The 54,891-nt window shown below is 65.2% G+C and carries 57 protein-coding genes (2 of these 57 running past the window's edge); 12 read left to right on the top strand and 45 right to left on the bottom strand.

Annotated features, from left to right (window positions below):
* Window positions 1–1,993, bottom strand: partial view of a DNA topoisomerase (ATP-hydrolyzing) subunit B gene (gene gyrB / locus G7044_RS10595; protein WP_166328696.1) — the 5' portion only. Its footprint begins 446 nt before the window's first position; only the first 1,993 of its 2,439 coding nucleotides appear in the window; it begins with the start codon at window positions 1,991–1,993; its stop codon lies beyond the left edge, outside the window.
* A 161-nt stretch (window positions 1,994–2,154) separates the two neighbouring features.
* Between gyrB and G7044_RS10590 the strand changes: the two genes are divergently transcribed.
* Window positions 2,155–3,702 carry a phospholipase D family protein gene (locus G7044_RS10590; RefSeq protein WP_166328694.1) on the top strand — a complete coding sequence of 516 codons (1,548 nt, stop codon included), beginning with the start codon at window positions 2,155–2,157 and terminating at the stop codon, window positions 3,700–3,702.
* On the opposite strand, the gene recF is transcribed toward G7044_RS10590, so the two are convergent.
* The 6 genes from recF to mutM all read right to left on the bottom strand — a co-directional run bounded on the left by recF (window position 3,699) and on the right by mutM (window position 9,991).
* Entirely contained in the window at window positions 3,699–4,769 is a 1,071-nt protein-coding gene (gene recF / locus G7044_RS10585; RefSeq protein ID WP_166328692.1) for a DNA replication/repair protein RecF, read from the bottom strand. The two genes, G7044_RS10590 and recF, sit on opposite strands and share 4 nt — an antisense overlap.
* Entirely contained in the window at window positions 4,766–5,884 is a 1,119-nt protein-coding gene (gene dnaN, locus G7044_RS10580) for a DNA polymerase III subunit beta (RefSeq protein WP_166328690.1), read from the bottom strand. Before dnaN ends, recF begins: the two co-directional genes overlap by 4 nt.
* Window positions 5,885–6,008: 124 nt before the next feature.
* Window positions 6,009–7,358: a chromosomal replication initiator protein DnaA gene (gene dnaA, locus G7044_RS10575; RefSeq protein ID WP_166328688.1), complete on the bottom strand. Its 1,350-nt coding sequence runs from the start codon at window positions 7,356–7,358 to the stop codon at window positions 6,009–6,011.
* Between the two features lie 519 nt (window positions 7,359–7,877).
* Window positions 7,878–8,147 carry a 30S ribosomal protein S20 gene (gene rpsT / locus G7044_RS10570; RefSeq protein WP_166328686.1) on the bottom strand — a complete coding sequence of 90 codons (270 nt, stop codon included), beginning with the start codon at window positions 8,145–8,147 and terminating at the stop codon, window positions 7,878–7,880.
* Between the two features lie 150 nt (window positions 8,148–8,297).
* Window positions 8,298–9,074: an enoyl-CoA hydratase gene (locus G7044_RS10565; protein ID WP_166328684.1), complete on the bottom strand. Its 777-nt coding sequence runs from the start codon at window positions 9,072–9,074 to the stop codon at window positions 8,298–8,300.
* A gap of 77 nt (window positions 9,075–9,151) precedes the next feature.
* A complete protein-coding gene (mutM, locus tag G7044_RS10560; protein WP_166328682.1) occupies window positions 9,152–9,991 on the bottom strand; it encodes a bifunctional DNA-formamidopyrimidine glycosylase/DNA-(apurinic or apyrimidinic site) lyase in 840 nt (279 codons plus the stop codon).
* A gap of 75 nt (window positions 9,992–10,066) precedes the next feature.
* On the opposite strand from mutM, the gene ubiE reads away from it, so the two are divergent.
* A complete protein-coding gene (ubiE, locus tag G7044_RS10555) occupies window positions 10,067–10,813 on the top strand; it encodes a bifunctional demethylmenaquinone methyltransferase/2-methoxy-6-polyprenyl-1,4-benzoquinol methylase UbiE (protein ID WP_166328680.1) in 747 nt (248 codons plus the stop codon).
* A 1-nt stretch (window position 10,814) separates the two neighbouring features.
* On the top strand, window positions 10,815–12,347 hold the full coding sequence (gene ubiB / locus G7044_RS10550; protein WP_166328678.1) for a 2-polyprenylphenol 6-hydroxylase: 1,533 nt from the start codon (window positions 10,815–10,817) through the stop codon (window positions 12,345–12,347).
* Here ubiB and G7044_RS10545 read toward each other — a convergent pair.
* Genes G7044_RS10545 through mutL form a run of 9 tightly spaced genes read right to left on the bottom strand, consistent with a single transcriptional unit; the run spans window position 12,344 to window position 20,823 of the window.
* On the bottom strand, window positions 12,344–12,964 hold the full coding sequence (locus G7044_RS10545; protein ID WP_166328676.1) for a COG3650 family protein: 621 nt from the start codon (window positions 12,962–12,964) through the stop codon (window positions 12,344–12,346). The two genes, ubiB and G7044_RS10545, sit on opposite strands and share 4 nt — an antisense overlap.
* A gap of 2 nt (window positions 12,965–12,966) precedes the next feature.
* A complete protein-coding gene (locus tag G7044_RS10540) occupies window positions 12,967–13,683 on the bottom strand; it encodes a VIT1/CCC1 transporter family protein (RefSeq protein ID WP_166328674.1) in 717 nt (238 codons plus the stop codon).
* A 10-nt stretch (window positions 13,684–13,693) separates the two neighbouring features.
* Window positions 13,694–14,623: a restriction endonuclease gene (locus G7044_RS10535; RefSeq protein WP_166328672.1), complete on the bottom strand. Its 930-nt coding sequence runs from the start codon at window positions 14,621–14,623 to the stop codon at window positions 13,694–13,696.
* Window positions 14,620–16,539 (bottom strand): 1-deoxy-D-xylulose-5-phosphate synthase, encoded by a 1,920-nt coding sequence (gene dxs / locus G7044_RS10530; RefSeq protein WP_166328670.1) that lies wholly within the window; start codon window positions 16,537–16,539, stop codon window positions 14,620–14,622. The genes G7044_RS10535 and dxs overlap by 4 nt, the downstream gene beginning before the upstream one ends.
* Window positions 16,540–16,562: 23 nt before the next feature.
* Complete coding sequence (locus tag G7044_RS10525; RefSeq protein ID WP_166328668.1) at window positions 16,563–17,429, bottom strand: polyprenyl synthetase family protein; 867 nt, start codon at window positions 17,427–17,429, stop codon at window positions 16,563–16,565.
* A complete protein-coding gene (locus G7044_RS10520) occupies window positions 17,429–17,662 on the bottom strand; it encodes an exodeoxyribonuclease VII small subunit (RefSeq protein WP_166328666.1) in 234 nt (77 codons plus the stop codon). Before G7044_RS10520 ends, G7044_RS10525 begins: the two co-directional genes overlap by 1 nt.
* The gene (locus tag G7044_RS10515) at window positions 17,662–18,576 is read right to left on the bottom strand and encodes a histone deacetylase family protein (RefSeq protein WP_166328664.1); all 915 of its coding nucleotides are present in this window, start codon (window positions 18,574–18,576) and stop codon (window positions 17,662–17,664) included. Before G7044_RS10515 ends, G7044_RS10520 begins: the two co-directional genes overlap by 1 nt.
* Window positions 18,577–18,582: 6 nt before the next feature.
* Complete coding sequence (locus tag G7044_RS10510) at window positions 18,583–18,954, bottom strand: DUF3775 domain-containing protein (protein WP_166328662.1); 372 nt, start codon at window positions 18,952–18,954, stop codon at window positions 18,583–18,585.
* 42 nt (window positions 18,955–18,996) lie between these two features.
* Window positions 18,997–20,823, bottom strand: coding sequence for a DNA mismatch repair endonuclease MutL (gene mutL / locus G7044_RS10505; protein WP_166328660.1), 1,827 nt, complete (start codon window positions 20,821–20,823; stop codon window positions 18,997–18,999).
* Between the two features lie 145 nt (window positions 20,824–20,968).
* Here mutL and G7044_RS10500 point away from each other — a divergent pair, with 145 nt between their 5' ends.
* Window positions 20,969–21,145 carry a hypothetical protein gene (locus tag G7044_RS10500; RefSeq protein ID WP_166328658.1) on the top strand — a complete coding sequence of 59 codons (177 nt, stop codon included), beginning with the start codon at window positions 20,969–20,971 and terminating at the stop codon, window positions 21,143–21,145.
* A 94-nt stretch (window positions 21,146–21,239) separates the two neighbouring features.
* On the opposite strand, the gene G7044_RS10495 is transcribed toward G7044_RS10500, so the two are convergent.
* The 7 genes from G7044_RS10495 to G7044_RS10465 all read right to left on the bottom strand — a co-directional run bounded on the left by G7044_RS10495 (window position 21,240) and on the right by G7044_RS10465 (window position 29,857).
* On the bottom strand, window positions 21,240–22,547 hold the full coding sequence (locus G7044_RS10495; protein WP_166328656.1) for a M16 family metallopeptidase: 1,308 nt from the start codon (window positions 22,545–22,547) through the stop codon (window positions 21,240–21,242).
* Complete coding sequence (locus G7044_RS10490; protein ID WP_166328654.1) at window positions 22,544–24,010, bottom strand: M16 family metallopeptidase; 1,467 nt, start codon at window positions 24,008–24,010, stop codon at window positions 22,544–22,546. Before G7044_RS10490 ends, G7044_RS10495 begins: the two co-directional genes overlap by 4 nt.
* 99 nt (window positions 24,011–24,109) lie before the next feature.
* Complete coding sequence (locus G7044_RS10485) at window positions 24,110–24,622, bottom strand: DUF3035 domain-containing protein (RefSeq protein WP_166328652.1); 513 nt, start codon at window positions 24,620–24,622, stop codon at window positions 24,110–24,112.
* 36 nt (window positions 24,623–24,658) lie between these two features.
* Complete coding sequence (lspA, locus tag G7044_RS10480) at window positions 24,659–25,267, bottom strand: signal peptidase II (RefSeq protein WP_328803838.1); 609 nt, start codon at window positions 25,265–25,267, stop codon at window positions 24,659–24,661.
* Entirely contained in the window at window positions 25,267–26,856 is a 1,590-nt protein-coding gene (gene purH, locus G7044_RS10475) for a bifunctional phosphoribosylaminoimidazolecarboxamide formyltransferase/IMP cyclohydrolase (protein WP_166328650.1), read from the bottom strand. Before purH ends, lspA begins: the two co-directional genes overlap by 1 nt.
* Window positions 26,857–26,890: 34 nt before the next feature.
* Window positions 26,891–28,543, bottom strand: coding sequence for a heparinase II/III family protein (locus G7044_RS10470; protein ID WP_166328648.1), 1,653 nt, complete (start codon window positions 28,541–28,543; stop codon window positions 26,891–26,893).
* 9 nt (window positions 28,544–28,552) lie between these two features.
* Window positions 28,553–29,857: an RsmB/NOP family class I SAM-dependent RNA methyltransferase gene (locus G7044_RS10465; protein ID WP_235931248.1), complete on the bottom strand. Its 1,305-nt coding sequence runs from the start codon at window positions 29,855–29,857 to the stop codon at window positions 28,553–28,555.
* Window positions 29,858–29,911: 54 nt separating this feature from the next.
* On the opposite strand from G7044_RS10465, the gene G7044_RS17885 reads away from it, so the two are divergent.
* Window positions 29,912–30,085, top strand: a complete 174-nt coding sequence (locus G7044_RS17885; protein WP_207630268.1) for a DUF1674 domain-containing protein — start codon at window positions 29,912–29,914, stop codon at window positions 30,083–30,085.
* Between the two features lie 66 nt (window positions 30,086–30,151).
* Here the strand turns inward: G7044_RS17885 and folD are convergent, their stop codons facing one another.
* From folD to G7044_RS10395, 14 genes are all read right to left on the bottom strand, one after another.
* Window positions 30,152–31,030, bottom strand: a complete 879-nt coding sequence (folD, locus tag G7044_RS10460) for a bifunctional methylenetetrahydrofolate dehydrogenase/methenyltetrahydrofolate cyclohydrolase FolD (protein ID WP_166328646.1) — start codon at window positions 31,028–31,030, stop codon at window positions 30,152–30,154.
* Complete coding sequence (locus G7044_RS10455) at window positions 31,011–31,322, bottom strand: chorismate mutase (protein ID WP_166328644.1); 312 nt, start codon at window positions 31,320–31,322, stop codon at window positions 31,011–31,013. Before G7044_RS10455 ends, folD begins: the two co-directional genes overlap by 20 nt.
* A gap of 325 nt (window positions 31,323–31,647) precedes the next feature.
* Complete coding sequence (ftsH, locus tag G7044_RS10450; RefSeq protein WP_166328642.1) at window positions 31,648–33,540, bottom strand: ATP-dependent zinc metalloprotease FtsH; 1,893 nt, start codon at window positions 33,538–33,540, stop codon at window positions 31,648–31,650.
* A gap of 58 nt (window positions 33,541–33,598) precedes the next feature.
* Window positions 33,599–34,846: a tRNA lysidine(34) synthetase TilS gene (gene tilS / locus G7044_RS10445; RefSeq protein WP_328803837.1), complete on the bottom strand. Its 1,248-nt coding sequence runs from the start codon at window positions 34,844–34,846 to the stop codon at window positions 33,599–33,601.
* Complete coding sequence (locus tag G7044_RS10440; RefSeq protein WP_166328638.1) at window positions 34,836–35,876, bottom strand: tetratricopeptide repeat protein; 1,041 nt, start codon at window positions 35,874–35,876, stop codon at window positions 34,836–34,838. The genes tilS and G7044_RS10440 overlap by 11 nt, the downstream gene beginning before the upstream one ends.
* The gene (locus tag G7044_RS10435; RefSeq protein ID WP_207630267.1) at window positions 35,876–36,430 is read right to left on the bottom strand and encodes an OmpA family protein; all 555 of its coding nucleotides are present in this window, start codon (window positions 36,428–36,430) and stop codon (window positions 35,876–35,878) included. Before G7044_RS10435 ends, G7044_RS10440 begins: the two co-directional genes overlap by 1 nt.
* Window positions 36,431–36,452: 22 nt before the next feature.
* Window positions 36,453–37,769 (bottom strand): Tol-Pal system beta propeller repeat protein TolB, encoded by a 1,317-nt coding sequence (gene tolB / locus G7044_RS10430; RefSeq protein ID WP_166328637.1) that lies wholly within the window; start codon window positions 37,767–37,769, stop codon window positions 36,453–36,455.
* Window positions 37,766–38,119, bottom strand: coding sequence for a hypothetical protein (locus G7044_RS10425; protein ID WP_166328636.1), 354 nt, complete (start codon window positions 38,117–38,119; stop codon window positions 37,766–37,768). The genes tolB and G7044_RS10425 overlap by 4 nt, the downstream gene beginning before the upstream one ends.
* Complete coding sequence (locus G7044_RS10420; RefSeq protein WP_166328635.1) at window positions 38,116–39,768, bottom strand: hypothetical protein; 1,653 nt, start codon at window positions 39,766–39,768, stop codon at window positions 38,116–38,118. The genes G7044_RS10425 and G7044_RS10420 overlap by 4 nt, the downstream gene beginning before the upstream one ends.
* A 4-nt stretch (window positions 39,769–39,772) precedes the next feature.
* Window positions 39,773–40,228 (bottom strand): ExbD/TolR family protein, encoded by a 456-nt coding sequence (locus tag G7044_RS10415; protein ID WP_166328634.1) that lies wholly within the window; start codon window positions 40,226–40,228, stop codon window positions 39,773–39,775.
* Between the two features lie 3 nt (window positions 40,229–40,231).
* Window positions 40,232–40,927: a protein TolQ gene (gene tolQ / locus G7044_RS10410; protein WP_166328633.1), complete on the bottom strand. Its 696-nt coding sequence runs from the start codon at window positions 40,925–40,927 to the stop codon at window positions 40,232–40,234.
* Between the two features lie 84 nt (window positions 40,928–41,011).
* Window positions 41,012–41,404: a tol-pal system-associated acyl-CoA thioesterase gene (gene ybgC / locus G7044_RS10405; protein WP_166329065.1), complete on the bottom strand. Its 393-nt coding sequence runs from the start codon at window positions 41,402–41,404 to the stop codon at window positions 41,012–41,014.
* Complete coding sequence (locus tag G7044_RS10400) at window positions 41,401–42,189, bottom strand: inositol monophosphatase family protein (RefSeq protein WP_166328632.1); 789 nt, start codon at window positions 42,187–42,189, stop codon at window positions 41,401–41,403. The genes ybgC and G7044_RS10400 overlap by 4 nt, the downstream gene beginning before the upstream one ends.
* A gap of 108 nt (window positions 42,190–42,297) precedes the next feature.
* Entirely contained in the window at window positions 42,298–43,209 is a 912-nt protein-coding gene (locus tag G7044_RS10395) for a LysR family transcriptional regulator (RefSeq protein ID WP_166328631.1), read from the bottom strand.
* Between the two features lie 84 nt (window positions 43,210–43,293).
* Here G7044_RS10395 and metF point away from each other — a divergent pair, with 84 nt between their 5' ends.
* Window positions 43,294–44,148, top strand: coding sequence for a methylenetetrahydrofolate reductase [NAD(P)H] (gene metF / locus G7044_RS10390; protein ID WP_166328630.1), 855 nt, complete (start codon window positions 43,294–43,296; stop codon window positions 44,146–44,148).
* Between the two features lie 115 nt (window positions 44,149–44,263).
* On the opposite strand, the gene G7044_RS10385 is transcribed toward metF, so the two are convergent.
* Entirely contained in the window at window positions 44,264–45,328 is a 1,065-nt protein-coding gene (locus tag G7044_RS10385) for a DUF2235 domain-containing protein (protein ID WP_166328629.1), read from the bottom strand.
* A gap of 131 nt (window positions 45,329–45,459) precedes the next feature.
* Between G7044_RS10385 and G7044_RS10380 the strand changes: the two genes are divergently transcribed.
* On the top strand, window positions 45,460–45,786 hold the full coding sequence (locus G7044_RS10380; protein WP_166328628.1) for a YnfA family protein: 327 nt from the start codon (window positions 45,460–45,462) through the stop codon (window positions 45,784–45,786).
* Between the two features lie 21 nt (window positions 45,787–45,807).
* On the opposite strand, the gene G7044_RS10375 is transcribed toward G7044_RS10380, so the two are convergent.
* The 3 genes from G7044_RS10375 to G7044_RS10365 all read right to left on the bottom strand — a co-directional run bounded on the left by G7044_RS10375 (window position 45,808) and on the right by G7044_RS10365 (window position 48,345).
* On the bottom strand, window positions 45,808–46,950 hold the full coding sequence (locus G7044_RS10375; RefSeq protein ID WP_166328627.1) for a type III PLP-dependent enzyme: 1,143 nt from the start codon (window positions 46,948–46,950) through the stop codon (window positions 45,808–45,810).
* 126 nt (window positions 46,951–47,076) lie between these two features.
* A complete protein-coding gene (locus tag G7044_RS10370) occupies window positions 47,077–47,550 on the bottom strand; it encodes a PRC-barrel domain-containing protein (RefSeq protein ID WP_166328626.1) in 474 nt (157 codons plus the stop codon).
* 126 nt (window positions 47,551–47,676) lie between these two features.
* On the bottom strand, window positions 47,677–48,345 hold the full coding sequence (locus G7044_RS10365; protein WP_166328625.1) for a winged helix-turn-helix transcriptional regulator: 669 nt from the start codon (window positions 48,343–48,345) through the stop codon (window positions 47,677–47,679).
* A gap of 98 nt (window positions 48,346–48,443) precedes the next feature.
* On the opposite strand from G7044_RS10365, the gene G7044_RS10360 reads away from it, so the two are divergent.
* The 5 genes from G7044_RS10360 (at window position 48,444) to G7044_RS10340 (ending at window position 51,637) form a co-directional block, all read left to right on the top strand.
* A complete protein-coding gene (locus tag G7044_RS10360; protein WP_166328624.1) occupies window positions 48,444–49,163 on the top strand; it encodes a DUF1428 domain-containing protein in 720 nt (239 codons plus the stop codon).
* A gap of 15 nt (window positions 49,164–49,178) precedes the next feature.
* Complete coding sequence (locus tag G7044_RS10355; protein WP_166328623.1) at window positions 49,179–49,853, top strand: glutathione S-transferase family protein; 675 nt, start codon at window positions 49,179–49,181, stop codon at window positions 49,851–49,853.
* Between the two features lie 22 nt (window positions 49,854–49,875).
* On the top strand, window positions 49,876–50,688 hold the full coding sequence (locus G7044_RS10350) for a VOC family protein (RefSeq protein ID WP_166328622.1): 813 nt from the start codon (window positions 49,876–49,878) through the stop codon (window positions 50,686–50,688).
* A 2-nt stretch (window positions 50,689–50,690) separates the two neighbouring features.
* Window positions 50,691–51,158, top strand: a complete 468-nt coding sequence (locus G7044_RS10345) for a VOC family protein (RefSeq protein WP_166328621.1) — start codon at window positions 50,691–50,693, stop codon at window positions 51,156–51,158.
* Window positions 51,159–51,223: 65 nt separating this feature from the next.
* Entirely contained in the window at window positions 51,224–51,637 is a 414-nt protein-coding gene (locus tag G7044_RS10340; protein ID WP_166328620.1) for a DUF1801 domain-containing protein, read from the top strand.
* A 35-nt stretch (window positions 51,638–51,672) separates the two neighbouring features.
* Here the strand turns inward: G7044_RS10340 and G7044_RS10335 are convergent, their stop codons facing one another.
* The 4 genes in view from G7044_RS10335 to G7044_RS10320 are tightly spaced (each overlapping or abutting the next) and all read right to left on the bottom strand, a layout consistent with a single transcriptional unit that may run on beyond the window.
* Window positions 51,673–52,506: a metal ABC transporter permease gene (locus tag G7044_RS10335; protein WP_166328619.1), complete on the bottom strand. Its 834-nt coding sequence runs from the start codon at window positions 52,504–52,506 to the stop codon at window positions 51,673–51,675.
* The gene (locus G7044_RS10330; RefSeq protein ID WP_166328618.1) at window positions 52,503–53,360 is read right to left on the bottom strand and encodes a metal ABC transporter permease; all 858 of its coding nucleotides are present in this window, start codon (window positions 53,358–53,360) and stop codon (window positions 52,503–52,505) included. Before G7044_RS10330 ends, G7044_RS10335 begins: the two co-directional genes overlap by 4 nt.
* Entirely contained in the window at window positions 53,357–54,229 is an 873-nt protein-coding gene (locus G7044_RS10325) for a manganese/iron ABC transporter ATP-binding protein (RefSeq protein WP_166328617.1), read from the bottom strand. Before G7044_RS10325 ends, G7044_RS10330 begins: the two co-directional genes overlap by 4 nt.
* Window positions 54,222–54,891 carry the 3' portion of a metal ABC transporter substrate-binding protein gene (locus G7044_RS10320; RefSeq protein WP_166328616.1) on the bottom strand. Its footprint extends 245 nt past the window's final position, so the window shows 670 of its 915 coding nt (coding positions 246–915); the start codon falls outside the window, past its right edge; it ends in the stop codon at window positions 54,222–54,224. The genes G7044_RS10325 and G7044_RS10320 overlap by 8 nt, the downstream gene beginning before the upstream one ends.

Raw genomic sequence — 54,891 nt, 5'->3', positions numbered from 1 at the left:
TCGGCCGCCCGGACCAGCCGCGTTCATATTCCTCGGCCACCAGATCCAGACGCGCGGCAACGTCCGCCGCCACCGCACCCGCATCTTCGTCAACACGGCCGGGCAGCAAAGCGGCGGCGATGGCCGCCTGCTCGGTCACGTGAGGCGGGTAATGGGTCGGATAGGCGCGCAGGATCCGCCGGGCGGTCCGCGCATCCTCGATCACCCGCAGCAGGTCATTGCCCGAAAGCGTCTCGCCCGACCCAAGACGCAGCGTGGCACCGTCAATGCCCTGCTGGATCAGGTAATCCTCCAAGGCGGCCTCGTTCTTCAGATAGACCTCGGACCGGCCGCGACCGACCTTATAAAGGGGCGGTTCGGCGATATACAGATGGCCCGCTTCGATCAGTTCGGGCATCTGCCGGAAGAAGAAGGTCAGCAGCAGGGTGCGGATATGGGCACCGTCCACATCGGCATCGGTCATGATGACGATCTTGTGGTAGCGCAGCTTGTCCAGATTGAATTCGTCCCGCCCGATGCCGGTACCAAGCGCGGTAATCAGCGTGCCCACCGTTTCCGAGGACAGCATCCGGTCGAAGCGCGCGCGTTCGACGTTCAAGATCTTCCCGCGCAAGGGCAGCACGGCCTGATTCTTGCGCGAACGCCCCTGCTTGGCCGATCCACCGGCCGAGTCACCCTCGACGATGAACAGTTCGGACAAGGCCGGGTCTTTTTCCTGACAGTCGGCCAGCTTGCCGGGCAGGCTGGCAATATCCATCGCCGTTTTGCGCCGGGTCAGTTCGCGCGCCTTACGGGCGGCTTCACGGGCCAATGCGGCCTCGATGATCTTGCCGACGATCTGCTTGGCCTCGGCCGGGTTTTCCTCGAACCACTCGGACAGCTTCTCGCCAACCAGACCTTCGACCGCAGGGCGCACCTCGGATGAGACCAGCTTGTCCTTGGTCTGGCTGGAGAATTTCGGATCCGGCACCTTGACCGACAGCACGCAGGTCAGCCCTTCGCGCGCATCATCGCCGGTAAATTCGACCTTCTCGCGCTTGGCGATGCCGCTGTCCTGCGCATATTTTGTGATCACACGCGTCAGCGCGCCCCGGAAGCCGGCCAAGTGGGTGCCGCCGTCGCGCTGCGGGATGTTGTTGGTAAAGGGCAGCACGGTTTCGTGGTAGCTGTCGTTCCACCACATCGCGACCTCGACCCCGATGCCGCCTTTTTCGCCCTGCATGAAGATCGGTTCAGGCATGACCGCGCTTTTTGAACGGTCGATGTATTTCACGAACTCGCGCACGCCGCCTTCATAGAACAGTTCGGTCTTCAGCGGTTCTGCCGGACGTTCATCTTCCAGAATGATCCGCACGCCGCTGTTCAGGAAAGCGAGTTCCCGCAGACGGTTTTCCAGCGTCTTGAACACGAAATCCCGGTTCGAGAAGGTGCCGTCCGGCCGGTCTTCGCGGGACGAGGCCAGAAACCGCACCTCGGTCCCCTTTTCGCCGGGGGCCGCATCGCCGACGACGCGCAGATGTTCGACCGTGTCGCCGTTTTCGAAACGCGCGACATGTTCCTTGCCGTTGCGCCAGATCCGCAGTTCCAGCCAATCGGACAGCGCATTCACGACCGAAACGCCAACCCCGTGCAAACCGCCCGAGACCTTATAGCTGTTCTGGTCGAATTTACCGCCGGCATGCAGCTGGGTCATGATGACTTCTGCCGCCGAAACGCCTTCGGTCGGGTGCATGTCGACGGGAATGCCGCGACCGTTGTCGCGGACCGAGATGCTGCTGTCGGCATGGATCTTGACGCGCACGAAATCGGCGTGACCGGCAAGGGCTTCGTCGATGCCGTTGTCGACAACTTCGTAAACCATGTGATGCAGGCCGCTGCCGTCGTCGGTGTCGCCGATATACATGCCGGGGCGCTTGCGGACGGCCTCCAGCCCTTTCAGCACCTTGATCGAATCGGCGCCGTATTCTGCTTGTTGCGGGGCAGTATCGTTCATGCCTGAATGTTCCTGTTCATTTGCGCATGATATAGTCACTCACGCGGGCAAAGTCACGGCAAAGCCACGGTATTTCGTGGCTTTCCGCCGCTTTGGCGCGATCTCTTGCGCATCCCGCGCAGGTGTCGTGAGACTGGCCCGAGTAACGGATGCGAGGGACAATGATGCGGTGGCTGCGGATGGTGTTACAGATCCTGTTCATACTGGCATTGCTGTGGGTGGCGGGCCGGATGCTGTTCCCGGTCCCCTCAACCGAAGGTCGGCCAGTCGAAACGGCGATGCCCTTTGATCCCGCGACCCGCCTGGGCCCGCGCGCGGCCGAAGCGCAGGCCGCCCATCCCGGTAAATCGGGCGTTCTGCCGCTTCCAATCGGGCTTGGCGCGTTGCACAGCCGGATTGCGCTGGCGCGGAATGCCGAACGCTCGATCGACGTTATGTATTACATCTGGCACGACGATGTGTCGGGGCTGCTGCTGATGGAAGCACTGCGTGATGCGGCAGCGCGCGGGGTGCGTGTGCGGCTGCTGCTGGACGATAACGGCATCGCAGGGCTGGACCAGAGCCTTGCGGCGATGCACGCGCGACCGAATTTCGATGTGCGGCTGTTCAACCCTTCGACCATTCGCACGCCCAAGATGGCCGGATATGCGCTGTACCCGCTGCGCATGAACCGGCGCATGCACAACAAGGCTTTTATCGTTGATGGGGCTGCTGCAATCGTCGGCGGGCGCAATATCGGCAACGAATATTTCGCCGTGGGGGATGAGCCGTCCTATCTGGACCTCGACGTTCTGGGGGTCGGCAAGGTGGTGACAGATACCGCCGCGATCTTCGATGAATACTGGAACAGCGCGCCGGTCCTTGGGCTGGAACAGGTGATCTCGGGCGATGGTGACATGGCCGCGTTTGATGCGGCACTTGAACAGGCCAAGGCCTCGGACGCCGGGCAGGCCTATCTTGCCAGCGTGCGCACTGTGATCGACGACCTGACCGCCGGTCGCACACCGCAACTGGAATGGACCGACGTTCAGGTCGTGGCCGATGATCCGGTCAAGGGCAGCGGCGACGTCCGCAGGGACCAGTTGATGATCAACCGTCTCGGCAACATCGTCGGGCCAGTGGCCAGCAAGATGGACCTGATTTCCGCCTATTTCGTGCCCTCCAAGGCTGGCACGAGGTATTTTGGCGAGATGGCAAAATCCGGCGCTCAGGTCCGTATCCTGACCAATGCATGGGAGGCGACCGATGTGCCGATGGTGCATGCCGGCTATACCAAGTACCGGCGAGAGTTGCTGGAAGATGGCGCCGATCTGTACGAATTGAAGCCGACCGGAGAGCGACCGAAGGGAGAACAGGAACTGGGTCCGATCGGATCGTCCGGGGCCTCGCTGCACGCAAAGACCTTCGTCGTGGATGACAGCCGCGTCTTCATCGGATCGTTCAACTTCGACCCGCGATCGGCCCTGCTGAATTGCGAGATGGGCTTTCTGATCGACAGCCCGACCATCGCGGCGGGCAGCACGCGCATGTTCGACGAATCCCTGATCCCGCGCAGCTTCAAGCCCGAGCTGAAAGGCCGCGATATGGTCTGGCTGGACCCGCAGCCCGATGGCTCGACAGTAGAGATTGACCACGAGCCGGGGCTGGGAATGGGCAGCCGGATCATGGTCTATGTGCTGAACGTGCTGCCGATCGAATGGCTGCTTTAATCGGCGGCGGCTGACGCGCCCTCGATCCGGGTGACGGCGATCTGGCGGGCGCGGGGGCCGAATTCGGCGAACAGTTCCGGCCCGGTGCCGGTCAGCATGGATTGCGCCGGAAGTGCCGTGATCTGGTCATACAGCGCCGCCCGGCGTCCGGCATCCAGATGCGCCGCCACCTCGTCCAGCAGCAGCATGACCGGCTGATCGGACAGCGCCCGGGCATTGGCGAGGATCAGCGACAGCAGCAGCGCCTTCTGCTCGCCGGTCGAGGACAGCGCCGCCGCCATGTCCTGCGGCCCCCAGACGGCCCCCAGATCTGCGCGGTGCGGGCCGGTCAGGCTGCGCCCGGCGGCCAGATCGCGCGGCCGCATCGCCGCCAGCCGCCCGGCGATGTCGCCGGCATTTGGATCATCGGCGAAGCCCTCGCCCGGCAGCAGGGTCAGCCGGGCGGCGGGAAAGCCGCTGGATTCGTCCTGCGCGGCAGTGATCGCCGCCAGCGCCGCCAGCCGGTTGCGGGTGATGCGCGCGCCCGCGTCCGCCATCTGGCTTTCCAGCGCGCGATACCAGCCGGGATCGGTGATCTGATCCTTCAGCAGCCGGTTCCTTTCGCGCATCGCCTTTTCATAAGCCAGCGACGCCTCGGCATGGTCGGGGTGAAAGGACAGCGTCACCCGGTCCAGAAACCGCCGCCGCCCTTCGGGCGCATCGGTCCAGATCCGGTCCATCGCCGGGGTCAGCCAGATCACCCGCAGCAGCGCCCCCAGCGCCGTCTGCGGCGCGGCCTTGTCGTCCAGCGTCACGCTGCGGCTGGCACCGGGCGGGGCCGAGGTCTCGACCTGCCTGTCACCGATTTCAGCCCGAATGCGCCAACCTGCGCCGACGCCCTGCCGCGCCTGTTCGGCAGGCGCCACGCCGCGAATACCGCGCCCGGGCGACAGCATGGACACCGCCTCAAGTACATTGGTCTTGCCAGAGCCGTTCGGCCCGTGCAGCGCAACCGGCCTCGCGTCCAGATGCAGATCCAGACGCGGCCAAGACCGGAACTGCGCCAGCGTCAGTCGGCTGAGCGTCACACGCGCATCGGCATGACGACATAAACGGCGGACAGGTCATTGCCCTCGCGGATCAGCGCCGCATCGCCAGAGCCGTTGAACATGAAGACCGCATTTTCGCGATCCACCTGACCGGCGATTTCCTGCAAGTATTTGGCGTTAAATCCGATCTCCAGCGGATCGTCACCGTAGGCCACGGCCAGTTCTTCATCTGCCGTGCCAGCATCGGGGGCGTTCACCGACAAGACCAGCCGGTCCATCTCCAGCGCCAGCTTGACCGCGCGCGAGCGTTCGCTGCTGACGGTGGCCACACGGTCGACGGCGCGGGCGAAATCCTTGGCATCGACTTCCAGCTTGCGGGTATTTCCGGCTGGAATGACGCGGGTGTAATCGGGGAATGTTCCGTCGATCACCTTTGAGGTCAGGGTGATGTTCGGGGTCGCGAAACGCACCTTGGTTTCGCTGACGGAAACCGCGATCTGCATCTCGTCATCGTCCAGCAGCTTGCGCAGCTCGGCCACGGTCTTCTTGGGCACGATCACCCCCGGCATGTCCGAGGCACCATCCGGCAGCTCCGCGTCGATTCGTGCCAGACGGTGACCGTCCGTCGCCACGCAGCGCAGCACCATGCCCTCATCGCCCTGGGCCACATGCATATAGACCCCGTTCAGGTAATAACGGGTTTCCTCGTTGGAGATCGCGAATTTCGACTTGTCGAACAGCCGGCGCAGCACTGGCGCGGGGGCGGCGAAATTGGCGCTGTATTCGGCATTGGCCATGACCGGGAAATCCTCGGTCGGCAGCGTGGCGAGGCTAAAGTTCGACCGTCCCGCCTGCACGGTCAGCCGCTCATTCGCGCCATCGACGGCGATGGTCACCAACGAGCCGTCGGGCAGCTTGCGCGCGATCTCGTTCAGCATCTGCGCCGAAACGGTGGTGGCACCGGGGCGTTCGACCTGCGCGGGGGCGCGGTCCACGACCTCGGTATCCAGATCCGTGGCGCGGAAGCTGACGCCGTCGGGCGTGGCCTCGATTTGGACATTGGCCAGGATCGGAATGGTATGGCGGCGTTCCACAACGGATTGCGCCTGCGCCACGGCCTTTACCAGATCGGCCCGTTCAATCGAGAATTTCATCACCAGTCCCCTGCAATGCGCGTCAATATCTGCGCACATCCCGGCGCATCAAAACCGGCCCCATGGCCGGTTCGCCGAATGTCATTAAAAATCCCGCCAGAATCAAGCCTTGGCTGTCGCCGAGCTATGCTTCCAATGCGCGGCGCAGCAGCTGCACGTCCTCGGCCATGCCGTGATCTTCGGTGCAAAGCTCCTCGATCTTGCGAACGCCGTGCATGATGGTGGTGTGATCGCGCCCACCAAAGCGGCGGCCGATTTCCGGCAAGCTGCGGGTGGTCATCTGCTTGGCCAGATACATTGCAACCTGCCGAGGCCGGGCAATGGTGCGCACGCGCTTCTGTCCGACCAGATCGGCCAGCTTGATGTTGTAATGTTCCGCCACCTTGCGCTGGATATCCTCGATCGACAGCTTGCGATCCGAAGAACGCAGAATATCGGCCAGGCAGTCCTGCGTCAGATCCATGTCGATCTTGCGACCGACGAGGCTGGCGAAGGCGAACAGACGCTGCAGCGCGCCTTCCAGCACCCGCACATTCGAGGTGATGCGGTGCGCCAGGAACTCCAGCACGCCCGGCTCGATACACAGGCCCGCATATTGCGCCCGGAAAGCGTCGGTCTTGGATTGCAGGATGCCAAGGCGCAATTCGTAATCGGTCGGGTGCAGGTCGACGACCAGCCCGCATTGCAGGCGCGACTTGATGCGGTCTTCCAGATCCTTGATCTCGCCCGGCGCGCGGTCAGCGGAAATCACGATCTGCTTGCCCTGATCCACCAGCGCGTTGAACGTGTGGAAGAACTCCTCCTGCGTCGATTCCTTGCCGGCGATGAACTGCACATCATCGACCATCAGCACCTCGACGGTGCGGAACATTTCCTTGAAATCCATGACCGTGCGTTCGCGCAGCGCCTGCACAAAGCGGTACATGAACTGTTCCGCCGACAGATACAGCACGCGCGCCTCGGGGCGGCGGGTGCGGATATCGCTGGCGATGGCATGCATCAGGTGAGTCTTGCCCAGACCCACGCCGCCATAAAGGAACAGCGGGTTGAAGGTCACCGGCCCGCCCTCGGCGACGCGGCGGGCGGCGGCATGGGCCAGTTCGTTCGGCTTGCCGACGACGAAATTTTCAAAGGTAAAGCGGGCATCCAGCGGGGCGGACATTTCCGGCTCGACCGCACGGGGGGCGGCAACGGGGGCGGCCGCCTGCTTGCGCGGCGCTGCGGCGGCGCGGCGCGCCGCGGCCACGCGGAAATTCAGACGCGCAATCGGGGCGCCAACCTCGATCAGGGCATCGCGAATCGCGTCGGCATAATGGCGCTGCACCCAATCGGAAATGAAACGCGTCGGCGTCACGATCTGCGCCTCGCCCGAATCGATTCCGGTCAGATCCAACGGCGCAATCCATGCGGTGTGGTTGTTGCTGCCGACGCGGTCCCGCAGCGTGTTGCTGGCCCGATCCCAAAGGTCTTTCATTCTTTTTATCTCGTCCGTCCTGTCCCCGTTCCCGACCGCACCAGCGGCAAGGGCGACACACGAAGCCTTTGGGGGACGGCAACAACCGGACATCGCGGCGCAAAGCCCCGCGCGGCCTGTCCGACCCGGACAAAATCCACCGCCGTCTGCGAAAGGTAGCAGCCCTTCGCATTAGCAGCGTATGACCGCTGAAACGGTCTGATTGTTCGCACCTTCTGGCCGGTTGGCAGAACCTGCTGGGTGCGACTTCCCCCAAGGCGACGTGAATCGCAGGATTGAAGCTAGCGCTTCCCGAAGCCCCCCCGCAACCGATCTTCGCGCTTGACAGAAACTTCGCTGGAACGAATCCGGGACGCTTTCGCAAAGCCGTCGCAAATCCAGAGACTTGCCCGAATATGTTGGAAATTCAGAAGTTTGGAGACGTCAAAAAGCAAAAGGGCGCATGCAGGATGCGCCCTTACGTCAACTTTCATTGGTGCTTCCGCCCACAACCATGGGAAGAATCACCTGTGTGTCCGATTACTTCGCAGCGACTGCTTTCACGCGTGCGGCCAGGCGCGAAACCTTGCGCGAGGCGGTGTTCTTGTGGACGACGCCTTTGGTCACACCGCGCATCAATTCGGGTTCAGCAGCCCGCAGAGCGGCCTTGGCAGCATCGGCATCACCCGAGGCGATCGCTTCTTCGACCTTGCGCAGGTAGGTGCGGATGCGCGAGCGGCGAGCTTTGTTGACGTCGGTGCGGCGCTCGATCTGGCGGGCGCGTTTCTTGGACTGGGGCGTGTTGGCCATGGGTGCGTTCCTGTGTGTTCGTCGAATATCTGTTACGCAAAAGCCCCATGGCACCGTTCCTGAAGAACGGTCATGATTCTTGCCTTAAGCGGGCCCACGCGCATGTAAGCCCGGGCCTATACAGGCGCCGGGCCGGAAAGCCAAGCGGAATCAGCGATCGCGGAACTGCGGCTCGCGCTTTTCAAGGAATGCGGCCATGCCTTCCTTCTGATCCTCGGTGGAAAACAACGCGTGGAACAGGCGGCGTTCGTATTGCAGCCCTTCGCGCAGCGTCGTTTCATAGCTGCGGTTGACGGCCTCCTTGGCAGCCTTGACCGCAACCTGCGATTTTTCCGCGATCTTGCGGGCAACGGCCATCGCCTCGGGGATCAGCTTCGCGCTCGGCACGACGCGGCTGACCAGGCCCGAACGCTCGGCTTCCTCGGCATCCATGAAACGACCGGTCAGGTTCATGTCCATGGACTTCGACTTGCCGACGAACCGGGTCAGTCGCTGGGTGCCGCCGATGCCGGGGATCACGCCGAGGTTGATTTCTGGCTGGCCGAATTTCGCGTTATCCGCAGCGATGATGAAATCGCAGGCCATGGCCAGTTCCGCCCCGCCGCCAAGCGCATAGCCGGAAACGGCCGCGATGATCGGCTTGCGCGTATTGGCAATCGTTTCCGTCGGGGCAACGAACAGGTTTTCGTTGAAGACATCCACAAAGCTTTTGCTGGACATCTCCTTGATGTCGGCGCCGGCCGCAAAGGCCTTTTCGCTGCCGGTGATGACGATGCAGCGCACCTTGTCATTCTGGTCGGCATCGACAAGCGCCGCCGACAGCTCGCCCAGCAGTTCCGAGTTCAGCGCGTTCAGCGCATCTGGTCGGTTCAGGCGGATCAGCGCGACGTAATCGTCGATCTCGACAGTGATGGTCTGGTAACCCATGGGGTGCCCCTTCGCGATTGCGGATCGGACTGTCCTAACAAAGCCGTGACCCGAGGGCCAGCCTCCGCGCGAGGGCGCTAGCGCTGGCAGCGTGGACACCAGAAGCTGGACCGCCCCGATTGCACGATTCGCTGCACATGGCCGTCGCAGCCGGGACGCGGACAGGGTGCGCCCTCGCGGTCGTAAACCCGGAAACTGTGCTGGAAATAGCCCAGTTCGCCCGTCGCCTGCCGATGGTCGCGCAACGAGGATCCGCCCGCCGCGATCGCCTCGGTCAGGACATCCTTGATATGGCCTGCCAGCGCATCCAGCCGCGCCCGGCCGATCCGACCCGCCGCCCGGCGCGGGTCGATCCCGGCCCGGTGCAGCGATTCGGATACGTAGATATTGCCCAGACCCGCCACCACGCCCTGATCCAGCAACGCCGCCTTGACCGGCGCGCGGCGCCCTTCAAACGCCGCCGCCAGCGTGGCCCCGGTGAATTCATCGCCCAAAGGCTCTGGCCCCAGCACATCCAACAGGGGCGAGCTGCCCCGGATCAGGTCGACCATGCCAAAGCGGCGGGCGTCGTTCATCGTAATTCGGGTGCCTTCGTCGGTCTCGAACACCACATGGTCATGGCGCGGCAGGATCGCCGGGTCGCGGTGAAAATCGCCCACGCCCGCGCCTTCGATCAGCATTCTCCCCGACATGCCCAAGTGGATCAGGATCGAGGCCTCGCGGTCCAGATCCAGCAGCACATATTTCGACCGCCGCCGCAGCCCGGTGACCGTGGCACCCGTCGCCACCTGCACCAGATCGGGCGGGAATTTCCAGCGCAGCCCGTCGCGGTTCAGCACCAGCCGGGCAATCCGCCGGCCTTCCAGATGCGGCTGAAGGCCGCGGCGGACTGTTTCAACTTCGGGCAGTTCTGGCATTCCGCTGTCTTTCGTCGCATTGTGTCGGCCAATCACAGGCCTTAACTGGCCCCGACAAGCGTGAACGGCAAGAGCATGACATCCCATAAGGAAACCCATTTCGGCTTTCAAACCGTGGCCGAGGACGAAAAGGCCGGTCTGGTCCATGGCGTGTTTTCAAGCGTCGCCTCGCGCTATGACGTGATGAACGACGTGATGAGCGTCGGCATTCATCGCATCTGGAAGAATGCCATGATGGACTGGCTGGCTCCGCAGAACGGGCAGGCCCTGCTGGATGTGGCGGGCGGGACGGGCGATATCGCCTTTCGCTTTCTCGACCGCGCGCCAAATGCGCAAGTCACCGTCTGCGACATGACCGAATCGATGCTGGTCGAAGGCCGCAAACGGGCCGAGGCGGAACGCCTTGCCGACCGTCTGGGCTGGGTCACGGGCGATGCGATGGCCCTGCCCTTCAAGGATAACAGCTTCGATCGCTATACGATCAGCTTCGGCATCCGCAACGTCACCCGCATCCCCGATGCATTGGCAGAGGCTTTCCGCGTCCTGCGCCCCGGCGGGCGGCTGATGGTGCTGGAATTTTCACAGCTGCCGGTTCCAGCGATGCAATGGGCCTACGACCGCTACAGCTTCAATGTCATCCCGGTGATGGGCCAGCTGATCGCCAATGATCGCGACAGCTATCAGTATCTGGTCGAATCTATCCGCAACTTCCCCGATCAGGACACATTCGCCACCATGATCCGCGATGCCGGGTTTGAACGCGTGCAGTATCGCAACCTCTCCATGGGCATTGCCGCGCTGCATTCGGGCTGGAAGCTGTAACATGCGCGGCCCTCATAATATCTGGCGCCTGATCCGCACCGGCGCCACCTTCGAACGCACGGGTGCGATGGGCGTGGCGCTGGATGCGATGGACGCGCCGCGCAATGTCCGCGTGGCGGCGCGCGTGCTGGGCTGGCCGTTCCGCTGGCTGGGCTATAAGGGCGATCCCTCGCTGCCGCCGGTCACCCGCGCCATCACCGCGCTTGGCCCGGCCTACATCAAGTTCGGCCAGATCCTGTCGACCCGCCCCGATGTGGTGGGGGTCGAGCTGGCCGACCAGCTGAGCTATCTTCAGGACAAGCTGCCCCCCTTCCCGACCGAAACCGCCAAGCAGATGATCCAGGCCGATCTGGGCCGCCCGGTCGATCAGGTCTTCAGCGAGTTTTCCGATTCCGTGGCCGCAGCCTCTATCGCGCAGGTGCACCGGGCGCGGCGCGCCGATACCGGGCAGGAGGTGGCCGTGAAGGTGCTGCGCCCCAATATCGGCACCGCTTTCGCCCGCGACATCGACGCCTTCCATTTCGGCGCGAACATGATCGAGGCGCTGTCGCCCGCCACCCGCCGCCTGCGCCCCAAGGACGTGGTGCAGCATTTCGAAGACACCGTGAACGGCGAGTTGGACCTGCGACTGGAAGCGGCCTCTGCCTCGCTTTTCGCCGAAAACACCCGTGACGACGCCCATATTCAGGTGCCGATGCCGCATTGGGGGCTAACCTCGCGCCGGGTGCTGACCTCGGACTGGGCCGAAGGGATTTCACTGGGGAATGTGGCCGCGATCCGGGCAGCGGGGCATGATACCAGCCTGCTGGCCGAACGGATCCTGCAACTGTTCCTGTCCCATGCGCTGCGTGATGGGTTCTTTCACGGCGACATGCATCAGGGCAACCTGAAGGTCGCGCCGAATGGCGACGTGATCGCCTATGATTTCGGCATCATGGGCGAGATCGACGAATATACCCGCCGCGTCTATGCCGAGATCCTGATGGGTTTCATCCGCCGCGATTACGACGCCCTCGCCCGCGTCCATTTCGAGGCAGGCTATGTCCCCCGCGACCGCGACCCGGCCGCCTTCGCCCGCGCGCTGCGCGCCGTGGGAGAGCCGATCTTCGGCGCCGATGCCAGCCAGATCTCCATGGCCAACCTGCTCGGCTATCTGTTCGAGGTCACGGAACGCTTTGGCATGCAGACCCGGACCGAGCTGATCCTGCTGCAGCGCACCATGGTCGTGGTCGAAGGCGTCGCCCGCTCGCTCGACCCCAACCTGAATATCTGGAATGCCGCCCGTCCGGTGGTCGAGGATTACATCAAGGCCAATCTCGGGCCGCGCGCCTTCCTCAAGGACAGCCAGCGCATCGCCCAGACGCTGCAACGCGCCATGCCGCTGATGCCCGGCCTGATCGAGGATGCGATCTGGCGCGCCCGCCAGCAGGCCAAACCGGCCGCGCCGCCCAAACGGTTCAGCTGGCGATCCGCCGCGATCGGTGCCGGCACGTCCGTTGCCGCGCTGGCGCTGCTGCTGGCGGTCGCAGCCTAGCGCGCGATCCGGCAGCAGCCCGAATACATCACCGGGGCGGCATCGCGGCTTTGCCGGATCACCGTGGCCTGCAAGCCGTAAGCCATATCCGACATGCCATCGGAACATTGCGCGGGGGTAATCGCGGCGGTCAGCAGGTCGTGGTCATCCTCGACATAAATCCCCCGCCGCGGATCGCGGAAAACACCCGTATCCAGCACCACCGCCCCCGACAGCGCTATCTTGTGATTCGGCTCGTCCCAGATCAGGCCGCCATCCCGAACCTCGAAGGACCAGAAGGGTTCGGTCCCGCCGCAACTGAAACCTGCGGGCAGCTTGCCCGGCTGCCAGACATCGGTGCGGTAATTCAGAAACCGCATCGACACCCAGCCCACCTGTTCGCCCGCATTCACCTGCCCCCATCGCCCCGAGGGGTCATGCCCGGTGATCTCGACACCCTTGGCGTCGGGCAGCAGTGTGCCGATGATCGTGGCCGAGGCATTCGGCGCGGCCCGGATGTTCAGCACATCGCCCGCCGCCACGCCCTGGACGTCGAACAGCGTCGGCAGGATATATTCCTGCGTCGCCGCCGCAGGCCCGGCCGCCAGAACAGCCATCACGACCAGTCGCTTCAGCATCGCTACCCCACGGTCACGCCAAACAGTTTTCCGATGCCGGCGGTAACCCCCATGGCAACGCAGCCCCAAAAGATCACGCGCAGCACCGCCCGCCCCGCAGGCGCGCCGCCGGCCTTGGCACCGATGAAGCCCAGTACCGCCATCGCGATCAGCGTGGCCATCAGAACCACCGGAATGACCATCCCCGCCGGTGCCAGCCAGGCCCCTAGCAGCGGCACCGCCCCCGCCGCCGTAAAGGTCAACGCCGAGGTAAACGCCGCCTGCAACGGATTGGCAGCGGTCACGTCTGACAAGCCCAACTCGTCCCGGATATGGGCGCCGAGCGCATCATATTCCGTCATCTCGCGCGCCACCCGCAGGGCGGTTTCCGGTGCAAGCCCGCGCTTTTCATAGATCTCGGCCAGCTCGATCAGCTCGGTCTCCGGGTCCTCTTTCAGCGCGCGGGTTTCGCGCCTGATATCGGCGCGTTCAATGTCGGACTGGCTGGAAACCGACACGTATTCTCCCGCCGCCATCGACAGCGCACCTGCCGAAAGCCCGGCGATCCCGGCCAGCAGCACCGCATGACGATCCGCGCCCGAGGCCGCGATCCCCGCCAGAAGCGACGCGACCGAGACGATTCCGTCATTCGCCCCCAACACCGCCGCCCGGAGCCAGCCCGAGCGCGAAATGAAATGCGGATCATCGGGATGGGCGTCGGCATGGGTATGGCGGGACATGGTTATTCCATCAGATTGGGTCGAAGAAGTTCGCATCGATGGAACGCAGCACATAGGTCTTGTCAACCCTGACGCCGACGCCATGGTCAATCATCAGCCGCGCCAGTCGTGCCCCGTCGATCAGAACCACGCGCTGCTGAACGCGACGCACATAATCATGCGCCTCGCGCGAGAAGCCCGAGGTGGTGACGAACACGCCCTTGGTGGCGCTTTCACCGGTCATCGAACCAATGAAGGCCTGGAGTGCCGGCCTTCCAACCGTAATTTCAGGCTTGTATTTTTTGGCCTGAATATAAACGGCATCGAGGCCTAACTTATCCTCGTTCACCACCCCGTCGATCCCGCCATCGCCGGATTTGCCGATGGCACGGCCCATTTCTGCATGACCATTACCATAACCCATGGCCAGAAGAAGCTCGACAATAAGCTGCTCGAAACGGGCGGGGGTAAGCGCGAGGAGGTGCTCAAGCAGTTCTTCAGAAAGCGTGCTGTCCAGCTTGGCGAACGCGCTTTCCTTCAGATCTTCGGGGGTTTCAGAGGACTCAGCCGGGATACCACTGACGTCTGGGCGGTCGTCATCGTTCGAATTGCGCACCGCTTTCCAAAATCGAAAATCGGCAGATTCAGACAGTATCCGATTGTCCAATTTTGTGGGATTCGATTCCAGGAACTCTCGTCCTCTCGGCGATACAACGTAAGCTCCGCGAGCACGTCGTGAGATGAATCCTGCTTTCAACATATACGAACAGGCCCAATAAGCGCGGTCATAAATGTAAGTTTTACTTCCGCTTGGGGTCAGCCGCTCCATCTGCTCGTCGGTCAGTTGAAACTCGGCCTGTAGCTGCGGCAACAAGCTCTTGATCCGGGTTTCGCCTACCGCAATCAGCTTCAGAACGGGAAGCATAAATTGCTGATAGCTTGGAATATCCGTTCCGCTCACGCCCGCTTATCCCCGATCTGGGCCACGCCCAGCACCTCCAGCACCTTTGCCTCGATATCGGGGGCGTTCATGGCGGCGTCGGCATACATCGCCGCCGGGCTGTTATGGTCGATGAAGGTGTCGGGCAGCACCATTGAACGGAATTTCAGCCCGTGATCGAACACGCCCTCATCGGCCAGAAGCTGGGCTACATGACTGCCGAAGCCGCCGATGGCACCTTCTTCGATGGTGATGAGCGCCTCGTGATCGGCCGCAAGGCGCAGTATCAGATCGCGGTCCAGCGGCTTGGCGAAACGGGCATCGGCGACGGTGGGCGTGATGCCGCGCGCCATCAGCGCCTCGCGGGCGGTCATGACCTCGGACAGGCGGGTGCCGAAGGACAGGATAGCGACGCGGCTGCCCTCGGCGATCATGCGGCCCTTGCCGATTTCCAGCGGCATGCCGCGCTCGGGCATTTCGACGCCGGTGCCCTCGCCCCGCGGGAAGCGGAAGGCGATGGGGCCGGTATCATGGGCGGCGGCGGTAGCGACCATATGGACCAGTTCGGCCTCGTCAGCGGCGGCCATCACCACCATGCCGGGCAGATTGGCGAGGAAACCGATATCGAAGGCCCCGGCATGGGTCGCCCCATCCGCGCCGACCAACCCGGCGCGGTCGATGGCGAAACGCACCGGCAGACGCTGGATCGCCACGTCATGCACGATTTGGTCATAGCCGCGTTGCAGGAAGGTCGAATACAGCGCGCAGAAGGGTTTTATACCACCCGCAGCCAGACCGGCGCTGAAAGTCACAGCGTGCTGTTCGGCAATACCCACGTCAAAGCAGCGGCGCGGGAAACGTTCGGCGAACAGGTTCAGCCCGGTCCCGTCCGGCATGGCGGCGGTAATGGCGGCGATTTTGTCGTCACGCTCGGCCTCGGCGATCAACGCCTTGGCGAATACGCTGGTATAGCTGGGCGCGTTGGATTTGGCCTTGGCCTGTTCGCCCGTGACCACGTCGAACTTGCCACGTGCATGGCCACGGTCGGCGGCGCCTTCGGCGGGCGCATAGCCCTTCCCCTTGCGGGTGATCGCATGGATCAGCACCGGCCCGTCGGCCCGCGCCTTCACCGTGCGCAGCAGCGCCAGAAGCTGGTCCAGATCATGCCCGTCGACCGGGCCGATATAGGAAAAGCCCAACTCCTCGAACAGGGTGCCGCCGATGGCCATGCCCTTCAGCATTTCCTTGGCCCTGCGCGCGCCTTCCTGAATCGGCCCCGGCAGGAAGCCCACCGCGCCCTTGGCGATGGATTTCAGTTCCTGAAATGGGCCCTCGGTATACAGCTTCGTCAGATAGGTCGACAGCGCCCCGGTCGGGGGCGCGATGGACATTTCATTGTCGTTGAGGATCACGAACAGCCGCTTGCCCAGATGGCCGGCATTGTTCAGCGCCTCGAATGCCATGCCGGCCGACATCGCGCCGTCGCCGATCACCGCAATCGCATCGCCGGGATCGCCGCCCAATTCCCGCGCCATGGCAAAGCCCACCGCCGCAGAAATCGAGGTCGAGCTGTGCCCGGCCCCGAACGGGTCATAGGGGCTTTCGGATCGCTTGGTGAAACCCGACAGCCCGCCGCCCGTGCGCAACGTGCGGATACGGTCACGCCGACCGGTCAGGATCTTGTGGGGGTAGCACTGATGGCCCACATCCCAGATGATCTTGTCGCGCGGCGCGTCAAAGACGGCATGCAGCGCCACCGTCATTTCGACCACGCCCAGACCCGCGCCCAGATGGCCGCCGGTCACCGATACGGCGCTGATGGTTTCGGCGCGCAATTCGTCGGCAAGCTGGCGCAATTCCCGGTCGGAAAGCGCCTTCAGGTCGGATGGCATGTTCACCCGGTCGAGAACCGGGGTCTTGGGGCGATCTTGGCTCATTCTTGGCGGCCCTTTCCGGGGCTTCAGCTTTGGCGGTCGATAACGAAACGCGCCAGCGCACGCAAGTTTTCCGCCTTTTCACCATAAGGTGACAGCGCGGCGTTGGCGCGTTCGATCAATTCGGCCTCGCGCGCGCGGGCACCGTCCAGCCCCAGCAGCGACACGAAGGTCGCCTTGCCGGCGCCTGCATCTTTACCCACCCGCTTGCCGGTCATTTCCTGATCGCCGGTGACGTCCAGAACGTCGTCATGGATCTGGAAGGCAAGGCCCAGTTTCGCGGCATAGATCCGCAGCGCCTCGGTTTCCGCACCCGCGATCAGCGCGCCCGACACGGCGGCGAAAGCGATCAGCGCGCCGGTCTTGGCAACCTGCATCCGGGTGATGCCGGCGATGTCCAGCGGCGTTTCCGACTGTTCGGCATTGATGTCCAGCATCTGGCCGTAAACCATGCCGGCGGGGCCGACGGCATGGGCGAAGGCTGCAATCAGGCGGGCCCGCACCTCGCCGTCGCCAATGGCGGGATCGGTCATCATTTCGAAAGCCAGAGTCTGCAACGCATCACCGGCCAGAATCGCGGTCGCCTCGGACCATTGCACATGCACGGTCGGCAGGCCCCGGCGCAGGTCGTCATCATCCATCGCCGGCAGGTCGTCATGGACGAGGCTATAGGTATGCAGCGCCTCGACCGCCATGGCGACCGGCAGGGCGGCGCTGTCGGGCACGCCATGCAGGCGGGCCGATTCCATCACCAGAAAGGCACGCAGCTTCTTGCCGCCAAGGCAGGCGTAGCGCATCGCGTCCGTCAGCTCACCCTGGGGAAGGTCGTTCATCGCGGCATCCAGCGCGGCCTCGACCTGCGCCTTCACCTCGTCCATGCGGGCCTGCAGCATCACAGGCCCTCGGCCTTGGTGGTGCCGGTGGGCTGGCCCTGGGCGAGGGTGATCTTTTCGACCCGCTCCTCTGCCTCGCGCAGGCGGGCTTCGCAATGGGCGCGCAGGGCGGCGCCGCGTTCATACAGCTTGATCGAATCCTCAAGCGAGGCATTGCCGCTTTCCAGCCGCGTTACGACCGATTCCAGCTCTTTCATCGCGTCCTCGAAGGACATGGTTGCGATTTCCGTCATTACGCGGCCCTCATCAGTGCGTCCACATGCGCCCGGACCGATCGCCCCAGCGCCGCAAGGTTGTAGCCCCCTTCGAGGCAAGAAACCACTGCCGCGTCACAATCGCGCGCGACGTCGCAAATTGCCGCCGTCAGCAGCCGGTAATCTTCATCCTGCCAGCGAAGTTCGCCCTTGGGATCATCGGCATGGGCGTCGAACCCGGCCGAAAGGATGACCAGCTGCGGCCGGAATTCCGCCACCCGCAGAAGGATCCGATCCCAGGCCGCACGCCCGAAAGCGCCATCCGATTCGGGCGGCAGCGGCGCGTTGATGACATTGTCATGCGCGCCGCGTTCATCGGCGGCACCAGTCCCCGGCCAATGCGGATATTGCTGGCTGGAGGCAAACAGCGTGCGGGGCTCGTCCCACAGCAGTTCCTGAGTGCCATTGCCGTGGTGAACGTCGAAATCCAGCACCGCCACCCGGTCCAGCCCGCGCGCATCCAGCGCATGTTTCGCGGCGATTGCAGCATTCCCGAACAGGCAGAAGCCCATCGGCCGGTCCGCCAGCGCGTGGTGACCCGGCGGGCGCATGGCGACAAAGGCATTCGCAGCCGCGCCGTCCAGCACCGCATCAACCGCCGCCACCGCGCCGCCGGCGCTGCGCCGCGCGGCCTCCAGACTGCCGGGCGACAGGAAGGTATCCTCATCCAGCTGGTGCAGGCCCTCAGCCGGGACAGCGTCGCGCAGGAAATCCAAATACGATTGCGGGTGGCAGCGCAGCAGGTCGGCATCGCGGGCCAAGGGCGCCTCGCGCCGGTCAAGCGGCAGATCCGCCAGCGCGGCCATGACGGCGGCGTAGCGGCCCTGCTGTTCGCCGTGACCCGGCGGGGTCAGGTGGTTCGCAGCCGCTTCATGCGTGAATAACAGCGTCATCAGGGATCAGACCGGCCGTTGCAGGTCGTCTTCCGCATCTTCGGGCGAGATGCCGAGCGCATCCATCCCCGCCTCCAGCAGGTCGGCAAGGCGCGGTTCGCCCATCAGGTAATCCTCGGTCGGGGCGGACCTCTCAGTCTTGGCGGTGACGATCGCCTCCTCCAGATCCTCGGGGTCGAAGCTTTCGCGCCCGATCCACATGACCGCCGTCAGCGCGGCCTGTTCATCTTCGTTCAGGCCGGCAATGAACTCGTGCAGTTCAGTCCGCACACCATGGCCAGTACGCTGCCCGCTATGCGCCCAGGCGTTCACGCCGCTTTCATATTCGCGGGCACGAATGATGACATAGGCGATCTTGTCCGCAGTGATTTCAAGCATCTTGGTCCCCCTTCATGCTTGTCGCGCCTGTATCGCACGCAGTCAATCCTTGCGACCGAACAGCCGTTCGATATCGCCCAGCGACAGGCTGACCCATGTGGGCCGGCCGTGATTGCACTGGCCGGAACGGGGCGTGCGTTCCATCTCGCGCAGCAGGGCATTCATTTCCTCGGCGCTCATCCGCCGCCCGGACCGGACAGAGCCATGGCAGGCCATCGACGACAACACCGCATCGACCCGCGCGCGCAACCGGTCCGAGGCCCCCAGATCGGCCAGATCGTCGGCGATGTCGCGGATCAGCGCGGCGGCATTGACCTTGCCCAGCAGCGCCGGCACCTCGCGCACGGCCACGGCACCACCGCCGAAAGCCTCGACATGCAGGCCAAGCGCGGCCAGATCATCCGCGACCGACAGGATGCGCGCGGCGTCACCCTCGGGCAGGTCGACGATTTCGGGGATCAGCAGGGCCTGGCTGGCAATGCCATTCGCCTCTGCCTGCGCCTTCAGGCGTTCGTAAACCAGCCGCTCATGCGCGGCGTGCTGGTCGACGATGACCATGCCGTTTTCGGTCTGGGCGATGATATAGTTTTCATGGATCTGTGCCCGCGCCGCACCCAGCGGCGCGTCAGTGACGACCTCCTCGGGTGCCGGCGCCTCGACTCGGGCCGAGGGCGCTTCGCGAAAACCATCGAATGCCGGGGCCTGCGCCTGATAGGCCGCCCGGATCGCCCCGGCCGAGGGGCGGGCGTAATCCATCTGATAGCGCGGCGCGAAAGCTGGCGCGGCGGCCTGCGGTTCGGGCCGGAACGCCGCCAGCGTCGCCGCCCCCACCGTGTCCGAGGCCCGACGCGATTCCCCCGCCAGCCGGTTGCGCAGCGTCGAGACCAACAGCCCGCGCACCAGATCCGGCTCGCGGAAACGGACCTCGGCCTTGGCGGGGTGGACGTTCACATCGACGAAATGCGGGTCGCAGGTGATGAACAGCACGGCGGCGGGATGCCGACCCGAGGGCAGCACGTCGAAATACCCCGCGCGAAGCGCCCCGGTCAGCAGCTTGTCGCGGACGGGCCGGTTGTTCACATAGACATGCTGCGCCACCGCCGCGCCGCGCGAATAGGTCGGCAGCGCCGCAAAGCCGGTCAGCCTTGCGCCGTCGCGTTCGGCGTCGATTCGGATCGCGTTGTCGATGAAATCGCGGCCCATCACCTTCGTCAGCCGCGCATGAAGGGCGTCGAACAGATCGCCCTGTTCGGCATCGGCGCGGAACAGCAGCCGTTCATCGTCATGCAGGGTAAAGCCGACCGTGGGTTCGGCCATCGCCAGCCGACGAATGACCTCGGCCACGGCCTGCGTTTCGGCGCGTTCGCTGCGCAGGAATTTCAGCCGCGCAGGCGTGGCGAAAAACAGGTCGCGCAATTCAACCACGGTGCCGCGATTCGCGGGGGCCGGGCGTACCGGATCGGCGCGGCCGCCGGTCACGCGGATCTCGGCCCCTTCCTCGCCGGCGCGCGAGGTGATGGTCAGCCGCCCCACCGCGCCAAGCGAGGGCAGCGCCTCGCCCCGGAAGCCGAAGCTATGAATGTCCAGCAGATCGCTGCCGTCGATCTTCGATGTGGCATGGCGCGACATCGCCAGCGGCAGATCCTCGGCGGTCATGCCGCAGCCGTCATCGGCGACCCGGATCAGCGCCTTGCCGCCCTGCGAAATCGTCACCTCGATCCGCCGCGCGCCGGCATCCAGCGCGTTTTCAACCAATTCCTTGACGGCCGAGGCCGGGCGTTCGACCACCTCGCCCGCGGCGATGCGGTTGGCGACGCTATCGTCAAGCTGGCGGATAACCGGGCGCATATGGCGGCTGTGTTCGTTCATGCCACAATATCTAGCAAGTTCCGCGGGATCTGAAAATGATTCTGCGCTTTTTGCGCCCGCATTGGAAACTAATGCCACAAACATTCGTTCTTTTCACCAGCCGGGCCATCCGCCGCCCGACATTTTATCCAGCGAGGAGAAGACCATGACGAGACTTGCTGCCATCGCATTTTGCGGAATTGCCCTGAGCCTTGCAGCTTGCGGACAGAATACCGCCACCCGCGCCACCACTGGCGCCGCAACCGGCGCAGTCGTGGCCGGTCCTGTGGGCGCGGTCGCAGGCGCCGCCCTTGGCGGTTCGGGCGCGGTTCAGGTCAAGTAAGACCGAACGCAACGGCCCAAAGCGATCGACCAAACGCAAGAAGCGCCGCCCCATGGGGCGGCGCTTTTTCATGCCGGCAACCATCGCGGCGCGGTTAATTCGCCAGCCCTTCCGGACGCCCGACCAGCACGAGTTGCAGCGCATCGGGGTTCAGTCGGTCCCGCGCAACACGGGCCACATCCTCGGCGGTCACGGCTTCGATCCTGGAGTTACGGGTGTCAGGATAGTCGATCGGCAGGCCGATCAGCTGCATGCCAACCAGGATCGAGGCGATCTTGGAATTGCCATCCCAGCGCAACGGGTATTCGCCGGTCAGATAGGTCTTCGCGTCGGTCAGTTCCTTTTCGGTCACGCCTTCGGCCATGCGGCCCCATTCCTGCTTCACCAACTCGGTCGCCTCGGCCGCCGAGGTGTTGGAACTGGCCATCCCGCCAACCCAGGACGCCCCGTTCACCGCATTCGACAGCGCCGTCGACACGCCATAGGTCAGCCCGCGCTTTTCGCGGATCTCCTCCATCAGGCGCGAGGAAAAACCGCCGCCGCCCAGAATGTGGTCCGCCACGAAAGCGGCGAAATAGTCGGGATCGTCCATCGACAGGCCGGGCTGGGCGAAGGAAATCACCGTTTGCGGGCTGTCCCAATCGATTACCTCGGTGCCGCCCTGCGACTGGAACTCTGCGGGTTGCGGCAGCGGTGCGGTGCCGGTTTCGGGCAGGTCCGCCAGAATGCGGTCAACCAGCACGCCAAGCTGTTCGGGCGTGATGTCGCCAGCGGCGCCAACGATCACCCGGTCGCGGGCAATGACGCGGTTCTGCGCCTCGACCATGTCCTCGCGCCCCAAGGGCGCCACCGATTCGGCAGTCCCGTTCAGTGAACTGCCATAGGGGTGCGCGCCCCAGATCGCCTTTGCCAGCGCCTTCTGCGCGATGGCGTTGGGCTCGCTGTCCTCGGCGCGGATGATGGCCTGCACCTGCCCCCTGACGCGAGCCACGGCATCATCATCGAAGCGCGGCGCAGTCAGCGCGGCGGCGATCAGGTCGGCGCCTTCGTCGCGATTTTCGCTGAGCAGCCGGCCGGCTACGGTCAGCGCGTCATCGCCGACATCAAAGCTGATCCGCGCGCCAAGCGCCTCGATCGCGCTCGCATAGGCGGTGGCGTCCATGTCGCCGGCGCCTTCTTCCAGCGTATGGGTCATCAGGTTGATGGCCCCGCGCTTGCCCGGCGCATCAAGGCTGGCCCCGCCCCGGAAGGCCAGATTCAGTGCCGTGAAGGGGATGGTGTGATCCTCGACCAGCCAGGCCTTGATGCCGCCGGGCGAGGTAACTTCCTGAATTTCGGTCGCGGCGGCAGGCTGAACGATCAGGCTGGCCAGCAGCAGGGGAATGGCACGAAGGAAGCTCATTGGTCGACCTCTGGGGCTTCGGTTTCGAGTTCGGACGCCTCGGCCTCGGGCGCAGGCGCACCTCCGGGCGGAATGCGACCGATCTGCGGATTCGCTATCAGTTCTTCGAGGGCCTTCCGACCAGCTTCGGACAGCGTACCTTCGGTTGGCGCTGGCAGCAGCCAGCCGGTCACGGTGGCGGTGCTGTTCAGGACCAGATCGGCGGCTTCCATCACGTCTTCGGCGGTAACGGCAGCCAGCAGATCGGGCCAGTCGTTCACATCCTCAATCGTCAGCCCTGTCGCCAGCCCCTGCCCGTATTGATAGGCGCGGCCATGGGCCGAATCCTGTTCATAGACCTTCGCGGCGCGGATCTGGGTCTTGACCCGTTCAAGCTGGGCGGGGTCCGGGCCTTCCTTCAGGAAATCGGCCAGAACCTGATCCAGCGCGGCCTCGGCAGCCGCAGGCTCCATCCCGTCGACCGGCGCGAACGAGATATAGAAATTCGTCGGATCAACCGCGAAGCCTTCATAGCCCGCGCCCGCATACAGCGCCTTGCCGGTCATCACCAGCTTTTGCCCCAGAACCGAGGTCTGCGCCGAGCCGCCCAGCATTTCCGCCAGCACCGTCAGCGCCGCAGCGGTCTTCTGGTCTCCGGGATTGCGTTCGGGGACCAGTACCGTGCGCACCAGCGAGGGCTGCGGGACGCGCGGATCGCGCATCTCCATCCGGCGGGGCGCGCGTTGTTCCGGTTCCTGCGGGCGGGCGCTGCGGGCGACGCCTTCCTTTGCGGGTACTTCGCCGTAATATTTCTGCGCCAACTCGCGTGCCTTTTCGGGGGTCACGTCGCCCGCCAGCACCAGGATCGCGTTGTTGGGCGCATAATGGGTGTCATACCAATCCAGCGCGTCGGCGCGGGTCAGCCCCAACATCTCCGCGCGCCAGCCGATGACCGGGCGCCCGTAAGGGTGGTTCAGATATTGCGCGGCGCTGCGTTCCTCTGCGAACAGGGCCGAGGGGTCGCTGTCGGTGCGCTGCGCGCGTTCCTCCAGCACGACCTGGCGTTCGGCCTGCCAATCCTCTTCGCCGATGCGAAGGTTCTGCATCCGGTCGGCTTCCATTTCCATAATCAAGGGCAGCCGGTCGGCGGCAATACGCTGGAAATAGGTGGTGAAATCATAGCTGGTAAAGGCGTTGTCGGATCCGCCATTGGCGGTAACCGTCTTCGACAGCTCGCCCGGTGCCAGCTTGTCGGTGCCCTTGAACATCAGATGTTCCAGATAATGGGCAAGGCCGGTCTTGCCGGCAACCTCGTCGGCGGAACCGACCTTGTACCAGACCATCTGCACGACAACCGGGGCGCGGTGATCTTCGATCACCACGGCCTCCATGCCGTTATCCAGGGTGAAATGGGTCACGCCCTCTGGCATCTCGGCCAGGGCGGGGGTGGCGGCCAGCAGGGCAGCCAAAGATAGCGCGCGCATCGGCGGTCCTTTCAACGGACGAGAAGCGAGGGGAACATGAAACGCCGCGCCGCCGGTCGCAAATCACGACCGGGTGACCAAAGGATCTTGCCGCTGCGGTCAGTCTTCGAACTGGGGCGGCGCAGAGGGCACCCGCGCCCCGGCCCGACGCCAGCGTTCATTTTCGGCCCAGCTGTCCAGCGTCATGGGCGCATAGGCACGATAATACACGTCTGTCCGGGCAAGCCGTTCCAGCAGCTTGCGCGAATGACGCGAGCGCCATTCGACATCCTCGACGGCCAGTTGCTGGCGGATGCCGCCCTGCACACCCAACCGCGAGGCATGGTTGATCAGCGCGCCATCGGCCGCGCCGACGCCCTGCGCCGCCAGTTGTGCGGGGTTGCCGCCAAGTGCCGCCACCGCATCGCCCTTGGGGTTCGGGTCGGTGATATTCGCGCCGCCCGGCGTCGGCGGGGGCAGCACGTTCAGGTCGCCCGGAAGCGCAAGCGCGCGCGTCGGCACGATGGCGAATTCGTCCGGCGTGCTTTGGCCGGCACGGATATTGTGCAGCAGGGGATCGTTGGAACAGGCCGCCAGCGCAGCCGTCCCGATCAGTGCCCAGATTACCCGCATACCGGTCCCCCGTTTTTCATTGTTGCCGTTCTAGCGTCATTTCGCGGCAAGGTCACGGGCCTTGTCGGCAGTTTGCGGCGGTTGCAGGATCAAGCCGATGGCACCGGCGAAAATGGCGATATCGGCGACGTTGAAGCTGTAGGGGTTCCGCCAGAAGGGCAGCGACATGTTCAGGAAATCCGCGACCGCCCCGTAAAGGACACGGTCGACGACATTGCCGATGGCCCCACCCACCAGCAACCCGGCCGAGGCCTGCGCGAACCAGCCCGGCCGAACCCGCCGGATCCACAGGATCACCCAGGCACAGACGGCCAACGCCACCGCGATCAGCACCCAGCGCATGATATCCTGCGAGGACGAGAACAGCCCGAAATTCACCCCTTGGTTCCAGGCCATGTGCAGGTTCAGCCAAGGCGGCAGCAGCTCGATCTCTCGCACGCGGTCCAGCCGCAGCATGTGGACCACGTAATATTTGCTGACCTGATCCAGCAGCAGGATCACCCCCACCACCCAGGCCATCACGCGCAGGCTGACCGGCGGCGGCGGCGGGGGGGCGGGCGCCTTCTTCGCGCGCGGCTTGCGCGGCTTCGGCGCAGGCTTGTCCGCCGCCGGCTGTGCCGCCGTTTGGGTGGGATCCTTGGCCATCAGTGACGGAAATGCCGCTGGCCGGTGAAGACCATTGCCAAACCGTGCGCATCGGCTGCCGCGATTACCTCGGCGTCGCGCATGGACCCGCCGGGCTGGATCACCGCCTTGGCACCGGCGTCCGCCAGCGCCTCGACCCCGTCGGCAAAGGGGAAGAACGCGTCCGACGCCACCGCCGAACCCGCCGTCAACGGCAAGGGCAACGCCAGCGCCTCGGCCATGTCGGCGGCCTTGCTGCGCCCGATGCGGGTGGAATCGATCCGGCTCATCTGGCCGGCGCCGATGCCCACGGTCGCCAGATCCTTGGCATAGACGATGGCATTAGATTTCACATGCTTGGCGACCTGCCAGGCAAACAGCAGATCGGCCATTTCCTCGGCCGAAGGCTGGCGCTTGGTCACGACTTTCAGATCGGGCAGCGCGATGCGGCCATTGTCGCGCGACTGCACCAGAAAGCCGCCCGCAACTTGCCGGAAGGCGGTACCCGGCGCGCCTGCATCGGGCAGGCCGCCGGTGGTCAGCAGGCGCAGGTTCTTGCGCTCGGCGAAGACGGCCCTGGCCTCGTCGGTGGCATCGGGGGCGATGACGACCTCGGTGAAGATCTCGGTGATGGCGCGCGCGGTTTCCCCGTCGAGGGTCTGGTTCAGCGCGATGATGCCCCCGAAGGCCGAGGTGCGGTCGCAGTCAAAGGCGCGCCGGTAAGCCTCTGCCGCTGTATCGGCGCGGGCAACGCCGCAGGGGTTGGCGTGCTTGATGATCGCGCAGGCCGGACCTTCGGCGGGGTCGAATTCGGCGACCAGTTCAAACGCGGCATCGGTGTCGTTGATATTGTTGTAGGACAGTTCCTTGCCCTGCCACTGCTGCGCGGTGGCGACGCCGGGGCGCGCCTCGCCGGTGGTATAGAACGCAGCCCGCTGGTGCGGGTTCTCGCCGTAACGCAGCCCCTGCGCCAGCGTTCCGGCGAAGGCGCGGCGGCGCGGGGTCTCGATCTCCACCGCATCGGCCATCCAGTTCGACACCGCGGCGTCATAGGCCGCGGTGCGCGCATAAGCCGTCTGCGCCAGCTTCTTGCGGGTGGCCAGATCGGTGCCGCCCTGCGCATCCAGCTGCGCAAGAACGGTGTCGTAATCCTGCACATCGACGACCACGCCGACAAAGGCGTGGTTTTTCGAGGCGGCGCGAATCATCGCCGGGCCGCCGATGTCGATATTCTCGACGCAATCGTCATAGCTGCCGCCCTTGGCGACGGTTTCCTCGAACGGGTACAGGTTCACGACCAACAGGTCGATCATCCCGATCCCGTGTTCGGCGGCGGAGGCCTGATGACCGGCATCGTCGCGCAGCGCCAGCAGGCCGCCATGCACGACGGGGTGCAGCGTCTTGACCCGGCCGTCCATCATTTCGGGGAAGCCGGTGACCTCGGACACATCCTTGACCGCGATGCCTGCCTCGCGCAGCGCCTTGGCGGTGCCGCCGGTCGACAGGATCTCGACCCCCTTGGCATCCAGGGCCTTGGCGAAGTCGACAAGCCCGGTCTTGTCGGAAACAGAGATGAGGGCGCGTTTCAGCGGGACGATATCTTGCGGCATGGGAGTCCTTGGCGAGGCAGCTTTCGGTTGGCGCCTAGCTACCGCCTGCTCGCATGAAGGTCCAGCCAATCTGCACCGCATGGTCCGCCAGCCGATGGCTCAGCACGATCTGGACACCGGGGCGCGGGTCGGTCAGGCCCGGTTCCAGCCAGGCCGTCGGCTCCAGCCGCAGATCGGCCACGAGGTCGTGGCTGAAATACCATTCCTCGCCGCCGGGCAGTATCAGCCGGGCGGCATCGCCGTCCTGCACGGCGTCGACATCGGGGTGCAGATGAAAGCGGATGTCAAAACCGATGCCCTCGGGGTGGTTGGTCAATACCTGGTCCAGCCGCCCCTGCCCGGCAATATCCAGCGCCGCCAGCGTGTCCTCGCCCCTGAACTCATCGCCATCGGGGGACAGGTACAGCTCGCGCAGATGGGTCAGCCCATGGGTGCCCTGCCAGGCGTCATGCCCCGACAGGATCGTCGCCGGCAAACGGGGCGAGGGCGGGGGCGCGTCCGTTGGCAGCAGGTTGCCATCGGCATCGCATTGCCCGGCCCAGACCTTCTGCGGCAGCAGCGTCAGCCGTTCCTGCCCCTGCCCGTCCGGCGGCAGAAGCTTGGCGGAACTAAGGCCGGTCAGGCTCAGCGTCGAATGGCAGGCCGTGGCGCGGGCAGCCCGCGCCCAGGCCTGCCCGAACATCCGGCCGGGGCCACAATTGACCACGATGGGATGCCGGGCCGAGGTGAATTCGATCGCCAGCGTCGAGGCATGCGCATGGGCCGCAGCCGGCCCCGCCGGGGGCGCTGCCGCATCCAGCACCACCGTCGCCCGCGCCCGCGACAGCCGGGCAAAGCCCATCGCGTGCCCGGGGGCGGTGACGCTGGCGCCCTCGGCGGCCTTGAGGCTGTGATCCAGCCGACCCGCCGCCCCCCGCCCGCCGCCGTGAAAGCGCGGCAGCCCGCCATCGGCATGGCGCAACGCGCGCAGGATCGGGGCAATCTCGGCAATGGCCACGTCAATTTCGGGCGGCAGCGGATGGCCGGCCTCGATGGCGGTGGCCTTGACCCAGCCCAGCAGCGACAGGCAGTTCAGCAGCGCTTCCGGGCAACGGCCGCGCAGCACGCCTTGGCGGATGCTGGCATCCATATCCGCCGCCAGCGCATCCAACGCCGGATGGGCGCGGTCGCCCGCCCCTTTCAGCAACATCGCGGCAATGGCGCGGGCTGACAGCGCCTCGATCCGCGCGGTGCCGGCGGGGGCCTCTGCCCGGTCCAGCAGGGCAAGCTGGGCGTGCAACCTGTCAAAGAAAGGTTGCGCCGCCGCGCGGTCCAGCCCCGGCAGGATCTGGCCCGAGTTAAAGATCCAGCGCAGCATCCGCCGGCCAGTCACATCGGCGCGCCAGACCGGATCGCCAGCGGGATCCGCGGGCGGGGCCGGATGCGCGGCCAGCCAGCCCAGCACCCGCGCCTGCGCCAGATCGCGCGCCTTGGCATTGCCGACGGCGGCCAGATCGTCCAGCCAGCCGAAACCATGCAGTTCCGCCGCCTGATCGGCATCCGCCAGCATCTGCGCGAAAGGATCGCCCTCCAGCCGCAGACCGGTCAGCGGCAGCGCACCATCGACCATCTCCTGCCCGCGCAGGGCAGAGCCAAGGCTGCGCGCTTCGGGGCGGAGGGTGAAACCATGGGGGCGAGGATCGGTCATGGCGCGAATTTACCGGGCCGCCCCGGCCTTCTGCAAGCGGGCGATAAAGAAGCCGTCCATGCCGCCCCGGTCCGCCCAGTAATCGGGCCGCAGCCGCAGCCCGCCCTGATCGGTCACCCATTCCGGCGCGATACCGGGCAGATCCGGCCGCAGGATTTCCAGCCCCGGATGGCGTTCCAGCGCGGCGGCAAGCTGGTCCTCGCCTTCGGCCTTCAGCAGCGAGCAGGTGGCGAAAACCAGCCGGCCGCCGGGTTTCAGCAACGCCAGCGCCCGGTCGATCAGTGCCGATTGCAGGGCGGCCAGCCCCTCGATCCCGCTGTCGTCGCGAATCAGCGGCAGGTCGGGATGGCGGCGGATGGTGCCGGTGGCGGAACAGGGCGCGTCCAGCAGGATCGCATCGGGGGCCTCGGGCGGGGTCCATTCCAGCGCGTCGCCTGCCACGACCTCGGCCTGCAAGCCGCAGCGGTCGAGATTTTCGCGCAGCCGCACCAACCGCGCCTCGGATACATCCAGCGCGGTGACCCGCGCGCCCGCCGCCGCCAGTTGCAGCGTCTTGCCGCCGGGTGCGGCACACATGTCCAGAATCGCCTCGCCAGGTTGCGGGTCCAGCAGCCGCACCGCCAGCGCGGCGGCGGCGTCCTGCACCCACCAGTCGCCCTCGGCATAGCCCGGCAGCGCGCTGATCTGCGCCTGCCCGATCAGCCGGAAGGATCCGGTGGGCAGCGCCTCACCGGGAGCGTCTTTGCCGGGCTTGGTGCTGAAATCAACCGGCGCACCGGCCTGATGGGCGGCCTCGATGGCCAGCACTGCGTCTTCGCCCCAGGCCGCCGCGATGGGGTCGCGCAGCCAGTCGGGCATCTCCTCGGGCGGCAGGGTCGGCCAGACCTCGCGCTGATCGGCAATCTTGCGCAGCACCGCGTTTACCATCCCCGCCGCGGCACGGCCCTTCGGCCCCATGCCGCGCACCAGCCCGACCGCGGCATTGACCGCACCATGCGGGGCCTCGCCCATTTCCAGCAGCTCGACCGTGGCCAGCCGCAGCACGTCCAGCACCTCGGGCCGGGGTTTCTTGGACAGGTGCTGGACCAGCAGCGTGTCAGCGCGGTCGATATTGCGCAGCACCGCCAGCGCCAGCCGTTGCGCCCGCGCCCGATCCGCCGGGGCCAGCCGCGCCAAGGCAGCGGGCTGGTCGGACAGCGACAGACCCTCTCGCACGCCCGAGATCAGCCGCAGCGCGCCCTTGCGCGCCGCATCCGGCGGCGGGTTGCCCGAGCTCGCGTTGCGCTGTGGTTTTCCTGTCTGCGGCTTGCCCAAATCCGGCCCTTTCCCTAGATGTCGTGTTGTTACCCGAATGAAAGGCTGCCCGCCATGACCGACAAACGCGAATTGCCGCCCGAGGCCGTCCGGGCGCTTGCCGAGGCCGACGAACGCCGCAAGGCAGCAAAAGCGGTGGAGCTGCCGCCCGAGCTGGGCGGCCGCGACGGACCAGAGCCGGTGCGCTACGGCGATTACGAAAAGAAGGGGATCTGCGTCGATTTCTGACGACGCTCCCACGAAGGCGCGCTAACTGTCGCCTTCACGGCGCGCGGGGGGGCGCGCCGGTCCGCCTTACAGCGTCAGCCCTTCCGGGTCCGGCAAGCCGTTTGCCCGGCAGCAGGCGGTCAGCGTATTCGCCAGCAGGCACGCAATGGTCATCGGCCCGACGCCGCCAGGAACCGGCGTGACCGCGCCCGCGACCTGCGCCACGCTGTCATAATCCACATCGCCGACCAGCCCGGCATCGGTGCGGTTGATGCCGACATCGATGACCGTGGCGCCGGGCTTGATCCAGTCGCCCTTGATCATCTGCGGCCGGCCCACGGCGGCGACCACGATATCGGCGCCGCGCACCACATCCGGCAGGTCTTTGGTGCGCGAATGCGCCACCGTGACCGTGGCACTGTCGGCCAGAAGCAGCGCGGCCATCGGCTTGCCGACGATGTTCGAGCGCCCGATGACAACCGCGTTCTTGCCCGACAGATCGCCCAGCTGATCACGCAGCAGCATCAGGCAGCCCAGCGGCGTGCAGGGCACCATCGCGCGCTGACCGGTCGCCAGCCGCCCGGTATTCGCGACGGTAAAGCCGTCAACGTCCTTCTTCACGGCAATGGCGTTGATGATCTCTGCCTCGTCGATATGGGCGGGCAAGGGCAGCTGCACCAGAATGCCATGGACATCGGCATCGGCATTCAGCCGCCCGATCAGGGCCAGCAGTTCTGCCTGGCCGGCATCGGCGGGCAGCCGGTGCTCATAGGAATTCATCCCCGCCGCGACCGTCTGCTTGCCTTTCGAGGCGACATAGACCTGACTGGCCGGGTCATCGCCCACCAGAACGACCGCCAAACCCGGCGTGATGCCGTGTTCATCCTTTAGCGCTGCAACCTGCCCGGCGATCTTCTCGCGCAGCCCCGCTGCGAACACCTTGCCGTCAATCCGCTGTGCCACCATGACTGCCCCCAAGCTGCGCATCTTCCTGCGCAATGAAATGTTCCATCATCAGCCGCCACAGCCCTTCGGCCAGATCGGGATCCAGCCCGGCCTGAACTGCGCGACGGCGTGCAAGCGCGGCCACTTCCTCGACCCGAGCGTCGATCCGGGCCGGCAGGCCGACCTGCGCCTTGATCTGGGCGGCGCGGTCAATCAGCGTGCTGCGTTCGGCCAGAAGCGCGATCAGCCGCGCGTCCAACGCGTCGATCCGGGCGCGCAGCGCCCCCATGTCGTGAATGTCCTCATGCGCCATGGCGGCACTTCTGCCCGCTGGATCGTCGCCGTGCAAGCCCGAAGAGTGACAAAATTGCCGCAGCGCAGAAATGACATATCTGTGACGGAACTGCCCCCTTAAGAGGCACGTTTTGCTGCATCTCGATTAAAAGCGGCAGCCCGCCGCCATGAAAGGACGCGCCATGGAAAAGCTTGGCGTCATTATTAATCTGGGGTTTGGCATGGCACTCGTCGTGGCTGCCTCGGTGCTTATGGTGCTTTAACCAGTGCGGCGAAAGCCGATCGTTTAAAAGAAACCCCGGCCGCAAGGACCGGGGTTTCTTTTTGTGATCCGACAGTGTGGATCAGGATTGCGGGACCGGCGCGCCCCCCTCGGCCGCGCGACCGGCCTTTGGAACGGCACTCACCTGCGGGATCCCCGACGAGGGCGTATCGTCGTCGCCGCCAAGCGCATCGCCTCGGATCACCTTGCCGATTTCCTCGCCGGTCAGGGTTTCGTATTCCAGCAGGCCCTTGGCCAGACGCTCGAATTCTTCTTCCTTCTCGATGAGGATGCGATACGCCTCCTGATAGCCTTCCTCGATCAGGTCATGGACCTCCTGCTCGATCAGCTCCTTGGTCGCCGCCGAAACCGAGAAGCCGCCGGTCGAGCCGCTGTACCCCTCATGCGCCTCGGCATAGTCGATATTGCCGACCTTGTCGGACATGCCCCAGCGCATGACCATGGCGCGCGCCAGTGCCGAGGCCTGCTGGATGTCGCCGGCCGGGCCGTTCGACACGCCTTCCTCGCCATATTTGATGATCTCGGCCGCCTTGCCTGCCATGGTCATGGCCAGCTTCTGCTTGGCCTCGTCCTTGTGGAAGTTCAGCCGATCCATTTCCGGCAGGCTGACAACCATGCCAAGCGCGCCGCCGCGCGGAATGATCGTGGCCTTGTAGACCGGATCGGTCTTGTCCAGCGTCAGGCCGACAATGGCGTGGCCGGCCTCGTGATAGGCGGTTTTTTCCTTCTGCTCGGGCGTCAGGACCATGCTGCGGCGCTCCACGCCCAGCATGACCTTGTCCTTGGCATTTTCGAAATCTTCCATAGTCACGAATCGGCGGCCGATGCGGGCGGCGGTCAACGCGGCCTCGTTCACCAGGTTCATCAGATCCGCGCCGGAAAAGCCCGGCGTGCCGCGCGCGATGATGCGCAGGTCGACGTCGGGGCCTTGCGGCACCTTCTTGGCGTGGACGCCCAGAATTTTCTCGCGGCCCTTGATGTCGGGGTTCGGGACATGGATCTGGCGGTCAAAGCGACCGGGGCGCAGCAGTGCGGGGTCCAGAACGTCCTTGCGGTTGGTCGCAGCGATGATGATGACGCCTTCATTGGCGTCAAAGCCGTCCATTTCCACCAGAAGCTGGTTCAGCGTCTGTTCGCGTTCGTCATTGCCGCCGCCGATGCCGACGCCACGCGCACGGCCCACGGCGTCGATTTCGTCGATGAAGACGATGCAGGGGGCGGACTTCTTCGCCTGTTCGAACATGTCGCGCACGCGGCTGGCGCCGACGCCCACGAACATTTCAACGAAGTCCGAGCCCGAGATGGTGAAGAAGGGAACGCCCGCCTCGCCCGCAATCGCGCGGGCCAGCAGGGTTTTACCGGTGCCGGGCGGGCCGACCAGCAGCGCGCCTTTGGGGATCTTTCCGCCGAGGCGGCTGAATTTCTGCGGGTTGCGCAGGAATTCGACGATCTCCTCCAGCTCTTCCTTGGCTTCGTCGATGCCCGCCACATCGTCGAAGGTCACCCGGCCATGCTTTTCGGTCAGCAGCTTGGCGCGCGACTTGCCAAAGCCCATCGCGCCGCCTTTGCCGCCGCCCTGCATCCGGTTCATGAAGAAGATCCAGACCCCGATCAGCAGGATGAAGGGCAGCCAGACGCCGATGATCGACATGAAGCCCGACTGCTGCTGGCGTTCGACGCGGACCTCGACATCCTTGGCGATCAGCTTGTCGGCGATTTCCTCGCCCTGAGGCCGGATGGTGGTGAACTGGTTTCCGTCGGCGGTCTTGTAATAGATCTGTTCGCCATCAATCGTCGCGGTGGCGACCTGATCGTTGTCGACCTGCGTGATGAACTCTGAATAGCTGACCTGACGGCTGTTCATCTGCGACGCGCCGTCGCTGAACAGGTTGAACAGCGCAAGGATCATCAGGAACAGAACGACCCAGAAGGCGATATTGCGTGCGTTACCCAAAGGGTGGTCCTCCGGCGGGATAAGGTTTGGCCTGAAAATAGGGATTCGAGGGCGGGGTTCAATGCCCAAGCAGGATTCCGTGAAAATCCATAATGCCACGCAAAGGCGTGGCCGTCAGCCCCTTGGCAGGTTCCAGGGCAGGCACGATCAAGTGACCGGCGCGACGAATGGCGGGAAGGGCCTGCGCCTCAAGATGGGTCAGCCCGGCGGCGCGCCAATCTGCCGCAGCCGCATCCGCGCCCAGTGCCGCAACCGAATCACCTGCGCGCAAACCGTCAATCCGCCAGCGATTGTCCCAAACCGCTGCGCCGTCATTGGCGCGCGCGGCCGCCGCAGGTTCCCGGTGAACCCGCAGCGCCTGCGCCGGGTCCAGCACCGCACCGTCCAGCGTGACCCGCGCGCCGCGTTCCAGCGCTGCCAGCGCATGTTCCACCCCGGCCCGGCGCGGCGGATAACCGGCGCCGGTCACGAAACGCACAGCCGCGACCACCAGCCGCCGGCGCTGTTCCAAGGGCGCCGCGTCGAACCCCGCGCGATCCAGCAGCACCGAGCCGTAACGGGCCTCGGCACTGTCCAGCAGCGGCATCAGCGCCGCGTTCAGCGCCTCCCGCGCCTGGCCGAGATTCGCCGCCGATTGCGCCAGCGCCGCCGTGTCCAGCCCCAATGCGGCAATCGCCTGCCGCGCGCGGACCCGTTCAAAGCGGTCATTGTCATTGCTGGGATCGTCGATCCAGCCAACCGACCGGGCGCGCAGATGGTCGCGCAACTCCTCGCGGCCAATATCCAGCAAGGGCCGCAGCCAGACCATGCCGCGATCTGTGCGCCGGGCGGCCATTGCGGCCAGCCCGTCGATCCCGGCCCCGCGCGCCAGCCGCATCAGCAGCGTTTCAGCAAGGTCGTCGCGCGTATGGCCCAGCGCCACCGCGTCCAGCCCCTGCGCGCGCGCCCAGTCGGCCAGCAAATCCAGCCGCGCCTGCCGCGCATTGGCCATCAGATTGCCCGGCCCGCCCGCCGCCTGCCAGCGAAGCACCTGATGCGGCAGGCCCAGACGAGCGGCTGCCGCGCCAGCCGCCGCCGCCTCGGCCGCCGATTCGGGACGCAGCCCATGGTCGACCGTGGCCGTCGCCAGACGGCAGCTGCGGCCCGCCGCCCATTCCGCGGCCAGATGCATCAATGCGACAGAATCGCCCCCGCCCGACAGCGCGATGCCAAGCCCGCCTACGTCGCCCGCCAGCAGATCCAGCGCCGCGAAGGCCCGCGCCCGCAAATCGCCGGGCGCCGCATCATCGGGGATGTCAGTCCGCACCGCCCTCATCCGCGGCGGCGAGATCGGCACAGGCTGCGGCCTCGGTCAACGGGACGGCATCGGCAGCCTCGGGCGAGGCGGGGAAGCGGCGCGTCAGTTCGCCCAGATAGGGGCAGGCATCGGCAGGCGTGCCAAGCCCGGCCATCGCCTGCGACAGCGCCAGCAGGCTTGCCGCGGCGCGCGGTCCGTCAGGGGCAGCAGAAAAGGCCATCAGAAAGGACTGCGCAGCTTCGGTCTCGCGGCCGTCGCCCTGCCGCGCGATACCCTGCAGATACAGTGCTTCGGTGGTCAGCGGACCGCCGGCATGGGCGGTGACAAGATGGTCCAGCTTGGTATTGGCCTGCGCCCAGTCCTGCGCCGCAACCAACGCGCGGATCTCGGCAAATTCGCGCGCCTCCTCCTCGGTCGGTGGGGTGGCGGTAGGCGGGGTTTCGGTCATCGGCGGCAGGGTCTGCGCGCTGACATCGGAAGGCGGCATGGGCACCGGGTCGCCGGCGGGTGCGGGCGTCATCCCCGTCCCCTGCCCGCCCAGATCGGCAGTCATCAGCGCGCCCAGATCACAGTTCGGGTCCAGTTCGCACAGGCGGAATTCAATGTCACCGACGCGGTTGGTGCCATCAGCCACGACCTGCTTGATCCGGTTCGACAGCTGTTCGGTCTGCTCGGTCAGGGTCGCAATCCGGGCTTCCATCGCGTTCATGCGGTCAATGGCCGAATCGCCCCCCGCCGCCGCAAACCCCTGCGCGCCCGAGGTCAGCAGCTCGGCCCGCAGCGCCTGAAGATCGGCAGAAACGGCGCGCAACGTGGTCTGCATATCGGCCAGCGTGGCAGCATCGACCGGCGGACGGGCGGCGGCATTTTCCGCTGCCACCTCGGCCGCGATGTCGTCGGTCGAGGGCAGCGCCTCCAGCCCCTGGGCAAGGCTGGGATCATTCACCGCGATGCCGTCGGGCAGGACGATCGCCTGTTGCGCGATCACCGGCAGGGCCGTCAGCCCCGCCAGCGCAAGCGCCGTGACGGCCCTGCGCATCAGACGCCCGCCGCGGGCGGCGCGACGATGGTGACAGCGCGGCGATTGCGGCCCAGACAGCTAGCTTCCGAGGCGCAGATCGACGCGGGGCGTTCCTTGCCGAAGGAAACGGTGCGGATCCGGGCGGCCTCGACCCCCTTGGCGACCAGGTATTCCTGCACCGAGGTCGCACGACGCGCGCCCAGTGCCAGGTTGAATTCACGGGTGCCCGGTTCGTCGGCATGGCCTTCGACCGTGGCGGTGAAGCCGGCATTCTGGGCCAGCCAGGCGGCTTGGCGCGACAGCGTGGCGCGGGCTTCCTCGGACAGGGTGGCTTGTGCCTCGGCGAAATAGACGGTGGCCCCGGCAGCGGCGAAATCGGCCCCGGCAGCAACCGTATCAGCGCCCGGCAGGCGGTTTCCGGCCAGATTGACATCGCCGCGATAAACCGCAACGCCGCCTGCACCGGTGGTATAGGGATCGGTCACAGGCCCGGATGCCACCGGGGTGTCATTGGGCATATTGCATGCCGACAGCGCCAGAACGGCTGCGATCAGGGTCACGGTAACGCGCATCAGACTGTTTCCTCGGCCTTTTTCAGGGCAGCAGCGGACCCCAAGCTGGGTCCGACGCCGCATCATTCAGCGCAACTGGTCGCATGTTTCGCCCCGTGATGTCCACAGAATGCAAGTGGGAGACCTCATCCTCGGGGTTCAGGCGTGTGAAGATCAACACACGCCCGTTCGGTGCCCAGCTTGGCCCGGAATCGCGCCCGCCTTCGGACAGAAGATCCTCGCCCGAGCCGTCGGGCCGCATCACCCCGATCGCCGAACCCTCTTTCGTGTGCCGGGTGAACGCGATCCGGTCACCGCGCGGCGACCATGCCGGTTCGCCATATCCGCCGCCGCCGTCGCCAAAGGAAATCCGCGTCGGTTCCGATCCGTCGGCGCGCATCGTATACAGCTGCGACGAGCCCGAGCGGTCGCTTTCAAAGACGATATGCCGCCCGTCCGGCGACCAGGACGGTGCCGTGTCGATGGCCGGTCCCAGCGTGATCGGCTTGGCGAAGCTGGGATTTGCGACCTCCATGATCCAGATGTCGGTGTTGCCGCCACTTTCACGCGAAAACGCGATCCATTTCCCATCGGGAGAAAAGCGCGGCGCAAAGCTCATCGCTCGGGGATCGCGGGTCAGCGCGGTCGAGGTGACGGTCTCCACATCCAGCGACATGATCTGCGGCACGCCGCTGGCAAAGCTGGTATAAAGCACCGTCTGCCCATCGGGCGAGAAGCGCGGCGACAGCACCAGATCATCCTTGGAAGTCAGCCATTTGACCCCGGCACCGTCGTAATCCATCACCCCCACCCGCTTGACGCGTTCGGTCGCCGAACCGCTTTCGCCGATGAAGGCGATGCGGCTGTCGAAATAGGGGGTCTCGCCGGTGATCCGGGCATAGATCTGGTCGGCGACCTTATGGGCAGCGCGACGCCAGCCCTCGCGCGGAGATACGAATTGCATCCCGTCACCCAGCGGCTGGCCGGCAAAGACGTCGAACAAGCGAAAGCGCAGCATGACCGTGTCGTCATCCACGGTGACCTGGCCGGTTATCAGCGCCTCGGTCCCGGCGGCCTTCCAGCCGATATAATCGACGGTGCGGTCAAAGCGGCTGACCGGCGCGGCCTCTGGTTCCGCCATCTCGAAGAGGCCGGTGCCTTGCAGGTCGTCGGCGATGATCGCGGTGATGTCGGTCATCAGATCACCGGCGCCGCCGGCATCTTCGAAACGCAGGGTAACGGGCATCGGGCGGACCACGCCTTCGGTGATTTCGATCCGCAGCGGCGCATCCTGCGCCAGCGCGGGCAAGGGTCCCACCAGGCCGGCGGCCAGCAGCGCGAGGGCGGCGCGACGCATCATGGCATGTCTCCGGTCCCGTTGGTGTTGAAGGTCATTTCGACCCGTTTCCAGGCGTCGTGCCGGTCCTTGGGCAGATCATAGCCACCGCCCGCGCACAGCATCACCGCGCGCCGCGCGGCTGCAAAAGCCTGCGGATCGGCCGCGCCCAGCAGGGTGAAGCTGTCGGGGTCGGGACGGCCGTCGCGATCCATCGAAAAGCCGATGGTGACGGTCGGGTCGGTCCCCGACGGCGGGTTCCAGCAGCTTTGGACCCGAGCCACGAAGTCAGCTTTTTCTGCCGGCGACAGTGCCGCGGGCTGCGCCAGCGCCACCGCAGGCGCAAATATCAGCAGGCCCAGGCCAAGCCTCATTCAAACCCCTCCACACCTGCGGGCGTAAAGGTCATTTCGACATCGTCCCATTCGTTATACTTGTCGGCCGGCAGGTCATAGCCCGCGCCAGCGCAACGCATTACCGCCCGGCGCGCTGCCTCGAAGGCCTGCTGGCGGGGACCGCTGGCCTCGGGTTCATCGACAATGCGGAAGCTGTCGGGATCGGGACGGCCATCGCGGCCCATCGTGAAGCCGACCACGACGCGAGTTTCCAGCACTTCGGTCGACACCGCGCCGAGGTTCCAGCACGATTGCACCGCATCGCGGAACCCGTCCTTCTCTGACTGGGTCATCGGCACGCTGGCGATCTTTATCGCCTCACGCGGGGGCAATTCCGACGGCCGCGTCTCGCCCAAGGCATCGGCCAGGGCATCGTCCAGATCATTCGCTTCGATCGGGGCATTGCTGGCCTCGTTCAGCGCATCAGTCAGAACGTCCGAGCCGCCACCCTCGCCCTCGCCCTCTGGCGCATTGCCGTCAACCGGGCTGGGAGTCGCTTCCTGCGCGTTCTGGGCGGCATCCTGAAGGCGCTGCTGTTCGGCAAGTTGTTCGGCAAGCGCAGTCTGGCGCGCGAGTTCTGCCTGCGCGGCGGCACGGATATCGGCCAACTCGCGCTCCTCCGCCTCGCGGGCCAGGCGGCGCTGTTCCTCGGCGCGGCGTTCGGCGGCAAGTCGTTCTTCTTCGGCGCGGCGCTCGGCTTCCTGACGGGCTTCTTCCTCGCGGCGGGCCGCTTCGGCGCGGCGTTCTTCCTCGGCGCGCTCCTGCTCGATCCGTTCAGCCTCCGCTCGTTCAGCTTCGGCCCGGGCGGCCTCGGCGCGCGCGGCTTCCTCGCGCGCGGCGGCGGCACGTTCTTCCTCGGCGCGGGCAGCGGCGGCGGCGGCGCGGGCCTCGCGTTCCCGTTCGGCCTCGGCGGCGGCGATGGCTGCCTGACGGTCGGCCTCGGCCTGCGCGGCGATGGCCAGACGTTCCTGTTCCGCGGCGGCAGCTTCGGCTGCTTCGGCGCGGGCAGCCTCGCGCGCGGCCAGAACCGCCTCGCGCAGGTCTGCCGGGCGATCCGGCGGCGGCAGCGAGCGATCCAGCGCCAACGCCGAGCGCGGCGTGACCGGCTGGTCGGGCCGCGACGGCGTGGCGGTATCGGGGGCAGCGTCGGTCTGTGGCGTATCAGGCGCAATTTCGGCGTCGGGGGCCTGAGGCACCGGCGCGATGGTCGCCACGTCCACGGTCGGCCGCGCGGTTTCCAGATCGCTGAGATCGGGCACCGGCTCGGCCGTGGTCGAGGGCTGCGGCAGGGCCGTCGCGGTGGTGTCCGGCTCGGGCGCTTCCAACGCGATTTCAGGGCCTTCGGGGGCGCTGGTATCGCCCGGCGCCTGTGGCTGCACCGGCGCGTCGCCATCGGCCTGCCCGACCGGACCGGCCCCACGCGACCGCGCGGCCATTTCCTCGAACTGCTGGTTGGAGATCGTCGTGACCTCGGTCATCTCGACCTGGGCGCTGTCGCTGGCGGCAAACAACGCGCCGCCAACAATGGCCCACAGCACCAGCACCGTATGGCCAACGCCAGAAATCCACATGCCCACGCGTTCGGCGCGGTCGGGACCTTGCAGCTGTTGTTCAAGCGGATCCAGCATCGGATCAGCCGTCCATCCGCGGCCCGCCGGTATCGGTCACCAGCACGATATCGTTAAAGCCGGCGGCGTTCAGCGCGCCCATCACCTGCACCACGCGGGCATAGGGAATCGTCCCGTCCGCGCGCAGGAAGATCTTGGCCGAGGCGCGGGTCTGCGCCAGTTCGCGCAGGCGCGGCACCAGCTGGCCTTCATCAACGCTGTCTTCCATCAGCATCAGCGGGCCTTCCGCCGGGACCGAAACGGTCAGCGGTTCCTCGGGTTCGGCGGCGACGGCATTGGCGGCGGTTTCCGGCAGTTGCAGCGGCACGCCCACAGTCAGCAAGGGCGCCGCGACCATGAAGATGATCAGCAGCACCAGCATCACGTCCACGAAAGGGGTGACGTTGATTTCTGCCATCGGCTGGCGGCGGCTGCGCCCCCGGCGCGAAGAAGACGGGCTGTTGCGCGACTGGACCTGCATCGGTCAGCCCTCGTTCAACTGACGCGACAGGATGGTCGAGAATTCGTCGGCGAAGTTTTCATAGCTTGCGCCCAGACGGTCGGCATCGGCGATGAACTTGTTGTAGAAGATCACCGCCGGAATCGCCGCCATCAGGCCAAGCGCAGTCGCCAGCAGCGCCTCGGCAATGCCGGGTGCTACGACGGCCAACGAGGTGTCCTGCGCAATGGCGATCTGTTCAAACGCGGTCTTGATCCCCCAGACGGTGCCGAACAGCCCGATGAAGGGCGCGGTCGAGCCGATGGTCGCCAGCCAGGACAGGCCGCGCGTCAGCCGCGCCTCTTCCCGCCCGATCGCGACATTCATCGCCCGGTCGATCCGCTGCTGGGTGCCGGGGATCATGCCGCCCTGATCGTCCTGCGACTTGCGCCATTCGCCCATGCCGGCGGCAAAGATCCGTTCCGGCGCGCCACGCGGGGTCTGCCCGATCCGGTCATACAGATCGTCCAGCGGCTCGCCCGACCAGAAAGCGCGGTCGAATTTCGACGCATCGGCGCGGGCGGCGGTAAATTTCAGAAGTTTCTGGATAATCAGCGCCCAGGACCAGAAGGACGCGAGAATCAGAAGCACCATCACGATCTTCACGATCAGCGAGGCACGCATGAACAGCGCGATCAGCGAAAAATCGATCTGCTGCCCTGCGGAGGCGAGTTGTTCCATGAATCTGCCCGTAAACTGCTGGCCATTTCCGGCCTTTGCTGGGCTTTTAGCAGGATTTGCCGGCCGGGACCAACGAAATGGCGATCAACTTCGCATGAGTGCCGCGAGATCACCCGGCAAACGCCGCGGCCGCATGTCCGGGCCAAGGCATGCCAGCGTCACACGGGCACGAAACAGCACCTGATCGCCGCGCAGCACCTGCTGGTCCAGCTCGATCCGGGCGGGGGTGATGCGGTAAGGCGCGGTGGTGACGATCAACTCGTCATCGAAGACGGCGGGCGACAGATAGTCGGCCTCGACCCGGCGGACGGCGAAGACCGCGCCTTCGTCTTCCTTCAGCCGGGTCTGGTCGACGCCCAGATCGCGCGTCCATTCGGTGCGCGCGCGTTCGATAAAGCGCAGGTAATTGGCGTAATAGACGATCCCGGCCAGATCGGTGTCTTCGTAATAGACGCGAACCGGCCAGCGATGCATCAGGGGCGTTCCCGCACCAGCCCGGCAAATTCCGGGAACAGTGCCGCATTGGCGCAGACGATATTGCCAGCGTCCACGACCGGTCCGTCGCCACGGATGGTCTCGACAAAGCCGCCGGCTTCCTTGACCAGCAGGATGCCCGCCGCAACGTCCCAGGCGTTGATGTCGCGCTCCCAATATCCGTCGACACGGCCCGCCGCGACATAGGCCAGATCCAGCGCGGCCGAACCGAAGCGGCGGATGCCAGCAGTCACAGGCGCGATGCGGGCAAAATCCTGCAGGGCCGCCGGCAGCTTGCCGCTACCACCAAAGGGAATGCCCGTCGCGAAGATCGAATCGATCATCCGCCGCCGTCCCGAAACCCGCAGCCGGGTGCCGTTCATCCATGCACCGCCGCCCTTTTCAGCGCTGTAAAGTTCATCCTTCGCCGCGTCAAAGATCACCGCCGCGACGATCTCGCCCTTGTGTTCCAGCGCGATGCTGACCGCCCAATGCGGCAGGCCGTGCAGGAAGTTGGTCGTCCCGTCCAGCGGGTCGACGATCCAGCGCCGGGTCGGGTCTTCGCCCGCCTCGGTGCCGGTTTCCTCGCCCAGCCAGCCATAGGTGGGGCGGGCGCCGCGCAGTTCTTCCTTGATGATGCGTTCGGCCTCGCGGTCGGCACGGCTGACGAAATCGCCCGCGCCCTTGACCGAAACCTGAAGATTTTCGACCTCGCGGAAGTCCTTGACCAGACCGCGCCCGGCCTTGCGCGCGGCCTTGATCATCACATTCATATTGGCGCTTTGCATCGCGGCGCTCCTGCATTCGGGGATTCTGGCTATCGGGTTTGGCTGCGGTTTAGGGGCAATGGCGCGCAAAGGGAAGCCATCGCCCGCATTTGCGGGGCTTTTCTGTTGTCAGATCGACGCGCGCCCGGCCCGGATCGTATCCGTGCGCGCCAGCCGCAGGAAGTGGTCCATGTAAGGCAGCCGCAGGTCGCTGTCGCGGATCGCAGCATAGACACGGCGGCGCAGGCCCTCTTTGCCAAGCCGGATCGCGGTCAGTTCCGGGTTGCCCGCATGGCGGCGCAGCACCCAGTCGGGCATCACCGCGACGCCGCGCCCGGCGGCCACCAGCATCAGGCTGACATCGGTCTGTTCGACCTGCCGCACCTCGCGCGGTTCGATCCCGGCGGGGATCAGGAACTCTGAAAATACGTCAAGCCTTTCGCGGTCCATCGGGTAGACGATCAGGCTTTCACCGGCCAGATCCTCGGGCCGGGCAAAGCCGCGCGCGGCCAGCGGATGATTGGCGGCGACGACCATGGTGGGGGCATAGTCGAACAGCGGTTCAAAGGTGACGCCGGGCAGGTCTTCGGGGTCCATCGAGATGACCAGGTCGACCTCGCCGCGCAGCAGCGCCGGCAGGGCGGTGAAGGCCAGACGGGCGCGGATGTCCAGATCGACCTCGGGGAAGGTGCGGCGGAACTGGTCGAGGACGGGCAGCAGCCAGTCGAAACAGGCGTGGCACTCCATCGCGATATGCAATTGGCCAACGCGCCCGGCCTCAACCCCTTTGATCTCAGCTTCGGCCGCGTCGACCAGTGGCAGCACCTGCTCGGCCAGACGCAGCAGGCGCATCCCTGCGGGCGACAGCCGCATCGGCTTGGCGCGGCGCACGAACAGCTCGACCCCGGCCTGTTCTTCCAGTGCCTTGACCTGATGGGACAGCGCCGATTGGGTGATGTTCAGAATATCTGCGGCGCGCGCCAATCCGCCCTGTTCATGAATCGCCCGGACTGTGCGAAGATGACGCAATTCTAGATGCATGACGCTCATAAAGATGATGCGGACTATGAATTTGTCTCACGCTGTCAGGCATGACACAAGAGGCCAGCTTCAAGGAACGCCATGATGACCACGCCGACTGTCAGCTTCGAATTCTTCCCGCCGCGCAATCTGGATGCGTCCTTTCGGCTGTGGGACACCGCCCGCGCACTTGCGCCGCTGGGGCCTGATTTCGTGTCAGTGACTTACGGCGCCGGCGGCACCACCCGCCAGTTGACGCACGAGGCGGTGACCGCGCTGTCCAACCATTACGGACTGAACGTGGCCGCGCATTTGACCTGCGTCGATGCAAGCCGCGAAGAAACAATGCAAATTGTCGATGAATACGCGGCCGCGGGTGTGCGCGAAATCGTGGCCCTGCGCGGCGACGCGGCGCAAGGTCAGGCGACATGGAGCGCCCATCCCGAAGGCTTTGCGTCGTCGGTCGAACTGATCGAGGCGATCGCCAAACGCGGCGACATCGCCATCCGCGTCGGCGCCTATCCCGAACCGCACCCCGATTCGCCGGACACCGCCGCCGATGTGGCCTTTCTGAAGCGCAAGGTGGATGCGGGCGCGACCTCGGCCATTACGCAGTTCTTCTTCGACGCCGACACCTTTTTCCGCTTCCGCGACGCCTGCGCAGCGGCGGGAATCAGCACGCCGATTCTGCCCGGCATCCTGCCGATCCAAAGCTGGACCGGCGCGCGCAAATTCGCCGCGCGCTGCGGCACCTCGGTTCCCGATTGGGCGGTTGCCGCATTCGAGGCCGCCGGCAAGGAAGGCGAGGCCGCGCTGGCGCAGGACCTGTGCGTCAAGCTGTGCCGCGACCTGTTGGCCGGCGGGGCAGAGCAGCTGCATTTCTATACGCTGAACAAGCCCGACCTCACGCTTGCCGTCTGCCGCGAGTTGGGCGTGGCCGAAAAGGGCCTGGCCGCCTGAACCGGGCTGCCCCGGTCCACGCAGCGATATGTTCCATCAAGGCGCACCGACCCGTCGTTATCCGGCCGGTTGGTGAAGTCACCGCCAGCTGTGGCCCCCGACTGCTCCGCTGCCGCTAATGCAACTGCCGCTCTGCCCGGCGCAGCTGCCTTTTGCGCCGGCGGGCGCGCAGGCGGGTGGGGTGCGGGGCTTCATCGGCCAGATGGCCTGCCAGCACCGCCGGGCCTGTATAGGGGCGCGGGACCGTGGGGTGTATCGCTTCGCTGGCGTCCAGCCCGACGACACGCGGACTGCGCGCAAGGAATGCCTTGCCCCATCCCCGCCAATTTCCAACCGAGGGCGCGCTGACATCCTGCGCGAACCGGTTTCGCCAGCCCTCGGGCAGGGTCAGCCCCGCGCCTTCGGCCTGACCAAGCATCCAGACCAGCGGGATATTTGCCAGCGGTCGCGCCGGTTCATAGCCGGTCAACTGGCCACCGATATCGGCGTGACAGCCCCTGAACCACATCTGCGCGATGCGCCCATCGGTTCTGTCGGCACTGTTCCACAGGATCGGCTGAAAGGCCGCGCGGGTTTCGTCCAGCGCCAGCGCCTGCGCGCCAAGCAGCACGTCATCGCCCAGATGCTGGTCATGAAAGCGAAAGCGCGGCTCGGTCAGCATCCACAGGACCGGCAGCCGGATCCCCAGCGCCATGACCGTATCGAACACCCCCAGCATGTCGATGGGCATGCTGTCATGGCACAGCCGCGCGCGCAGATCGGCCCGCAGGTCGGCACCCAGTTCGTCGCGATACATGCGCCAGACGGTGCGGATATTGCGTTCGGTGGCGGCATCCGCGCGCAAGAGCCCGACCCGGCCGATCATCGCCGCCAGCGAGCGGATGGCAAAAGCACCGCGCGAATAGCCCATCAGAAAGACCTGATCCCCTGGACGATATGCCGAGGCCAGCCAGCCGTAAGCATCGCGGATGCGCGCGCCCATCCCCTTGCCCATGGCGATGCCGAAGATTTCCCGCCACGCCTCCCATTGCTGGCCAGCGTCATAGCGCACGCGCATCGTGGCCCCGCGCATCGGTCGCAGCAGACGATAGATTTGGCCAATATTGGAGTGGCGCCCCTCCATCAACGAGGCGAACGTGCCATCAAGCAGCACAACATGGGTAACAGACCGCCGATTCATCTGACCAGAGTAACACCGATTCCTTCATCGGTGATGAATCCTTGACCTGACAAATTCGTCAGCACGGTCTCGAACCCGGCGCACGCAGGGTCTATGCCAAGGCGGATACCCCAACTTCAGGCCCAGATGACATGAGCGCGCTTGCCCTTTTCGCCATTGCCGCATTTTGCGAAATCGCCGGCTGCTTCGCCTTCTGGGCATGGGCGCGCATGGGGCAAAGCCCGCTGTGGCTGCTGCCCGGGGTCGGGCTGCTGATCGGATTCGCATGGGCGCTGACGCTGAGCCCCGCAGATCAGGCGGGGCGCAGTTTCGCCAGCTATGGCGGGATCTATATCACCGCCTCGCTGGTCTGGATGTGGTTGATCGAGGGGCGACGACCCGACGCGTGGGATCTGGCGGGCGGCTCGTTGTGTTTGGCAGGCGCCGCCGTGATCCTGTTCGCGCCGCGGGGTGCCTGAACCGCGCCCCGCGGCCCGAGCCTAGTCCAGCCGCAGGGCAGTGGCGCGCTGCATCTCACCAAAGCCGTTGAAGCGGGTATTTGTGACCACCGAATAGGCGCCGGCGCCATTGAAGATGACGTAATCGCCTTCCTGCACATCGTTCGACATGACCAGTTCGCCCGGCAAGCGGTCGACCGAATCGCAGGTCGGGCCAAAGATGACACGGCCGCCCTCATCTCCGCCGCGCGGGGTGCCCTCGGGCGTCAGCAGTTCGATCCGGTCAAGGTTGCCAACGATCGGCAGTTCGGCCAGCCCGCCATAGACGCCATCGTTCAGAAACACCGACTGGCCGTCGCGCACCGCCTTCACGCGGGTGATCAGCGAAAAGGCATCGCCGCACAGGCCCCGGCCCGGCTCGCAGACCAGTTCTGGCGCGTCCTCGTCGAAGCTTTCGGCGGCGACCCGGCCGATCAGGTCAAAGATGTCTTCCAACGCCGGCTCGACCCCATGCACCCGGTGCGAGGGGAAGCCGCCCCCGACATTCAGGCGGCGCGCGCGGACACCGGCCGCATCGCAGATCTCGCGCGCGGTGTGGATGTACTGCTCCCACGCGCCCGGATCGGTGCATTGCGTGCCGGGATGGAAGGTCAGCGAGGGGGTGAAGCCCGCATCAGCCACGCGCTTCAGCAGTTCCGCCGCCAATTCCGGCGAGGCCCCGAATTTCGACCCGAAATCATAAATCGCCCCCGCGACCGGCAGCTTGAACCGGGGCGAGATTTCGCAGCCCTCGGGCGGGACCATCTCGATCAGCTTGTCCAGTTCGGAATGGCTATCGACGGACCAGGACTTGATGCCGGCCTTGACCGCATGGGCGATTTCCCAGCGCGCGCGGACCGGGTTGTGGTAATGGCGCGCGGCCCCGGGTGCCAACCGTCCGATCAGGTCGATTTCCGCCGGCGAGGCGACGTCAAAGCCAGTGACCCCGGCGGCGATCAGGTTTTCGATCACAGTCTCGTCCGGGTTCGATTTCACGGCATAGGTGACCAGACCCGGAAACCCCTTGAGGAACCGTTTGGCGGTGTCCTGCAACACGGTCGGCGCAAACACCATGACCGGATTTTCGGGCTTGGTTTCGCGAATGATTTCAGCGGGATTTTGCCAGACGGTCTTCAACTGTGTCATCGCACCTTCCATGATCGCGGGTGACAGGGCCCCTTTGGGGTTCGCTGCAAATAATCCATCTTGCAGCGCGTTTCAAATGCGATCGCCCCGAACATACGGGGCGATGCAATGGTTTTGCGACGTTGGTCAGTCGTCCCCGTAGGCGTCTTCGGCGGCTTCCTCGCGCGATTCCAGCGCCTCTTTGCTCAGCCCCGAAACGATCGCGATACGGTCCGGGGTGACGACAAACGCCATCTCCTCGGGTTGCAGGACGACCTCTTTTTCGCCGATGCCCAGAAAGCCGCCAACTTCGGCGATGGCACCGACGATTTCACCGGATTGATCAAGGACCAGATCTTCGACTTCGCCGATCTTGTCCCAGTCGGCATTGATGTCGGTATAGGCCACACCGTCATCCCAGTTGGTGTTGCCAGTCACGTCGACGGTATAGATATCCGCGCCCTCAAATGCCGAGGCACGCAGCAGTCCCGTCTGGGCCGCGCCTTCGGGTGTGGCCGCAGCGGCATCCGCGGGGGGCGGCGTTTCGGGGGTGGCGGTCTGGGCGATTGCGGCGCCGCCAAGTGTCAGCAGAATGGCAGAGGTCAGATAAAGCTGTTTCATCGTGAATGTCCTTTTCGAACGTTGCCCCCTACAACCCTTCAGCGGCGAAATCGTTTCCACACTGTTTCCCGGCGGCTCGAATTCGGTAAGGTGCTGCCAATGGGGCGGCAGGCCCTGACGGCCCAGTCAGTGCGAAGCCGCAGGTTGCGCCCCCAGCCGGAACATATCGACAAACTCCTGCGCTGCCGTCAGGTCACCTTCGGCATCGATCACCCCATTCGCGACCAGCTGGGCCAGCGGGGTCGGCCCATAAACGGCGATGGCCATGCTGTTGCCGTTGCCCTTCAGCACAAAGGGGGTATCGGGTCGGTCGACTGCCCGCGTGGTCACATGCAGGCGATCAGCCTCCATCACAAACCGCTCGGCCCCGAAGTCGAACCCGGCCCGCGCCGCAGCCGGCCGCGCCGGATCTGGTAACAGGTTCACCCGCATCGAGATCATCAGCGCGCTTGGGCTGATGAACCGCGTCGGGTCATGGCCGGGCACCAGCAGCGCCCAGCGACACAGCGCATCCAGCACCGGCAGCAGCGCATGGCCCGCATCCGTCAGCGCATAAATGCCCAGCCGGTCGTCATGGGTCAGCACGCCCACATCACGCAGTTGCGCCAGCCGCGCGGTCAGAACACTGGCGGTGACACCGGGCAGCCCGGCCCGTATCATCTGAAAGCGCTTGGGCGCAAAGATCAGCTCGCGGACCACCAGCAAAGCCCAGCGGTCACCAATCAGGTTCAACGCATGGGACGCGAGGCAGCCTTCATCATAACGGATGCGCGAGGTTTCGCTGGGTTTGGCCATTCTTTCACACGTTCAGTTCGATATTCATACTATCAGTTGTTTTTTGATACGACAAGTGAGATGCTGCGATTCGTCAACGCTATCGGAGGAGATGCGAGATGACCTATTTCACCGGAATGATTGCGGCAGTGCCGACCGCGAATAAGCAGGCATATACGGACCACGCGCGGGCCGCCTGGCCACTGTTTCAGAAATATGGCGCTATCCGCACAGTCGAAACTTGGGGCGTCGACACGCCGAAAGGCAAGGTCACCGATTTTCAGGGCGTGGTCAGGGCAAAGGATGACGAAACCATCGTCTTTACCTGGATCGAATGGCCCGACCGCGCGGCCGCAGACAAGGCATGGGAAGGCATGCAGAACGATCCCGACATGGCCGCGATGGGCGAAATGCCCTTTGACGGCGCCCGCATGGTCTTTGGCGGGTTCGAGCCGCTGATGGCGGAAGGCCAGATCGCGGGCGCGCCCTATTATCAGGGCTTCCTGCTGGCAGTGCCGGAAAAGAACAAGGATGCTTATACGGCGATGGCCAAGGACGCATGGGGCATGTTCGAAAAATTCGGCTGCCTGGGAATTGCTGAAAACTGGGGCGTCGACGTGCCCCATGGCAAGCTGACCGACATGTATCGCGGCACCAAGGCAGAGGACGGCGAGGCAATCGTCTTCAGCTGGACCGCCTGGCCCGACCGCAAAACCTGCGAGGAGGCCGGCCAGAAGATGCAGGCCGAGATGGAGGGGCAGGAAATGCCCGAAATGCCCTTTGACGGGATGCGCATGATCTGGGGCGGATTCGAGACGATCTTCGATTCCGCCAAGTGATGAAGGGATGCCCCGATGACCGAACTGACCATCTACACCTATGAATGGCTGCCCGAATTTCCGCGCGGCTTTGTGCGCGACATGCGCATCCGCTGGGCCGCCGAAGAGGTCGGGCGCGGCTATCAGGTCGCGACCGTGCCGGTCTATCCCAAAAGCCCGGCGCACCGTGCCCGTCAGCCCTTCGCGCAGGTGCCGATGATCGAAGACGGCGATCTCGCGCTGTTCGAATCCGGTGCCATCGTGCTGCATCTGGCCCAAGGCTCGGCGCTGTTGCCCGAAGGCAAGCGGCCAGAGGTCACGCAATGGGTGATCGCGGCGCTGAACAGTGTCGAGCCAGCGGTCGGGAACTGGATGACCAGCCAGCTGTCCAAGGACATGCCGGATATCTTCGGCCCGCCCGCCTCGCCCGAGCTGGAGGCGCATATGCGCAAGTTCATGGATGGCCGCCTTGCCGCGCTGGAAGAGTTGCTGGCCAGCCGCGACTGGATCGCAGGCGATTTCAGCGCGGCCGACATCATCCTTGTCGAAGTGCTGCGCCCCGCCCAGCACGCCGGCGCCCTGGCCGATTACCCGGCGCTGACGGCCTATATCGAACGCGCAACCTCTCGCCCCGCCTTCAAGAAGGCAATGGCGGATCACATGGCCCATTGGACTGCCGCCGATGCCGCAAAAGCGGCGCGGGCCGGCTGAATTCAAGAAATGGAGAGTTGAGATGAGCTATCAAGGCAATCCCTGCTGGTATGAGCTTGGCACCAGCGACCTGAAGGGCGCGACCGGCTTCTACGAAAAGATCATCGGCTGGCAGATCGCCGATTCCGGGATGGAGGGGTTCAACTATCTGCTCGCCCGCAGTGGTGAGGAGATGGTCGCCGGCATGATGTCCAACGACATGCAGGAAGGCCCGCCGCCGCCGAACTGGCTGATCTATTTCGCCGTCGATGATTGCGACGCGGCGGCGGCGCAAATCACCGCGGCGGGCGGCCGCATCTACAAGGCCCCGGCCGATATTCCCGGCACTGGTCGTTTTGCCGTGGCCGCCGATCCGCAGGGCGCGGCATTCGGCATCCTTCAGCCGGACATGAGCAAGATGACCCCCGAACAGATCGCAAAGGCAGAAACCACCGGAGCCTTCGATCATAAAAAAAGCGGTCATGGCTGCTGGAACGAGCTGATGTCCCCCGACCCCGAGGCGGGCTATGCCTTTTATTCAGGCCTGTTCGGCTGGACCAAGGGCGAGGCGATGGATATGGGCGAATGCCCCGATGGCGGCAGCGCCGGCATCTATCAGCTGATCCAGCACAACGGCCAGGACATCGGCGCGATCCAGCCGCATATCAATTCGCCCGTGCCGGCATGGCTGCCCTATTTCGGCGTCGACGGCAGCGTTGCCGCGAAGATCGAGGCGATCAGGTCTGCGGGCGGTCAGGTCCATTTCGGTCCGCAGGAAGTCCCCGGCCCGGCATGGATCGCGATTGCCCAAGATCCGCAAGGCGCGGCCTTCGCCATCGCCGGGCCGGAGGAATAGCCATGACAAGCCCCGTGCGCACCTGCCTGTGGATGGAGAAAGACGGCGAGGCGGCGGCGCGGTTCTATACCGCGCTGATCCCCGGCAGCGCCGTCACCGGCACCCACGGCTTCAAGGGCGGTGACGTGGCGGCGATGGTGGTCGAGTTTCACCTTGCCGGCACGCCCTACATGATCCTGAACGGCGGCCCGCATTTCACGCTGACGCCCGCCGCCTCGATTTCCGTCCTGACCGAGGATCAGGCCGAGACAGACCGGCTGTGGGCGGCGCTGACCGCGGACGGCGGGCAGGAAAGCCAATGCGGCTGGCTGATCGACCGATGGGGCCTGTCGTGGCAGATCACCCCGCGCGAAGTGATGGAGATGAATTTTTCCGACGACGCCGAGGCGTCCGAACGCGCGCGGCAGGCGATGTATCAAATGACGAAGCTGGATATTGCCGTCATGCGGAAGGCGTATGAGGGGCGTTAGGGCAAGACGTCGGTCAAGCAGGAGCTAGCTGCCATTGCATCTTATTCACACCGAAGTTAGCGATAATGATGCAATCGGTACATCCGCCCTTCCCCTCTGCGCATGTTGAAGCAGCCTTCACGGGCTTTCCTGAAGCGGCCCGTTCCGGTTTGTTGCAACTGCGCCGTCTGATCTTTGATACTGCCAACAGTATCCCTCAGGTCGGGCGGATTGAGGAAACCCTGAAATGGGGGCAACCAGCCTATCTGACACCAGAAACCAAATCTGGGTCGACAATTCGCCTTGGTCTGCCCAAAACCGGGGGCTTTGCAGTTTACGCGCATTGCCAGACAACGATCATCTCCGATTTTCGCAGCCTCTTCCCCGATGAGTTCCGTTATGAGGGCAACCGCGCAATTCAGTTCGAAGATGATGCGCGATTGCCCTTCGACGCCCTCAGGCTTCTGATCGCAAGCGCGTTAACCTATCACCTGAAATAGATGAGCATAGGCGCGAGAACTGCAAAGCTGCCAATTCACGCCCCCGCCTCTCGCCGCTTGTTCAGCGTTACCCGCCTGACAAACGCCACGACGAAAATCGCCGTCAGCACCAGAACGATTGTCGCAGCCGGGGCGCTGTCCAGAACAAAGCTGGCATAGACCCCGCCCAGCATCCCGACCAGATTGACCGCCACCGCGACGACCAGCATCGCCCCGAACCGCCGCACCGTCAGGAAGGCAATCGCGCCGGGCGCGATCAGCAGCCCCACCGCCAGGATCAGCCCGGTCGAGGACAGCGTCGCCACGATGGTCAGCGACAGGATCGTCAGCATCCCGTAATGCAGCAGCCCGACCGGCAGGCCCGAGGCCTTTGCCTGCGCCGGGTCGAAGGCATGCAGCATCAGATCCTTCCATTTCAGCAGCAGGCAGGCGCAGACCAGGGCAGAGATCCAGCCGGCGGTGCGCAGATCCTCGGCACCGATGCCCAGCATGTTGCCGAACAGCACATGATCCAGATGCACATTGGTCTGCAGCGCCACATACATGACGATGCCCAGCCCGAACATGCCGGAAAACACGACGCCCATCACCGTATCCTGCTTGACCCGGCTGTTATCGGACAGGAACCCCGTCGCCAGTGCCGTGACCATGCCGGCGGCGAAGGCCCCGAAGATCAGCGGCAGCCCCCAGATATAGGCCAACACGATCCCCGGCAGGACCGCATGGCTGACCGCATCGCCCATCAGCGCCCAGCCCTTCAGCACCAAAAAGCAGGACAGCAGCGCCGTGGGCGGGGCCACCAACAGGCAGATCAGGAAGGCTTTCTGCATGAAGGGAAAGGCAAAGGGTTGAAGCAGAGTCTCGATCATGGCGTGGCCCTCAATGCCTGCGCGGCGCGGCGGCGGGCGGCCAGCAGCCCGTGCTTGGGCGCAAAGATAAAGGCCGCCAGGAAGATCAGCGTTTGCAGGACCACGATGATCCCGCCCGTCGCGCCGTTCAGGAAGAAGCTGATATAGGCGCCGACAGAGCAGGTAATGGCGCCGATCGCGACCGAGGTCAGGATCAGCCGCTCGAACCGGTCGCACAGCAGATATGCCGTGGCCCCCGGCGTCACCACCAGCGCAATAACCAGAAATGCGCCGACCGTCTGCATCGCGGCCACGACGCAGGCCGAAAGCAGCATGAAGAACACACCCTTCAGCAGCCCGACTCGCAACCCGATGGAGCGCGCGTGGCTTTCGTCAAAGAACACCACCATCAGATCGCGCCACTTCGCCACCAGCACCACCAGCGAGACCAGACCGATGATCGCCAGCTGCCAGGTCTCGGCCGCGCCGATGGCCAGGATATTGCCCATGGTGATGGCCTGCAGATCGACCGCAATCGGGTTGATCGACACCAGAAACAGGCCCAGCCCGAAAAACGACGTGAAGATCATGCCGATCACCACATCGACCTTCAGGCCAGAGCGTTCCGACAGAAACAGCATCGCCCCCGCCGCCAGCCCGCCCGACAGGAATGCGCCCACCGCCAGCGGCAGACCCAGCAGATAGGCACCTGCCACGCCCGGCACCACCGAATGGGACAGCGCGTCGCCGATCAGCGACCAGCCTTTCAGCATCAGGAAGCAGGACAGGAAGGCGCAGACCGCCCCCACCAGCGCGGAAACCAGCATCGCACTGGTCATGTAGCCATAGGCGAACGGGTCCAGAAGCACGCTCATTCGCGATCCTCGCGGCGCTGCAACTGCTCGCCATATTGAACCAGCGGGCGTTCATCGTCGGAAAAGATGGTAATGGCGCGGGCGTCGTCATCGTCATGCAGCGCGTTTCCGCCAAGGGTGAAATGCCGCAAAACCCCGCCAAAGGCGCGTTCCAGATTGGCGCGGGTAAAGGTGGTTTCGGTCGGGCCGTAAGCCAGCACGGTGCCCTTCACCAGCACCACCCGGTCGCAATATTCCGGGACCGAGCCGAGGTTATGCGTCGACACCAGCATCACCCGACCCTCGGCGCGCAGTTCCTGCAAAAGGGCGATGATCTGCTCCTCGGTCTTCACGTCGACGCCGGTAAAGGGTTCGTCCAGCAGGATCACCTGCCCGTCCTGTGCCAGCGCGCGGGCCAGGAAGACGCGCTTTTTCTGGCCGCCTGACAGCTCGCCGATCTGGCGGTCGCGATAATCCCACATGTTCACCCGGCGCAGCGCCGCCTCGACCGCGGCATGATCGGCGGCCGAGGGGATGCGCAGGAAGTTCATCATCCCATAGCGCCCCATCATCACCACATCCTTGACCAGCACCGGGAACGACCAATCGACCTCCTCGGATTGCGGGACATAGGCGACGAGGTTGCGCTTCAGCGCCTCTGGCACGGTCATGCCCAGCAGACGGATCTGCCCGGCGGCAACCGGCAAAAAGCCCATGATCGCCTTGAAAAGCGTGGATTTTCCGGCCCCGTTCACCCCCACCAGCGCGGTGACCGTGCCGCGCGGAATGGCGAAGCTGGCATGGTTCAGCGCGGTCAGCCCATTGCGATAGGTCACCGTCACGTCACGGGCCATAATCCCGCCGTCGGGGTTGGCGTCATTCTCAATCATCCGCACGCTCTCCTTCCGCAGAGAGGCCATCGGCCACGGTCTCCACGGTCTTTTTCAGCAAATCGAGGTAAGTCGGCACCGGGCCATCCGGCTCAGACAGACTGTCCACATACAGCTCGCCCCCGTAAGCCGCGCCGGTTTCACGGGCGATCTGGCGGGCGGGGGCGGTGTTGACGGTGCTTTCGCAGAAGACGGTGGGGATCTGGTTCTGCTTTATGCCGTCGATCACCGTGCGGATCTGCTGGGGCGTGCCCATCCGGTCGGCGTTCATCGGCCACAGATACAGCTCCTTCAGGCCGAGCTCGCGGGTCATATAGGGGAACGCCCCTTCGCAACTGACCAGCCAGCGGCGCTCCTCGGGCAGGGCTGTGATACGGTCGCGCAGCGGGCCGATCTCGGCCACGATACGGGCCTTATAGGCCTCGGCATTGGCGCGATAGGTGGCGGCGTTGGCAGGGTCGTGATCGGACAGCGCACGCGCGATATTGTCGATATAGATCATGGCGCTATCCAGCCCCATCCAGGCATGGGGATTGGGCTTGCCCTCGTACCCGCCCGAGGCGACCGGGATCGGCGTCACCCCTTCTGTCAGCGTGACCGAGGGCAGATCGCCCAGGTTCGACAGGAACTGTTCGAACCAGATTTCAAGGTCCATGCCATTG

Source organism: Paracoccus xiamenensis (assembly GCF_011308835.1).
Classification (GTDB): Bacteria; Pseudomonadota; Alphaproteobacteria; order Rhodobacterales; family Rhodobacteraceae; genus Paracoccus; species Paracoccus xiamenensis.
Note: the sequence above shows the minus strand (reverse complement) of the source record. Positions and strands in the feature narration are given on the sequence as shown.

What these genes read in the sequence shown, in the direction of transcription:
- G7044_RS10590 (WP_166328694.1), top strand. Translation starts at nt 2,155, where the DNA reads ATGATGCGGTGGCTGCGGATGGTGTTACAGATCCTGTTCATACTGGCA.
- dnaN (WP_166328690.1), bottom strand. Translation starts at nt 5,884, where the DNA reads ATGAAATTCTCGATTGAACGGGCCGATCTGGTAAAGGCCGTGGCGCAG.
- dnaA (WP_166328688.1), bottom strand. Translation starts at nt 7,358, where the DNA reads ATGAAAGACCTTTGGGATCGGGCCAGCAACACGCTGCGGGACCGCGTC.
- rpsT (WP_166328686.1), bottom strand. Translation starts at nt 8,147, where the DNA reads ATGGCCAACACGCCCCAGTCCAAGAAACGCGCCCGCCAGATCGAGCGC.
- G7044_RS10565 (WP_166328684.1), bottom strand. Translation starts at nt 9,074, where the DNA reads ATGGGTTACCAGACCATCACTGTCGAGATCGACGATTACGTCGCGCTG.
- mutM (WP_166328682.1), bottom strand. Translation starts at nt 9,991, where the DNA reads ATGCCAGAACTGCCCGAAGTTGAAACAGTCCGCCGCGGCCTTCAGCCG.
- ubiE (WP_166328680.1), top strand. Translation starts at nt 10,067, where the DNA reads ATGACATCCCATAAGGAAACCCATTTCGGCTTTCAAACCGTGGCCGAG.
- ubiB (WP_166328678.1), top strand. Translation starts at nt 10,815, where the DNA reads ATGCGCGGCCCTCATAATATCTGGCGCCTGATCCGCACCGGCGCCACC.
- G7044_RS10545 (WP_166328676.1), bottom strand. Translation starts at nt 12,964, where the DNA reads ATGCTGAAGCGACTGGTCGTGATGGCTGTTCTGGCGGCCGGGCCTGCG.
- G7044_RS10540 (WP_166328674.1), bottom strand. Translation starts at nt 13,683, where the DNA reads ATGTCCCGCCATACCCATGCCGACGCCCATCCCGATGATCCGCATTTC.
- dxs (WP_166328670.1), bottom strand. Translation starts at nt 16,539, where the DNA reads ATGAGCCAAGATCGCCCCAAGACCCCGGTTCTCGACCGGGTGAACATG.
- G7044_RS10525 (WP_166328668.1), bottom strand. Translation starts at nt 17,429, where the DNA reads ATGCTGCAGGCCCGCATGGACGAGGTGAAGGCGCAGGTCGAGGCCGCG.
- G7044_RS10520 (WP_166328666.1), bottom strand. Translation starts at nt 17,662, where the DNA reads ATGACGGAAATCGCAACCATGTCCTTCGAGGACGCGATGAAAGAGCTG.
- G7044_RS10515 (WP_166328664.1), bottom strand. Translation starts at nt 18,576, where the DNA reads ATGACGCTGTTATTCACGCATGAAGCGGCTGCGAACCACCTGACCCCG.
- G7044_RS10510 (WP_166328662.1), bottom strand. Translation starts at nt 18,954, where the DNA reads ATGCTTGAAATCACTGCGGACAAGATCGCCTATGTCATCATTCGTGCC.
- mutL (WP_166328660.1), bottom strand. Translation starts at nt 20,823, where the DNA reads ATGAACGAACACAGCCGCCATATGCGCCCGGTTATCCGCCAGCTTGAC.
- G7044_RS10500 (WP_166328658.1), top strand. Translation starts at nt 20,969, where the DNA reads ATGACGAGACTTGCTGCCATCGCATTTTGCGGAATTGCCCTGAGCCTT.
- G7044_RS10495 (WP_166328656.1), bottom strand. Translation starts at nt 22,547, where the DNA reads ATGAGCTTCCTTCGTGCCATTCCCCTGCTGCTGGCCAGCCTGATCGTT.
- G7044_RS10490 (WP_166328654.1), bottom strand. Translation starts at nt 24,010, where the DNA reads ATGCGCGCGCTATCTTTGGCTGCCCTGCTGGCCGCCACCCCCGCCCTG.
- G7044_RS10485 (WP_166328652.1), bottom strand. Translation starts at nt 24,622, where the DNA reads ATGCGGGTAATCTGGGCACTGATCGGGACGGCTGCGCTGGCGGCCTGT.
- lspA (WP_328803838.1), bottom strand. Translation starts at nt 25,267, where the DNA reads ATGGCCAAGGATCCCACCCAAACGGCGGCACAGCCGGCGGCGGACAAG.
- purH (WP_166328650.1), bottom strand. Translation starts at nt 26,856, where the DNA reads ATGCCGCAAGATATCGTCCCGCTGAAACGCGCCCTCATCTCTGTTTCC.
- G7044_RS10470 (WP_166328648.1), bottom strand. Translation starts at nt 28,543, where the DNA reads ATGACCGATCCTCGCCCCCATGGTTTCACCCTCCGCCCCGAAGCGCGC.
- G7044_RS17885 (WP_207630268.1), top strand. Translation starts at nt 29,912, where the DNA reads ATGACCGACAAACGCGAATTGCCGCCCGAGGCCGTCCGGGCGCTTGCC.
- folD (WP_166328646.1), bottom strand. Translation starts at nt 31,030, where the DNA reads ATGGTGGCACAGCGGATTGACGGCAAGGTGTTCGCAGCGGGGCTGCGC.
- G7044_RS10455 (WP_166328644.1), bottom strand. Translation starts at nt 31,322, where the DNA reads ATGGCGCATGAGGACATTCACGACATGGGGGCGCTGCGCGCCCGGATC.
- G7044_RS10440 (WP_166328638.1), bottom strand. Translation starts at nt 35,876, where the DNA reads ATGCGCAGGGCCGTCACGGCGCTTGCGCTGGCGGGGCTGACGGCCCTG.
- G7044_RS10435 (WP_207630267.1), bottom strand. Translation starts at nt 36,430, where the DNA reads ATGCGCGTTACCGTGACCCTGATCGCAGCCGTTCTGGCGCTGTCGGCA.
- tolB (WP_166328637.1), bottom strand. Translation starts at nt 37,769, where the DNA reads ATGATGCGTCGCGCCGCCCTCGCGCTGCTGGCCGCCGGCCTGGTGGGA.
- G7044_RS10425 (WP_166328636.1), bottom strand. Translation starts at nt 38,119, where the DNA reads ATGAGGCTTGGCCTGGGCCTGCTGATATTTGCGCCTGCGGTGGCGCTG.
- G7044_RS10420 (WP_166328635.1), bottom strand. Translation starts at nt 39,768, where the DNA reads ATGCTGGATCCGCTTGAACAACAGCTGCAAGGTCCCGACCGCGCCGAA.
- G7044_RS10415 (WP_166328634.1), bottom strand. Translation starts at nt 40,228, where the DNA reads ATGCAGGTCCAGTCGCGCAACAGCCCGTCTTCTTCGCGCCGGGGGCGC.
- tolQ (WP_166328633.1), bottom strand. Translation starts at nt 40,927, where the DNA reads ATGGAACAACTCGCCTCCGCAGGGCAGCAGATCGATTTTTCGCTGATC.
- G7044_RS10400 (WP_166328632.1), bottom strand. Translation starts at nt 42,189, where the DNA reads ATGCAAAGCGCCAATATGAATGTGATGATCAAGGCCGCGCGCAAGGCC.
- G7044_RS10395 (WP_166328631.1), bottom strand. Translation starts at nt 43,209, where the DNA reads ATGCATCTAGAATTGCGTCATCTTCGCACAGTCCGGGCGATTCATGAA.
- metF (WP_166328630.1), top strand. Translation starts at nt 43,294, where the DNA reads ATGACCACGCCGACTGTCAGCTTCGAATTCTTCCCGCCGCGCAATCTG.
- G7044_RS10385 (WP_166328629.1), bottom strand. Translation starts at nt 45,328, where the DNA reads ATGAATCGGCGGTCTGTTACCCATGTTGTGCTGCTTGATGGCACGTTC.
- G7044_RS10380 (WP_166328628.1), top strand. Translation starts at nt 45,460, where the DNA reads ATGAGCGCGCTTGCCCTTTTCGCCATTGCCGCATTTTGCGAAATCGCC.
- G7044_RS10375 (WP_166328627.1), bottom strand. Translation starts at nt 46,950, where the DNA reads ATGACACAGTTGAAGACCGTCTGGCAAAATCCCGCTGAAATCATTCGC.
- G7044_RS10370 (WP_166328626.1), bottom strand. Translation starts at nt 47,550, where the DNA reads ATGAAACAGCTTTATCTGACCTCTGCCATTCTGCTGACACTTGGCGGC.
- G7044_RS10365 (WP_166328625.1), bottom strand. Translation starts at nt 48,345, where the DNA reads ATGGCCAAACCCAGCGAAACCTCGCGCATCCGTTATGATGAAGGCTGC.
- G7044_RS10360 (WP_166328624.1), top strand. Translation starts at nt 48,444, where the DNA reads ATGACCTATTTCACCGGAATGATTGCGGCAGTGCCGACCGCGAATAAG.
- G7044_RS10355 (WP_166328623.1), top strand. Translation starts at nt 49,179, where the DNA reads ATGACCGAACTGACCATCTACACCTATGAATGGCTGCCCGAATTTCCG.
- G7044_RS10350 (WP_166328622.1), top strand. Translation starts at nt 49,876, where the DNA reads ATGAGCTATCAAGGCAATCCCTGCTGGTATGAGCTTGGCACCAGCGAC.
- G7044_RS10345 (WP_166328621.1), top strand. Translation starts at nt 50,691, where the DNA reads ATGACAAGCCCCGTGCGCACCTGCCTGTGGATGGAGAAAGACGGCGAG.
- G7044_RS10340 (WP_166328620.1), top strand. Translation starts at nt 51,224, where the DNA reads ATGATGCAATCGGTACATCCGCCCTTCCCCTCTGCGCATGTTGAAGCA.
- G7044_RS10335 (WP_166328619.1), bottom strand. Translation starts at nt 52,506, where the DNA reads ATGATCGAGACTCTGCTTCAACCCTTTGCCTTTCCCTTCATGCAGAAA.
- G7044_RS10330 (WP_166328618.1), bottom strand. Translation starts at nt 53,360, where the DNA reads ATGAGCGTGCTTCTGGACCCGTTCGCCTATGGCTACATGACCAGTGCG.
- G7044_RS10325 (WP_166328617.1), bottom strand. Translation starts at nt 54,229, where the DNA reads ATGATTGAGAATGACGCCAACCCCGACGGCGGGATTATGGCCCGTGAC.